Genomic DNA, 53,974 nt, shown 5'->3' with positions numbered 1-53,974 from the left:
CGTAGCGCCCGTTGATGCGCCCCGACTCCGCTTCGAGCTGCAGGCGGATGTCCTGGTACGCACGCAGGTCCGCGCGCGTCGATGGCGCGATCTGCAGGAACGACACGCGGTTGCGGATCGACGCCTGGTGCTCGAGCAGCTTCTCGAATGCGCGGAAGCGCTCGACGAGCCCCTTCGAGTAATCGAGCCGGTCGACGCTCATGATCAGCTGCCGCCCGCGCAGCGACGTCGCGAGCGTGCGCACGGCCTTGCCATGCTCGCCCGCCTGCGCGAGCGACGCGATTTCGTCCGGATACACGCCGATCGGATAGGCGGCCGCGCACAGCGTCTGGCCGAACGCGCGCACGCGCACCGTGTGCCCGTCGCGCTCGGCCTCGCCGCCCGCCTCGAACTCGACGTAGTCGCAGAACGCGCGTAGATCGGGCTCGGTCTGGAAGCCGAGCAGATCGAACGCGCACAGCGACTCGACGAGCTCGCGGTGCGGCGGTACGTTGACGAGCACCTGCGCGGCCGGAAACGGGATGTGCAGGAAAAAGCCGATGCGGTTCTTCACGCCGGCATCGCGCAGCGCGCGCGCGAACGGGATCAGGTGATAGTCGTGCACCCAGATCACGTCGTCGTCCTGCAGCAGCGGTACGAGCTGCTGCGCGAGCCACACGTTGACGCGACGGTAGCCGTCGAATTCGTGCCGGTCGTACTGGATCAGGTCCGCGCGGTAATGGAACGCAGGCCACAGCGTCGCATTCGAGAAACCGCGGTAATACTGGTCGTAATCGCGGCGCGACAGCCCGACGGTCGCGAACGTCACGGGCCCGCGCTCCTCGACGCGGATCTGCGGCTGCGGCGCACCGGACGCGACCACTTCGCCGCTCCAGCCGAACCACATGCCGCCCGTCTCCTTCAGTGCGTCGTAGACGCCGATCGCGAGACCGCCCGCCGCCGGTTCGCCTTCCGAAATCGGCGCGACGCGGTTTGAAACGATGATGAGCCGGCTCATGCGTGCGGCTGCCCCGCGCCGAGCCAGCGCGCGATCTGCTCATGCAGCGCGTCGACCGAATCGAGCCGCGTACGGGCCGACGTCTCGCCGGCGCCGACCTTGATCGACAGGCCGCCGCGCGCATTGACCACCGCGAAGCCCTTCTCGTCGGTCAGGTCGTCGCCCGCGAACAGCGGCACGCGCCCCGCAAAGGGCGGCTCGTCGAGGAACGCGGCCAGCGCGCGCCCCTTGTCGACGCCCTTCGGCTTGATCTCGAACACCATCTTGCCGGGCTGCAGCACGTACGCATCGGCATAGTCGGCGACGAGACGCTCGGCCGCTTCGCGCGCCACGGCCTCGCGCTCCGGCGCATTGCGAAAGTGCAGCGCGACGGCCGCGCCCTTGATTTCGAGGAGCATGCCCGGATGACGGTCGACGACGCCCGCAAGCTCGCGCTCGATGCGCAAGAGGCGTTCGTCGTTGAAGCCGATACGCTGCGTGTCGCCGTTCGCATCGCGGCGCTCCGCGCCGTGCAGGCCCGCGATCGGCAGATCGGGCATCTTCAGGAACGTGTCGAGGTTGTCGATCCCGCGTCCGGACACGACTGCGACCGCGCCGTGCGAGCGGCGGCGCAGCTCGTCGAGCAGCGTCAGCAGCGACGACGGAACGTGAATGCTGTCGGGGGTCGGCGCCAGTTCGACGAGCGTGCCGTCGAAGTCGAAGAAGAACGCGGTATCGGTCAGGGACAGGGAAGCCGGAACGGATTGCATCGATTCGATAGTCTGGGGGTCGGCCGGCAAACGCAGGCCGCCACTGCGCGAATGGAATTGTGCGCATCTTACCGCGCCTGCGCACCGAGATGGGCGAAACCGGTGCATTGCCAGCCTCACGCGCCCCGTTGCGTCAACTGCGACATATTGCCCCGCTCGCGCGCCCCGTACGGGTTTCGAAAGGACGCGGACGGACGAATTGCGCTACAGTCGCAACCGCCTGCCGCGCGACGCATGGCATCGCGCCGGCCGGCCACCTTTCCGTCCGATCGAGCCCCAGGATGTCGTCTGCCCGTCCCGCGCCGCACCGGCGCTTGTCCCGCCTCATCCACACGGCCGCGGCCGTCGCCGCCGCCGTGGCGCTCGCCGCGTGCACGCACGACGAGCCGCGCTGGAACCTGACCAACGTCACCGGCCACCTGCCCGACCTGTCGTTCACGCTGACGGGCGGCGACGGCCATCCCGTCGACGCCGACGCGTTCCACGGCCGCATCGCGCTTGTCTACTTCGGTTACACGCACTGCCCCGATGTCTGCCCCGAAACAATGGCGCGGCTGATGGAAGTGCTCGCCAAGCTCGGCCCGCGGGCCGATGACGTGCGCATCCTGTTCGTGTCGGTCGATCCCGCGCGCGACACGCCGCAGATGATGCAGTCGTACGTCGCCGCGTTCGACGCCGCGCATGCGCGCGGGCTGACCGGCACCGACGGCCAGATCGAATCGCTCGCGAAACGCTATCGCGTCGCGTATCAGATGGAACAGCGCGATCCGTCCGGCGGCTACGAAGTCACGCACAGCTCGGCCGTCTACATCTTCGACGCAACCGGCCGCGCGCGCCTGCTCGCGACCGATCGCGATTCGCCCGACGCCATCGCCGCCGATGTGCGCCGGATCATCGACACCGCCTCCCACACCTGAATTCCGACATGAACACGAAGACGACTCTCAAGACGTTCGCCCTCCTCGCCGCGCTGTGCGTCGGCGCCCACGCGTATGCCGCCGGCGCGATCACCGCGCAGGGCGCATGGGTGCGCTGGCTGCCGAACAAGCTGCCCGCGGGCGGCTACGTGACGCTCGTGAACACGAGCGACAAGCCGGTCGACCTCGTCGACGTCGACAGCCCCGACTACGGGATGGCGATGCTGCACCAGACCGTGTCGAACGGTTCGACGCAGAAGATGGAAATGGTCGACAAGCTGACGATCCCCGCACGCGGCAAGGTCGACATCGCGCCGGGCGGCTATCACTTCATGCTCGAGGAACCGAAGCACGCGATCAAGCCGGGCGACACCGTGCACCTGCGCCTGAAATTCTCCGACGGCGAAACGGTCGACGCACCGTTCGCCGTGAAGTCGCCGGCCCAGACGAAGTGATCCGCGCGCGATGAACCTCCTGTACTGGCTCGATCCGTGGGAACCGTCGCCGACGGTCGTCATCGCGGTGCTGACCGCCGCCGTGCTGTTCGCGCGCGGCGTGAAGAAGGCGAAGGTGACGCCGCTGCGGCAGTTCTCGTTCTGGTTCGGGCTGACGGCGCTCTATATCGCACTGCATACGCGGCTCGACTATTTCTTCGAGCACGAGTTCTTCCTGCACCGCGCGCAGCATCTCGTGCTGCATCACCTCGGGCCGTTCTTCATCGCGCTGTCGTATCCGGGCGCGGCGATCCGCGCGGGCATCCCGTTCAGCTGGCGGCAGCGCTTCGCGCGCCCCGCGCTCGCGTGGGCGCCCGTGCGCGCGACCCTCGACGTCGTGTTCCATCCCGTCGTCGCGGTCGTGCTGTTCGTCGGGCTGATCTATTTCTGGCTGCTGTCGCCGATCCACTTCATCGCGATGCTCGACTGGCGTCTCTATCGCGTGATGAACTGGAGCATGGTGATCGACGGGCTGCTGTTCTGGTGGCTCGTCGTCGATCCGCGGCCGGCGCCGCCCGCGCGGCTGTCGCCGGGCCGCCGGATCCTGATCGTCGTCGCGGCGATCCCGCCGCAGATCGCGCTCGGCGCGCTGATCTTCTTTACGCCGCACGAGCTGTATCCGATCTACTCGATCTGCGGCCGCGCGTTCACGTGGCTGAGCCCGCTGCGCGATCAGCAGATCGGCGGGCTGCTGCTGTGGATCCCGGGCTCGATGATGAGCGTGATCGGCGCGCTGATCGCGCTGCGGCACTGGCTGCGGCTGTCCGCGCGCGGACGCCTGATCGGCGAACGTGCGGTGCAGCGCGCGGACAAGCCGCCGGTACCGCACGCCGCGCACTGAGCGCTGCGCGGCGCGGCGCGCGTCATGCGCGCGCGCTGCTCATCCACACGTGCGGGATGCCGTCCTCGTCGTGCACGTCCGAACTCGGCGTGAAGCCGAATGCGCCGTAGAAACGCTGCAAGTGAGCCTGCGCATGCAGGCTCACCGGCGTATCCGGCCACTGCGCGCGGATATGCTCCAGCGCGCGCGACAGCAGCCCGTTGCCGAGGCCCGCACCGCGGAACACGGCGGTCGTCAGCACGCGGCCGATCCGCACGTCGGTGTTTTGCGCGTCGGGCAGCAGCACGCGCAGATAGCCGGCCAGGCGGCCGGCCGGATCGAATGCGGCCAGGTGCCACGCGGCCTGGTCCGCGTCGTCGATGTCGCGATACACGCAGTTCTGCTCGACGACGAACACGGCGCTGCGCGCTTCGAGGATCGAATAGACTTCGCGCGCCGTCAGCGCGTCGAAGGATTTCCAGCGCCAGTCGAGATCGGCGGCGCCCGGGGATGCGGCGGATGCGTTCATGTGCGGTCCTGATTCAAGCGCGCCGGCCGGCGCGCGGCAACCGTCGATTATGCCTCGAAGCGCACATCGCGCGCGACCGCCTGCCCGCGCGCGAAAAAAAGGCCCCGCATGGTGCGGGGCCTGTTCGTCATGCCGTCATGACAGTCATGCCGGCATCTGGCCGAAGCGGCCGCCGTTGAAGTCCTCGATCGCGGTGCGGATCTCCGCTTGCGAGTTCATCACGAACGGACCGTAGCCAACGACGGGCTCGTCGATCGGCTCGCCGCTCAGGATCAGCAGCTTCGCGTCGCCGTTCGCTTCGATCTCGACGTCGCTGCCGTCGCGGCCGAGTTGCACGAACTGCGCTTCGCGAGCGACCGTCTCGCCATTCACCTGCACGGTGCCGCTCAGCACGACCACCGCGAGCGTACGCCCTTCGGCGACCGGGAACCGCGCATGGCCGCCTGCCACGAGCCGCACGTCCCACACGTCGATCGGCGTATGCGTACGGGCCGGGCCGCGCCGCCCGTCGAGTTCACCGGCGATGATCCGCGCGCGCCCTGCGCCGTCCGGCAGTTCGACCACCGGGATGTCGGCGTCCAGCAGCGTCTGATAGCCGGGCGCGCCCATCTTGTCCGCGGCGGGCAGGTTCACCCACAGCTGCACCATCTCGAGCGCACCGCCGCGCTTCGTGAACGCCTCCGAGTGGAATTCCTCGTGCAGGATCCCGCTCGCGGCCGTCATCCACTGCACGTCGCCCGGGCCGATCACGCCGCCCGCGCCGGTCGAGTCGCGGTGCGCGACTTCGCCGTCATAGACGATCGTCACCGTTTCGAACCCGCGGTGCGGATGCTGGCCGACTCCGCGCGGTGCCGTCGCCGGCTCGAACGTCGCGGGGCCGGCGTAGTCGAGCAGCAGGAACGGGCTCAGGTGCGTGCCGTGAGACTGGTAGCTGAACATCGAACGCACCGGGAAACCGTCGCCGACCCAATGGCCGCGCGGCGCACTGTACACACCCTGGATCTTCTTCATTGCCCTTCTCCAAATTGCGGCGAAACACGTGTTTCGCATCCATGAGTAGCAATATAGAGGTGGAACGATCGATCCGGTAGACTGCCGAAATCGCACTCAGCGTTCTATTTCATGAACGATAAAGCACGGGATCTGAACGATCTCTATTATTTCGTGCAGGTCGTCGAACACGGCGGCTTCGCGCCGGCCGGGCGTGCGCTCGACATGCCGAAATCGAAGCTGAGCCGCCGTATCGCGCTGCTCGAGGCCCGGCTCGGGATGCGGCTGATCCAGCGTTCGACGCGCCGTTTCACGGTCACCGACGTCGGCCAGACGTACTACGCACATTGCCGCGCGATGCTCGTCGAGGCCGATGCGGCCGACGAGGCGATCGCGCTGCTGCACGAGGAGCCGCGCGGCATCGTGCGCGTCAGTTGCCCGATCGTGCTGCTCGATTCGCTGGTCGGCACGATGATCGCCGCGTTCATGGCCGCATGCCCGCGCGTCGAGATCCACCTCGAAGCGACCAACCGGCGCGTCGACGTGGTCGGTGAAGGGATCGACGTTGCAATCCGCGTGCGCCCGCCGCCGCTCGAGGACAGCGATCTCGCGCTGCGCGTGCTCGCCGAACGCGGCCAGTGCCTCGTCGCGAGCCCCGCGCTGCTGCGCGAGCACGGCGCGCCAGCCGTTCCCGCCGATCTCGCACGCGTGCCGAGCCTCGATCACGGCGCGCCGCAGTCCACACACGTATGGCGGCTGCGCGGGCCTGATGGTGCGCACGCGGAAATCCATCACCAGCCGCGCTTCGTGACGGGCGGCATGCTCGCGTTGCGCGCGGCGGCCGTCGCGGGTGTCGGCGTCGTGCAGTTGCCGACGATGATGGTCCGCGACGAGGTCGCACGCGGCGAACTGGTCACGGTGTTGCCGGATTGGGCACCACGTCGCGAGATCGTGCATGCGGTGTTCGCGTCGCGCCGGGGGCTGCTGCCCGCGGTGCGCGCGCTGCTCGACTTCCTGGCGGAGCGGTTTGCCGAACTCGACCCCGACTGAGCGCTGCAGGCCGCGCGCGCGTGCCGTAGACTGCGGTACGCGCCACGCGCATTTTCACAACCCTGATCGCTTTCCCGTCATGTTCACGCTGTCCAACGACCCCAACGCCTCCAAGGCCGATCAATACGCGACGCTCGTCGAGCAGGCACGCGCCCTCGTCGAGTCCGAACGCGACCTGACGGCAAACGCCGCGAATTTCTCCGCGCTCGTCTATCACTCGCTCGATCGCCTCAACTGGGCCGGCTTCTACTTCTTCGACGGCACCGAACTCGTGGTCGGGCCGTTCCAGGGCAAGCCCGCGTGCGTGCGGATCGCGCTCGGCAAGGGCGTGTGCGGCACGGCCGCGCAGACGCGCGAGACGCAGGTCGTGCGCGACGTGCACGATTTCCCGGGCCACATCGCATGCGACGCGGCATCGGAATCGGAAATCGTCGTACCGCTGGTGGCCGGCGACGGCACGCTGATCGGCGTGTGGGATGTCGACAGCCCGGTCGCCGCGCGCTTCGACGACGAGGACCGCAAAGGGATGGAAGCGCTGTGCCGCGTGTTCGTCGAACACGCGTGGCAGAAGGCGCGCGGCTGAACGGCCGTTACGCGTCGCGCGGCGGGATGCTGCGCAACCTCAAACGAAACGGGCCCCTCGAAGGGGCCCGTTTCGTTGCAGCGCTGCGCCGTCAGGCCGCGTGCGTGCCTGAAAGCGCCGCGAACGCCTGCGGCTTCGCATCCTCGGTCAGCACCTCGAAGCCCGTTTCCGTCACCACGACCATGTGCTCCCATTGCGCGGACAGCGAATGGTCCTTCGTGACGACCGTCCAGCCGTCGCCCAGCACGCGCGTGTCGCGCTTGCCCGCATTGAGCATCGGCTCGATCGTGAAGATCATCCCCGGCCGCAGCGGCACGCCGGTGCCCGGGCGGCCGTAGTGCAGCACCTGCGGCTCGTCGTGATAGACGTCGCCAATGCCGTGCCCGCAGTACTCGCGCACCACGCTGAACCCTTCGCGATGCGCGACCTGCTGGATCGCGTAGCCGACATCGCCCAGTGTCGCGCCCGGACGCACCGCGCGGATGCCCGCGTGCATCGCCTCGTAGGTCGCCGCGACGAGCCGCCGCGCGAGTTCGTTCGGCTCGCCGACGAAATACATGCGGCTCGTATCGCCGAACCAGCCGTCCTTGATCACCGCGATGTCGAGGTTCACGATGTCGCCGTCGCGCATCGGCCGCGACGTCGGAATGCCGTGACAGACCACGTGGTTGACCGACGTGCACAGTGTCTTCGGATAGCCGTGATACCCGATGTTCGCCGGAATCGCGCCGAGTTCGTCGACGATGTATTCACGGCAGCGCGCGTCCAGCTCGTCGGTCGTGACGCCCGGCTTCACGTGCTCGGTGATCATCGTCAGCACCTGCGACGCGAGCTTCGCGGCTTCGCGCGACTTGGCGATTTCCGCGGCGCCGCGGATCGGAATTTCTCGCTTCGCCATTACGCCACCTGCTCGATGTGCTGCGCGACCGGTTCAGCCGGTCCCACGTCACCGCCCCGCGCTTCGGCCTCGATCAGCATCTTGCAGATGTCGCCGTAGGACAGCGCCGGGTTGAGTTCCGCCAGCATTCCGACACGCAGCCAGTGCTCGGCCTGCGCGTTGATCGAACGGCTCAGCGCCGTGCTCGTCGAGCGCAGCCGTTCATGCATGTGCTCGGAAATCTTGATGATGCCCATATATCCCCAATTAAACGAAACGTAGCTGTTTCGTATATTACGCTGCGTACGCCTGCCGGGCAAGCCGTCCGATTTCCGCCCCCCTTCGCCGGTCGCGGCAAATGCCGTTGACATCGGATTCCAGTTTGCTGGAAAATAAATCCATCATGAAAGAAACAGCGATCACCACGGCCGACGACACCGGCATCAACGAGCGCATTGCCCGACGCGTGCGCGACCTGCGCACCGTTCGAGGCTACACGCTCGATGCGCTGGCCGCGCGCTCCGGCGTCAGCCGTTCGATGATCTCGCTCATCGAACGCGCGTCGGCCAGCCCGACAGCCGTCGTGCTCGACAAGCTCGCGGCCGGCCTCGGCGTCTCGCTGGCCGGGCTGTTCGGCGGCGACCAGGACGACGCGCCCGCGCAGCCGCTGGCCCGGCGCGCGCAGCAGGCCGAATGGCGCGATCCGGCGTCCGGCTATGTGCGGCGCAACCTCTCTCCGGCCGGCTGGCCGTCGCCGATTCAGCTCGTCGAGGTCGATTTCCCGCCCGGCGCGCGCGTCGCATACGACAGTGGCGGGCGCGAAAGCGCGCTGCACCAGCAGGTATGGATCATCAGCGGCCGCGTCGACGTCACGTTCGGCGATGCGCTTCACGAACTTCACGAAGGCGACTGTCTGGCCATGCGGCTCGACCAGCCGCTGATCTTCAGCAACCCGTCGTCGCATGCCGCGCGCTATGTCGTCGTGATCTGCGATGCATCCGCCGCCGCCGGCGTGCGGAGCGCGTGATGCGCACCGCGTGTGCGCAATCGGTTTAGAGCCAACAGGAAGGAGCCCGTATGAATTCCCCGAAACAGCGCGACGACGTGCGCCTGATCGATTGCAGCGAGGCCGAGCATGCAGCGGCCATCCTCGAGATCCTGAACGACGCGATCGCGAACTCGACCGCGCTGTACGACTACCGGCCTCGCCCGCCGGAAGCGATGGTCTCGTGGTTCGCGACGAAGCGCGCGGGCGGGTTTCCGGTCATCGGCGCCGTCGACGAATCGGGCACGCTGCTCGGCTTCGCGAGCTGGGGCACGTTCCGCGCGTTCCCCGCGTACAAGTACACGGTGGAACACAGCGTCTACGTGCGCGGCGACCAGCGCGGCCGCGGGCTCGGCGAACTGCTGCTGCGCGAAGTGGTCCGGCGTGCGCGCGAAGCGCAGGTGCACGTGCTGGTGGGCTGCATCGATGCGACCAATACCGGAAGCATCGCGCTGCATACGAAGCTGGGATTCGTGCACTCGGGCACGATCACGGAGGCGGGATTCAAGTTCGGCCGCTGGCTCGATGCGGCGTTCTATCAGCTGAAGCTCGAGACGCCGGCGCAGCCGGTGGATGGTTGATCAGGCGTCGCCACGACATCTGAGACACCATGTGGCCGACACGTCATTCGAGCCGCGTGCGTCGAAAAAGGGCCCGCACAAAGCGGGCTTTTTTGCTCAGTACGCTACGAACGCATCCGCCATTCTCGAACCAGCGTTCCGCAGCCGCCGTCAGCGCACCGCCGATCCCGCCTCCTCTGCAGCGCGCGTCGGCGACCATGCTCGTGATGCGCCCGAGATTACCGTTCGCATGAAAGAGCGGGAGGATGGGCAGGCTGATGCCGCCGACGAACTCGTCATCCACGGTCGCCACGTAAATCCGGTCGCATGGACTGCCGGCCAACGCGTGCAGCTTTTCGTGATTCAGCGCGAGCGTCGCTTCATATCCGGGCTGATGCAGCAGCATCGCGATTTCAACGCAATCAGACAGCCGCGTTTCCCTCGTTGCGAGTTCCCGGGAAATTCATTGCGATTCCCCCGGCAACGCTCGCCCGCCCTTTCGATCGTGGGTCGCGGATATATGCGGCTTGACGCCGCCAATCCAGCAAAACATCGCGAAGTACGGGAGATGGTGGTACGTCATCGATCACCTCGACGTCTCGGGCAGGCTTCGAAAGCCCGGGCATCGTGCAAGGCTACCGCATGTGCCCGCCGGCCCCTCTCCGCAACGTACGCAGAAAAAAGAAAAGCCCCGCCGAAGCGGGGCTTTTCTTTTCTTGCTGGAGGCGCGAGCCGGAGTCGAACCGGCCTAAACGGCTTTGCAGGCCATCATAAATATATAAGTATCAATACCTTAACGATATTAACCATTCAATTCAGCCACCTGACGGTGGCCACCCGGATATGGCCGCAATTGAACACGTCCGCTCACGCGGCCCCTCGATCCCGGATGCAGCAGTAGGGCCCGCACCTCTCGCCGACACTCCTTCAACTACGGCGTGGCGGGGCTGACTTTGATTGCGGGTTGTGGTGGCCACGGCTGGTAGAAGTCAGTTCGCTCAAGCACGCCTGCTCGCCATTTGAAGGTTGGAACAGAGAAATCTGCATAGATCAGCAACCTCGCCCTCGGGTCGAGCACATGTCTGACCCACGAGTCAGGCTGAGGCATGTTATCGCGATAGATGTCGATTGAGATGTAGACCGGCACCCCCCAATGATTGCGCACATAGCTAAGCGGAATATTGTCGACGCCCGTCTCCTGCTCAACTGCTAGGTGATCTAATGCCTTCAGGGTGTCGCTTTCCGGCGACTTGACTGCAGTCACAAGTTCAATTGAACCCGTATCCGTGCCGGCCAGCCACACCACCAAGTCGGTCGCGTCGTGATTGTTCACATCCAGATCCACGGACTGGACCTGACCGCTCGTTAACGTTCGCTTGACTGTGGCACGCATGGCCCTATCACTAGCGTTCTTGAGCTTGAAGTATCGCTTGTCGTACCAAAGTGAAACATCGTTTATGGGGTCCTGCATGCACCAGCCAGGCGGCAAGCCGTTCGGCCAGACGGTTCCCCCCATATTGCAGACGTGAGCCATAGTTCTTCTCCTCATTGGTTCCAGGTCCACTGCAGTAGATGTCTGGGCGTTGGACAGTGACTCGAAGCTCACCTGATTCCGTTTACTCCCGTATTTTTGATGCGGCTCTACGTACAGAGGTTAGCTCATAGAAGATGCACTGCAAGCCTCCCCGACCTAGTGTTTTCGTGGAGCAGCCTCCGTATGGGCCACTGATAAACCCGAACATCCGCGGTAATATTTCACCCTATAGTTCAGGGGACGGAATGATAAGCGCAAGGCTTGTCCAGCAAGGCTCACACTTCCTGCTGTAGCAAATCCGCACCAGATAAACCTGCCCGTATCCGTACTCTTCTTATGGACACGGGACTGGGGTAGCTGGTCACCTCCAACTTAGCTCGCCATCGTTAGCCACTTCCCTTAATCGTCCAGCCACAGACTCACAATCATGACAATTTTTATCCAGACGTTACGACCTGTGTCCGCTGCTATATACTAGAAATATAGACACACCCTCGACTCAGTCGAATTTTAATAAGAAACATTAAACCCTAAATTTATATAAAATATGTCAACATCAAATTTCATATCCCGGACCAACAACTTACCAGCCACCCATCCACTTTATCGGTCATGGGCAACAGCATACAACGAGAGCGACGTAAGAGTAATAATCAAAAATTATGAAAAAATTGACGATTTTTTGCAGCAACGAGGAATAGAACCTCAGAAAAACGCAAGATACAGCACGCAACGCACAATAATGCAAGAATTTCTCAATACAACATCCATCCCGACCGAGGAATCATTTCAGTCATTCACAAGATCCGCCATTGATCTATCAATGATATGGGCCGTACTATCCACTCACAAAAAATATCAAAAACTCCCCAGAGATATAAGAGTAGCGTTTTTCAAAGACCCAATTAATCCAATCAACAACATCAATTCAGCAGGTCGCGACAAGCTTTTTGAATATTATGTAGGCGCTCGATTTAACGCAGCCGGATGCAGCATCAGATACGACGAACCTGATGTAATATGCAATTATAAAAATATCGAATTCGGCGTGGCGGCCAAACGCTTTAGAGTAGAAAATTTACAACAACACATCAAAAAGGCACGCAATCAAATAGAAAAATCTGGATTGCCAGGCGTGATAGCTCTCGATGTTACCCCAAGCAGCCCCTTCACCGAACATCCATACTTCGAGACCCCTGACCACTTCAGACATGCTGCAGACAAATGGCTTTTCGATGTATTTCACTCACAAGTAAACAAATACGGCGATCAGTGGAAATTAGACGGAATTAAAACTCCAATAATTATTTGCTTCTTACAAAGCATATTTGCCATAGAAGATGGTACCCTTGCATTTTTTGCAAAAAAATACATACTCAATATCAATCCCAAAAGAGAACCATCCAAAACCGAAGCCATTCAAATTAGAATCATCCAAGAAGCCGTTGAGTCGCTTAGAAGAACCCTACCAGAAGCAGACCACGCCACGTGACTCACTTAATTCGCCGCCTGACATGCCCTAGCATGTGGGGCCGCTACGTGAGGTGCTTAAATAAGACCAGCGCCGGCAAGTATGTAGTTGCGTGACGAAATGCACCTGTTCTAACGTCTTTGAGAACACTCAGCTTCGTGTTTTTCGCATCGCACCCAAGCCGAACAGAACACCGGCCCCAGATGTATATGGTACGTGGTCATTCAAAAATCAGCGATACACTCAGCACGGCACCCGGCCAATGACACCGCCACCTGACTGCGTACACCAACGCTGCACCCCTTGCTGCTGTTGCGGCGCCGAGTATGACGATCCCTTCGGCGCATTGATGGCCCTAGCAATCTCCCTAGAATCTGCCTGTCGCTTTTGCTCAAACTCAGCGGTCTGCGCATCCTCCACCTGCTTCGTCATGGCAACCAGCCGTGCATACTTGGGGTCGCGAGCGTCTTGGAAGGGCGGCAACGGCGGCGTAACCGGCATGGACGGCGAAATGGCACCCCGGTATCGGGGGATCGACATCTTCGAGGTCTTCCCCCAAAGCGCCGCCGTACCGATATCCCACATCGCCACCTTCATCCCGAGCATGTGCTCGTAGTCGCGATCGACGTCGGCGATCGTCGGCGTTCCTGCCGGCGCGGGAAGCGGCTGCAGCGCGGGCGGGAGGGCCTGCATCGAGGGATACACCAGTTGCACATAACTTACGGCAGCCAGCGAGTATTGATACAGCACGCCCTGATAAGCCTCCAGTATTCGAGCACGGCTATCGGATTTGGCATTCGAAGCAAAAGCGATGAACGACGTCAGCGTTTGTGTGTAGCGGGCATTCGCGTCTTTCTGAGCGGCAACAAGCTGTGGTTGCGGGTATGAGGAATTTGTCGGTCCCACAACACATCCTGCAAGGGCACCTACGACGGACATAGCGATCCCCATCGTTCGAAACGTCATCCGAATTTGGCGCGACATGAAAGCTCCCTTCAGGAATATCACGAAATATTTGCCCGGTCCGGGCGCGGAAGATAATAGGGACCGGTCTAGTTATATGTCAACCGCACCTAGGGCGCGCCCGTCCGCTTCACATCTCGTCATCGCCGGTATCCGAGCCGGGGTGATCGAACTTTGCCGGGCAACCAACATGGCGCACACCTACGTGACGTTAGCCAGATCTAGCGCTTGCGCCATTGGGTCAAGGAACCCAATACTGCAGCTTCGAGACCTTGTCGAGCAATTCATCAGCACGATCCCTGAGCTTCAGGTAGTTGTAACGCTCTGCCGAACTGCGAATCGCCTGAAGTCTCGCGCGCCAATACGCGGGATCGCCGATGACCGTACCGAGTGGAAACTCTTGGCGCTTCTCACAGAGAGTATCAACGGCATTTTTTACATGTGCCAGCTCTTGTTCAATACTGACAAAACGATCATCCATGCGCTCCCCCTTTTTATTTCTTCTTGATGCTGTCGGGACTCATCGGCAACACTACTGGTTCAGCTGAGCTGTTAGATTACTGTTTCATACAGCGCTTGCCACGCTTGCGGTGACAGGTTACCGTCATCCGTCGCACGGATCTATCCCCGCACCTCGCTCACGGCCAACAAATACTAAAAAATGTTCGAGTGTCAGTTTTTATGAGCAGCCAAGAAAGCGAAGTTGTCTCCGTCAAAGAACGCGCAACGATTGTGTGCTTCCGGGGTGAACGAGTTCTGCTGGTCGCCCGCGCTGCATCGCGATGGGCGTTACCCGGCGGCACAATTAAGGCTGGCGAAACCCCACTGGATGCGGCGTGCCGGGAGCTTTGGGAAGAGACAGGGCTGGTTGACTTAGACCTCACCTACGCGATGCACTTCGGCGGCCTCTCGAAGTTGCATCACGTGTTTGTGGGAGAGCTTGGAGCCGACCTGAAGCCGCAAGCAAGTAACGAAATTGCACGCTGCAAATTCTTCCGTCATGACGCAATCGCCAGATTGCGGGCGAGCATTCCTACGAAGAAAATCATTGAGTTGGCCTACAGTAGCGACTGGCGTACGTAGCCTAGATTCATGTCGCAATTCGACCGCACGTCCTATACTTTCGCGTGCATGATGTCGAGCGTCGCCCAACCCGCAGTGAGGCTCAATATGACCAGCGCGTACACCTATCGTGGATATGCGATCGACGTTCGCTGCGAACACAAGATCGATGCGTCGACTGACGAGATCTCACGTGGCTTCGTTGCCATCGTCCACATCCGTTCAGCCAACGTGCCGTCGCTACTTCTTGCACCGATTCGCTTAGCCGGCGATCATGGCAAGCTGTTTTCCGACTGCCTCGATGCATTGCATGCTGGCCGCGCGGCAGGCGAAATAATCGTGGACGACCTCCTCGTTGATGCCAGCGTCAACACTCACCGCGGGCGTTGACGCCGCAATTCGTGAATCGCGTAAACAACAAGGAAAATTCCCATCATCGCTACGCCGGAAGCGACAAAGTCATTCAGCACACCGGCGCTGTGTAAGAGCTTGGGAAAGAAGCCCATGCTGAGTCCGACCACCGCCAGAATTAGGCCGGCGATGACGCCCCAGAGAGGCCCTGCGTTGTCATTGTTTGCGAATTTCATATGCCCACCTGATGTCCATCCCCGAGGCATTTTGAATATAGTCGATCCATCACGGGGCATCAGCAGAGTTGCTGTGACGGACGCCCCCCGTGTGCAAAAAGCCCCGCCCTCGGGGGAATACTGAGGACGGGGAAGAGAAACGGACACCTCTGGCACGAGGCGGGTCCAAATGGGTTATCGGTTACATCGCAACAAACTTGAGCCGCAGCCCTCGGGAAATTGTTCCAGCACTCACGGATTCTGCTCCGACCGTCGACATAGCCCTCTTCCAGCCAGTCGAGATGTCCACCATTCAACGACTACCGTCTGACGGTAAACCTCGCACCGGTGCATCAGAGCCACTTTGAACTTGCCCAGCCAAAGCAACTTTTCCCGCCCCAACGACTCCTGTCACAGTCAAACAGTGGCCTGAAAGGAGGTAACCTTGTTTCGGCCGGTTGCCTTCGCGTAGTACAACGCCTCGTCGGCCGCCTTGATTACCGTATCGGGCTCACCGTCCTGATCCGGCGTCCAGCTCGCCAAGCCGATACTGGCAGTCACTCGCCCGTATTCGCTTCCGGTATGCTCAAGCGCTAGTTCGCTGATCGCCGCGCGTATTCGTTCGGCAGTCTGAGCTGCCCCCGTCTGCGACGTGTCAGGAAGCAGCACGACGAACTCCTCTCCGCCGTAACGAGCCGCCGTATCGATCGGTTGACGGATGTTCTCGCCGATGCAGCGCGCGACTGCAGCCAGTGCGTCGTCCCCTGCCTGGTGACCGTAGGTATCGTTGTAGGCTTTGAAGCGATCGACATCGACAAACAGCAATGAGAAAACAGAACTGGCTCGCCGTGCACGACGCCATTCCCGGTCCAGAACTTCCCCAAAGCTGCGGCGATTGTTAAGGCCGGTGAGCCCGTCGGTGCGTGCCAGCAATTCAAGCTCGGATTCCGCGCGCATCCGACGCCGAAATTGCGCGCTAAGAAACACTGATAGCGCAATGAAGGCAGCACCGAATATCGCCACTAGCAGACCGATCGTCTCGGCACGGCGTCGCCACGCTGCATAAATGTCCTGCTCAGCCTCTGCGACCATGATAATCAGTGGCAGATTCGGCAAATTCTTGAAGTAGTAGAGGCGGCGCACGCCGTCGATCGACGCCGTCTCCGAGAACGATCCCTCAAGGGCGCTCCGAAAGCGCCGAAAAGTCGCGGCTTTGCTGATGTCGCGCCCGATGGTACGGACATCGTACGGCTGCCGCATGACCATGATGCCGTCCTTGCCAATCAGCGAGATCGAGCCATGCTGTCCCAATGACAGGCCCGCGAACAGCTTATGGAAATACTCGAGGTTGATCGCGATCAGCGCGACACCGGCAAACGAGCCATCCGAATTCGATATGCGCCGCGACAGCGCAATGCTGAGCATGCCGGCGCGCAGGCGCGACACAAATGGATCGCTGACATAGAGCCCCACGTTTGGATTGTCGCGGTGGACGGTAAAGTATTTGCGATCGGCGAAATTACCCTTACGCGGCACGTCGCTGGCCGAATCCAGAACGATATTTCCGTCGGCATCGAGCACCAGCTGCGAGCCGATAAATTGCGCCATCATTGCATTGTCAAACAGCACGCCCCGCCGCAGTGCGGGCGCCGCTGCCATCACGTCAGGCCGTTGCAAACCTTGAATCAACGCCTGTAAGGACAGGTCGTAGAGTTCGAAGTTGCGCTCAATGTCGCGCTCGGCCATCAGGCCGAGATTGCGCGAGGTTTCGCTGGCTCGCTCTAGTGCATCGTGACGACTTTGGAACAGCTGCAGCACGCACAGGCCCATTAGCGAGCACGCGATCACGATACCGACCGCCACAATGAAATAAGGCGCTGCCGTCCGGGGTTGCATTGATCTCCTCGCTTCTAATTGTGCACGCCCTAGCCAGACGTGGTTTTCGCATACTAAATCGGCCCGGCACATTGGCAATGTGCAGCACCAACTAACCGAAAACTGGGGCCGTTAGGGTCAATCGAACGTGAAAGGTCGACAAACCACTACTAATCGTCCGCCGAGCCGGAACTATTAGATCACACGAAAAACTCGCTTCCGAGCGAAGATGTAGCCCGAGCGGTGGGTCTGCGCCGCCAATCAAGCCCCCCCGCCAGCACCTGCTGACCGATACGTGAGATACCGGCACGGAAGTTCGCGCCGGCATCCACGGTTAGAACAGCCCCACGGGCTGTGCTGCGTCGTCCCAACTGAAGATGATCAGCTCGTTTCGTTCAGTTGCCCTGCCACCTCCACCCACGGTGTACTGAATCGGCACGGTCTCGAAGTGGAACCCATCGAAAACACGCCGAATGTCCGGATGGTCATTCAGGCTTACGATCGCTCGTCCCTTGAGAGAGCGCAACCGCTCGGCCATTTTCTCGTATTCCGCGAATGAGAACGGTACACCATAGCCTTCAGTTTCGTAATACGGCGGATCGAGGTAGAACAACGTGTGCGGCCGGTCATATCGATCAATACAGGCCGCCCAATCCAGGCGCTCGATGAACGCATTCGCAAGCCGCAAGTGAGCAGCTGACAGTTCCTCCTCGATCCGCAGCAGGTTCAGGCCCGGCGGGGTTGTCGTCGCCGTACCGAATGTTTGCCCTTCGATCTTTCCGCCGAAGCAGTTTCTCTGCAGGTAATAGAAGCGCGCCGCACGCTGAATATCGGTGAGCGTTTCCGGTGTGGTCTGCTTAAGCCATTCGAACACCTGGCGACTGGTGAGCGCCCACTTGAACTGCCGCACAAATTCCTCGAGGTGATGCTGCACCACGCGGTACAGGTTGATCAGCTCGCCGTTGACGTCGTTGACTACTTCAACCTTCGCCGGCGGCCGAAGGAAATACAGTGCGGCCCCGCCAGCGAACACTTCGACGTAGCACTCGTGCGCAGGAAAGCGCGGGATCAGATGGTCTGCAAGGCGGCGCTTGCCGCCGATCCACGGAATAATCGGATTTGCCATTGTGAAAGCCGTTTTTAAACTTAGTGTAGAATCCGGCCCGCCTACGTAGGTATGCAGGGCCTTGGCTAATTCACTGGCTCAGACAGTGGAAAGGCGACCGGGAGACGTGTTGCTGCACGTCCTCCGGTCGCCCTGTTTCTTTCGAGACCGCACGGCCCCGATCGCCGCGCTACTGCGGCAAGTTGATTTGCGCGTCGCTGATCAACGCGTCGTAACTACGCTCGCACTGCCGCCCGGCAATACCCCGCTCGTCAGCGATCTTTGCCAGCTCTCCCGCAGCCTCGTCAGTCCGGCCGAACACGTCGGCAAGCAGATCGAGGGCGCCACCGGCTGCCGCGCCTCCGGCCGCAGCTCCGGCACGTCGGGCATCGGCGACGAGTGCGGCAACCTGTTTGCGCAGGCCGTCAGCAGCAGCATCTGCAACAGCAGCGTCAGCGGCCGCCTGATCACGTTCTTTCGCAGCATCGGTTGCGATCTCCTGTTGTGCCGCCAACCGGCGGCGAAACTCGTTACGCTCGTTCGTCAGGTCATCGATCTGCCGTGCCTGGTCCGCTACCTTCGCGGACTGGTCGGCATCGCCATGCCCCTTGAAATAGCCGCAGGCAGCGCCGGTAATGACGCCCGCGACGACGAGCAGCCAGATGCGCGGGGCGATCCATGTCATGCGACCATCTCCCCGCCAGCCGCGCGATACGCCGCCAGCAAATGCTCGATGTCGTTCTCATGCTGGCCGTAGCCGGCCCCCGGCAGACTGGCCCATACGTTCGACACCTTCGCGACCGCCTCGCGAAACCGCCCCGCATCGATCAACGGCAAAGCACCGTGCTCACGGAGCTGCTGAAGCGCGTATCGGTCCTGTGACACCGGCCCGAAGTCGGGCAGCTTCATCTGCGCCTGATAGATCCGCCACCAGCGCGTGAGGATCTGGTAACGGCCCGCCGCTGTCGACGGCACGCGGATCTGTCGGTTGAGCACGTTCGGATGCGCCGCGTAGCTCGCAAACAGCAACGGCCGCGATGCCGTCGCCCCGACCAGCACGTTGTAACCGTCGTCCGACTTCGCGAGCAGCGGCGAGCCGATCTCGCTTACAGCGATGGTATCGAGAAACGCCACCCGGTTCACACCGCCCGCAGCGGACACACTGATTCGAGCCATCGTCACTTCCCCCCAAACACACGCTTCGCATTCCGACGCAGCAGCACTTCGAGGTACTGCGACCCCACAATGCCGAGCGCACTCCCCAGACCGAGCAGCGCAATCGGCGGCAGATCCGGGATCTGCAGCAGCGCGATGCCGGCCACCATCGACGTGGCGGACCCCAACATGGCCCGTCCCGCAACGAGCCGAAACGTCAGTTGCTCCCCGCCCACCAACACCTTTGCGATCCCGATCAATCCACCCATGCCGATCAACTCCAGAATCAATTTTTCGTGGTCTTGCATCGGTTCCCCTTCGCCCGATAAAAAGAAAGGCCGCCCCGGTTGCCCGTGAGCGGCCTGCAAATACAGTGCGTGACGCGTTACTACGGCGCCGGCACCACCAGATTGATTTTCTTGCCCGACTTCTTCTTGTGCCCGACCTTCGCTTTCCCCTTGTTCCCTCCGTTCAAAGTCACGACCGTGATCCACCCGCGCGATGCAAACGTGTGTTCGACCGACTCGATCAGAAACTCGCCGTCTACACCGGTCTTGAACCCCTTCAGCGCGATCGTCTTCTCCGCCGACAGGTCTGCCCGGCCGCGCATCGTCAGCCGGCTCGTCGACGTGTGCCGGTTGAGCGTCGCCATGCGCGACGTCGCACCGGCCTTCGCCGCCTCCGGACTGGCGAACGCATGACGTTCGGTATGCACCGCGGACGCACCTGGCGGCGCATCCGGATTCGGGATCGTCAGGTCGATCTTCTTCCCCGTCTTGCGGTCGTGCACCTTCGTGCGGACGGCCGCAAAGCTCGCGCGGTCCGGGAAATTGATGTCGTAGTCGAGCAAGTCGCCCGGCGAGAGCGTGACGATCGGCAGCGGCTTACCGCTAGCGCTCTTGCCGCCGCCGCGCGGCAGGACGATCAGCTTGCCGGCCTTGACCGTCGCCGTCGCACCGTACTGGCGAGCCACGCGCGTGATGAAGTGCAGATCGCTCTCTCCGAACTGGTCGATGCGCGGCACGACGACGTCGACGTCGCACGCGGCCGACCACTTGTTACGACGCGCAACGTCGCCGACGATGTCGGCCAGCTTCGCGTTCGACCAGCTCCCGTATCGTTGCGTCTTCGACGTCGCGCGCATGTTCGCGGGCTTCCCCCGGATCACGACGCTGGCCGGCGGTCCGCGAAGTCCGACCTCGTCGACGGCGTACTCGCCGAGCATCGACAGCCCCTGCCCCTCCCATCCGATCGACACCTTCAACGTCGCGCCCTTCGGCGGAAACTCGATGCGGCCATCGCGATCGTCGAGTGTGATCGTGCACTCGTCTGCGTCTAGACCGGGTTTGTCCATCGCCCGGATCTCGAGCACGCGATCCTGAATAACCTTCGTCACGTCCGAGCCGTTCGCGACGACCTGAAAAATCGCTTCCATCGCCCCTCACTATGTCCAGAGCTGGACCGACTCGACACGCGGCGCTTCGAGATCCGGCATCAGGATCTCGACACCGGCCGCGAACGGCTGCCGTTGATTCGCCAGCCCCGGATTCGCTTCGTACACGGCCTCGACCGTTCCCTGCAGCCCACCGTAGAAGCGATAGCAAAGCGTGTCGAGCACGTCGCCGTCAGACGTTCTTAAAGTCTTCGCCATAGCGGCCAAACTCCACCGAGAATGTTTGTTTGCGCGGCATGCCGTCCGCGAGCAGCGCGTCCTGCTCCTCCTCGATCGCCTGCAACAGCCAGCGGCCGAGCACTTCGCCATCGCCCGTCGTGAGCTGCACGGGCTTCATCCGGCCGCCGATTGCACGCAGCCGGCTGATCTGCTTTGTGCCCGCCCCAAGCGACGGGAACACGACGCCCGACAGCGTGATCGTCTCGCCCCCCTCGCTGACCGGCTGCAGCGCCTCCTGACGATTCAGACGCTCCTGAGACGCGACGCGATACCGCGTCGCCCGCCGCAGCTTGTCGTGAGCGGCAGTCGACAGGTTGAAGTGGAACGCGTCGCCGGCATCCGTCGTCATCGTCATCAGGTGCGGAGTGCTCGACGACGCTCCGTCGACGAGACCCGACAGCATCGAGCCGACGCCCGTCGACTTGATCACGTCGAGCACCGCCGAGTCTTTCAGGCCAACCGCCGCGTTGAACTGATTCCACGCCCCGCCCAATGCAGACCTCACGCTGTCAGCGGCAGCCCGCACTAGGGGGAAACTCGATCCGTCGACGGCCTTCAGAATCGAGCCGATCGACGCCTGCGTCGCGTTGAAGCTGCGTACGACAGCGCCGACCTGCGGAAACAGATCCGACGCCACCGACAAGGCGCTCGTCGCGCCCGTCAGCAGCTCGGCCGCGCTGCTCAGGTTGCCGGTTGCGAGACGCTGCAGCACGTCGACCGTCGCCATGCTCGCCGCACGGTTCCGATCGAAGATGCGAACCATCTGCCGCACGCGCTCCGTCGCGATTCCCGCCTGCGTTGCTGCTCCCGTGATCTGTCGAATCACGTCCATAGCGCCTCCCTTACATATGCGGCGAGTCGAACATTGCTGTCCGGCTATTCGCCTTGCGTTGCTGCTCCTCCATCATCCGCGTCAACTGCGGACTGACCTGCTGGATGAACTTGTTAGCCATGTCGGCATCGCTCCCTTCGATCTTCACGTTGAAGACCGGCGCGAACGTGTTCGTCTGATCGATGCGCGGCCCGAAGCGAGCGTCTGCCGCCGGACTTTCAGCAGCCTTCGCAGCCTTGGCGACCGCTTCGGCGTTCGCAGGCGTCTCGTCGAGCCTCTGGCCCAGAACCTTGTTCGCGATGGCACTCAATGCCTTGTCGCCCACAAACGTCCCGAGCGCCCCGCCAAGCACACCGACAACGGCCGTTCCAATCGGCCCGCCAATCGAGCCGACCACCGCCCCGACCTTCGCGCCGATCACGCCACCCGCGAGACTGCCGGCAATGCCAGCAAAGCGGCTGGCCTTCCGATCGTTCGTATCCGTGCTCGACGCGACGGCGTACGCCTCGCGTGCGGCCAGTCCGAACTTCAGCACGGTCGCCCCGACAGCCAGCTTCCCGGCATACGGTGCGACCCGACCGAAAATCGCGCGCCCCGCGTTGAAGATCCGGCCGATCCTGCCGAACCGACCAGCGCGAGCAGCTGCACGACGCGCAGCTCGACCCGCTCGTCCACCGCCCATCAGATCGCCAAGCCCGCCACCATCGCCCCCACCGCCGGGCATGTTGACGACGAACACCCGTTGCACACCACCAGCGGCACCGGCCGCCCCGCCGATCGCGTCCAGCGCACGTCCAACAGCGCCACCCGCACCACCGGCACGCCCCGCAGCCCCTCGACCACCACGCGCAAGCACGGTGCCGCGCGCGATATCGAACATCCCGCGACCGATGCTCCAAAGTGCCTTTGCTCCACGCACCGCGAGCACCGTGCCGGCGATGCCGACAACAGCAGCCGTCGCCTTCGGGGCGCTGTCTGCTGCGGACTGGACACTGCTCCCGGCCCCCTTCGCCGCCTCGCCAACGCGATCCGTGATCGGCCGCAACGCGTCGCCAATGCTGCGCATCGCGTCGTCCCATCGCTGTCCGACCTCGCTCCAGATCTGTTTGGACGTCTCCCGACGTGCCTCCAGATCCTTCTGGATCTCGCCGCTCGCCTGCTGCGCGTTTCGCTTCAGGTTCGTATACAGCTCGGCGTTCTGCATGTACGCCGTCAGCGCCGCCTTGACCTGCATGTCGTTGAACAGGTCGCCGGTCTTCATCGTCTCGGCGAACGCGGCCATCTGGGTCTGACGCTTGGCCGGGTCCATTTCGGAATTGAACTGCTTCGCAGCAGCCGCGAGCTGCTTCGCCTTGGCCGGGTCGACACGCTCGATGTATGCGCGGGCGAGCACGAACGACGCCTCCAGCGTCGACCAGCCCTTGCCGATCGCCTCGCGCATCTTTCCCTGATAGTCGACGCCGGCCTTCGCATAGTTGCGTTCGGTCTCGCCGGAGCCGATCTTCGAGAACCAGTTTTTGAGGTTGTTCGCCGCCTCGTCCGAACTGCCAGCCGTCTTCATCTGCACCTGGAGCATCGCCCCGAGCTGCGTCACCGAATCCTGCCCCGTGATGCCGACCTTCTTCATTTCGGCGAGCAGCACCGGGAACCACCGCGCCATGTCGACAGACTCGAACGACCCTTCCTTGCCGAGATACGCGATCGCTTCGAGCGCCTTCGACATCTGCTGCGGGTCGACGATCTCGGCGTTCTGCTGCAATGCTTGGATCATCTTCGCGGTCTCGACCGTCGTCGCACCCTGACCGATCGAGAACTTCGCAACCAGCGGCGCGAAGTTGAGCGCACGATCGAGATCCATGCCGCCTGCAACCATCTGGTTGACGGCGTCGGCCAGCTCGTTGCGGCCGATCCCGTTCGACGCCGCATCGCGCCGGATACGCGAACCCATCGCGGCCTCTTGCTGCGTGCGCGCAATACCTGCCTTGAGCGCGATGTCACGAATGATCGCCTGATAGTTCGCGGCAATCGTCGCCGGCACCGCGACAGCCGCCGTCAACTTCACCGCATCACCGATCACGCCACGCCCGGCCTCTTGCCCTGCCGCCAGCCGCTCGCGGCCGGCGACCTTCAGATCCAGTCCGCGAGCGGTCCGCCCAAGCTGCGCATACGCACGATCGAGGCGGCCAACCTCGATGCCGGCGTCTCGCAGCGACTTCAGATTGCTGTCGAGCTTGCGACGGATGCCATCCGCCGCGCTGTCACCCGCCAAATGCAGCCGGCGGAACTCATCCTGCAAACGCATCGTCTCGCCGATCTGGCGCTGCCAGAGACGCGAGTCGTTCGCCCGCTTCTTCATCGCGTCGATCTTCGACGACGTGTCGGAGATCGCTTTCCCGAACGTCGCCGAGACGGCACCGCCGATCACGATCCCAAGCGCTAAGTCTTTCGCCATCCCGGCCCCCTCAATCCGTCAGCCACCAGAGCATGTCGTCGACCGTCATCTCGTCGATCGATGTCGCCGACATGCCGCATTCACTCACCAGCCGCTTCGCCAGCGCCTTGAGCGTCTTTCGGTCCAGCTTTGCGTACGGGTCGAAAGGAGTAGTACGCGTCCTGCACGCGCTCGTAATCAGCCATGTCCATCGCATCGAGATCGCTCGGTGCGATGCCAGCGAGCGACGCGAACAGGATCAACTCCTGCTCCTCGGCATCGTTCTGCGCGAGCTTTTGCGCACCGCGCATGTCGCGCACCTTCGGCCGGCGCATCGTGAAGGTGTCGCACTCGACGCCGTTGAGGGGGATCGGATAGTCGAGCTTGATCGAGACTTTTTCCATGACGGTTCCTGAAACGAAAAATGGCGAGCCGTCGGCTCGCCATTGATTAAACAAAGTAGCTTTGATGCGTGTCCGTCGAATGACGAACGCGAGGCACTTACATGCCGAGACCCTTGCGCACTTCGGCGAGCTGATCGACGCCGTTGATCACGCGCTTGCACGCGAAGATGTCGATCTCGTGCACGATCGCACCGTCGACTTCCAGCTTGTAGTAGTCGCACGACACGCTGTACTTCGCGTCGACCTTTTCGCCGGGCTTCCATTCGCCCGGATCGACTTCGTACAGCATGCCGCGCAGATAGACGGCGACATTCTTCGTCTTGCCATTGCGGTCCATAAAGACCGCGCGAAAGACGCCGTTGAACGCGCCCTGATCGACCAGTCCGAAGAAGCGCAGCACCTCGTATTCCATCGTCGACATGGCAAACGACGCATCCATTGCTTCCATGCCCTGATCGACCTTCGCCGTGCCGTCCATGCCGCCGGCACGGAAGTCATCCGTCTTGATCTTCAGCTTGGGCGGCGTCATGCTCGTTGCGCGGCCAGCGTATCCGCGGCCGTCGACGAACGCGTTGCAGTTATGCAGAGTTTCCGGAATCATCGTTCCCCCTTAGATCTGGTTGTCCAGTACTTCGGTCAGCCACTGGTTCGTGACTTCGAAGCGGAAAATCGGGTTTTCGGCCGGCGGGACATCCGTGAATCGGATGTTCCAGTACACCTTGCCGTCTTCGAGCTGGCTCGCCGTGTTCAGCATCGGGTCCGGATAGACCTCGAAGTTGATCACTGCGCCCTGACGCTTCAGGTCACGCATGAACGCCCGCAGCCCTTCAGTCACGTCGCTGACGTACGTCGCCGTGATGCCACGGTCGACCGCCCACTTGTGGCCGGCCTGAACGGCGTCCATTACGATGTCGAGCGTACGCACGCGCGTGACGAACTTCCATTTCGGATCGGCCGACAGCGTGCGGTTCCCCCAGAGGCGATACCCGCCGTCGCGAATGATCGTCGTGATGTTCGCGTTGTTGAGCAGGTTCGCCCGACACGTCTCGTCGCCGTCGAGGTATTCGATCGGCCGGCCCGTGCCCGTGATCTCGACGATCTCCTTGTTCGACGGCGACGCCCAGAAACCGATCTTCGCGTCCGTCTGACAGAACAGCCCGGCCGCGTACGTCGACGCCGGCAGCGAGATATCGCCGTTCGTCGCGTTGTCCCATGCCTTCGCGCCGGGGTCGACCATGTACAGGCGCTTGCTACCGAAATTCTTCGCGTACGCGATCGCTGCCTCGTCGTCGACGTTCGGGCCGTCGATCACGGCCATCGCGCGCAGCTTGCCGGCGAGCGAGTCGGCGGCTGTCGCGACCGGCTGCTTGGAGGTATGCCCAGGGGCGATCAGCAAACGCGGTTGTGCGTTGAAACGCGATTTCGCATCGAGCAGCGCCTGCATACCAGTGCGTGCGCCGCCGGCCGAAACACCGCCGATGATCGCGGACGTGAGCTGCGCCGCATCGGCCGCTGCCGGCACGCCAACCGCGATCACAACCGCGCTGCTCTGCGCGTAGATCGCGCGGGCCGCCCGCGCGATCGCGCTGTTCTCGCCGAACGCACGCACCGCCTCGCCGTGGCTGGTAAGTTGTACGGGGACGTTCGGCTGCGCCAGATCGGGACCGGGCGTGTATGTGTCGGTCATACCAACCACCGACGACGACGGCACCGCAATCGTGCGAGGACCGCTGTCGACGATCGTCGTCGTGATGCCGTGAAAAAAAGAAGTCGCTGCCATACGGGTCTCCGGAAATAAAAAAAGCCGCTCATCGGAGCGGCTTGAAACGAAACGACGCCGACAACACATGCGGCGTCGGCAAAGTTACTTTTTGGTCGACGTGTCGGATACCTTCGTCTGCACCGGATCGGCGACGACGTCGGGTGCGGCCGAGCCTTCAGCTCGACGCTGCATTTCCGCCTCGGCCGCCGCGTGTTCCGCCTCGGCCTGCTTCCGCGCTGCCTCGCGCTGGGCCGCTTCTTCAGCTTCGCGCGCGGCTTTCTCCGCTCGCGCTTTCTCGATCTTCGCGAGAATCGCGGCCGGATCGGGTTCCGCCGGCCACGTGATCTTCGCCGGGAAGGTCTGCGACTCAACTACATTCACCAGTGCAACCTGATAGTCGGTCCATGCGTCGAACTTTGCTTCTTCGAGATCCGACAGCCGCCCCGTCATCCGCGCATCTGATTTGCCGCGATTCTGTTGACGAGCATTTTCCAGCCGCGCGAAGAAGTCATTCATCGCCGCTTCACGCGCCCGGTCCGCGACGATCTTCTCATCGACAACCCATGCTCCGTCCCGCCAAACATGCGTATCGGACGGACGCGGCTTATCGGTCAATCCCGCGTCATCCGGCGTCACGCCCGCCACGGTAATTTCCGCCGCCAGACCGGACTCCGTTCGATAGAGACGCACGCCGCGATAGTCGGGCAGCATCTCCCATTTGGCATCTCGCCAAAACGGCCAGGTGCGCGGCGGACGTTCGGGAAGCGGATCGAGCGTGCAGAACGCGGGGACCAGATAGCGGCTGGAATTCATCGGATCGACATCGGCAAGAAAGCTCACGACGTACTGCCCGGTCAAACTGTCGTACTGATTGCAAAGCATGCTGTACCTCACGAATTAATATGCGCGAATCATGGCAAGCACAGCGACGTTGCGCATGCGTGCTTCCGTTCCTCCGTCTGCCGCAACATTGATCGCGTGCGAATGACGGCCGGCCCAATCCATGCCGACGCTGTGGCTGTGCATTCCGCCGTCCCCGACGCTGACTCCGGTTTTTACGGCGTTGGTCGATTGACCAGCGATCCAATTGTTTGAATTCTGATCAACCGCGAGACGCGCAGGGGTACCAACGCCACCGGAAAGAAACAAACTCCCGTTGCTTGCGGTGTGAGAATGTGGCGGTTCGTTCACTGGATGACTGTGTGCGCCTTGCCCATCGGTCCATGCCGGATGCACGTGATCGCCGCCGTCGCCGGCGCTCGCGTCGTGCCGGTGCGATCGGTTTTGGCTGTCCTGCCAAGATCCGACACCACGGCCGGAGTCAACGCCTCGTCCACCGTCAGCACACCGGATACCTTCGCCGCGAAACTCTGGAATGCGGAACGTCGTCGCCCCGTCCCCGATAGAGAAGCACCCCCACCAACCAGCGGCCCAATCCTTTTCTGTGGCGAGCGCACCGCTCGCCTGTGCGTACGCCCAGAGGTGCGGATAATCGGCTCGATTGAGTAGCGCCCCGTCCAGCTTCAGGCAGCCGGCCCGGACGCTTGATCGCACTTCGAAAACGATCTGGCCGATCGACGCCGATGCAATCGCATCGATGACATATGCCGTCGACGCTGCGTTGTTTGATCGGTCTCCAGCGGCCGGCGTCGGAACCTGAACCGGACGATCGAAGATCGTGCCCTTATCCGCCGTGAAGCGAGCAGTCACGACCCCATTGCAGGCGACACCGAACGCGCCGTCCGCGATGTGGTACAGCCCCGTATCCGTCGTACCGTCTTTGTCAAACGTCAGCGACGGATTCTGCGGTGTGCCCTCCGACAGAACAATCCGAGCACCAGCAGCGAGCCAAAGCGCACCCTTGAGCGTCCCCCCGTTGTTCACGTCAAGCGGCATGAGGTTGCCTTCGCTCCAGACAACTTTGTCGTTGACCTTCAAGACGCGTTCGCCGAAGTGATACTGAAACGATCCCCGGCTCTCCGAGAACCATCCGGCACGGCCAGCACTCGCAAAGAAGTACCCGTTGCTCTGCCCCAAGTACACCCGGCCCTCGTCCGAGGCTGGCCGCACCTTCAGATCGCCCCCCATGTCGATCGATCCGCCGAAATACGTCCCTGCTCCCGTACCGTCGATGCTCACCGCCCCCGTGCCAAGCGTCCACGAAAACGGTCGATAGTCATTCCAACTGCCCAGCGAATCGCCCTTCTTCGTCTGCAGCCAGTACGCTGTGAAGTCGTCGACGCGCAACATCGCACCGTACTGCGAACTGGTCGCGCGAACCTGCCCCCCATCGGGCACGTCCATGCCGGTCGCACAAATGCCGTTCGCGAACGAAGCACGTAGCGCGACCTGCAGCCCATCGCGGCCGTTATCGGTTGCCGTGCCGAACAACCATCGGCCGTCCCGCGTGAGCCGAGCGCGTTCCGCATCGCCGGAATTGAACAGCATGATTCCGGGCGAAGCGAGTGACATGACATCACCTTGCATCGCCAGATACGGCACCCCATTTGCGCCGAGCTGCAGATAGCCTTCCGACGGTGAAAACATTCCGGTATCGGCATCGCCATCGAACGCGATGCCAACATTCTTCGGATTGTTGCCGGCAATCGCGCCAGGTTTCGCGAGCAGCGCACCCGACATCGACCCACCCGACTTGTCCAGCTTGCCACTTCCGAGTCCCCCGACAACCTTGTCGGCAGCGTCCGCCCGGTCTTTGAGGTGCCGCGTCCGATTCGCAAGTTGCTTGGTCGGTACGTTGTCGACCCCATCGGGACCACCTTGCACGGGGTCCGACGTCTCGAACTGATAGACGCCGTCTTCCCACTTACTTTCTTCCTTCAGATTGGCCATGTACCGATCACCCCTCGCGTAAATTGACCATTGCGCGCCGCGACACCGTTGTGTCGGATCGCAACCTCAGAAAAGTCCAGCCACGCGAGCCGGCTACGAACCGGCGCGTAGCGCTCGATTGCCCGCTTCAGGTTCTCACCCTGATCTCGCGTCACCGGCCGCCGCAGCTTCACGATGTACTCGGCCCATGCTGTCGATCCGCCGTGCAGATATCTGCCGTCACGCTCCACCGAACCGTCGCGGCGCTTGATCTGCCGCCCCTCTTGTATATCGATCTCGCCGAACCCGAGCCGGCGCACGATCTCGCGAATCGCCCACGGCGTGCCTTTGCGCTGATAGATCGCCAGCGACGACTTGATCAGCTCGCGTCGCGTCCCTTCGGACTCCGCCAGCTCCCATCCGTCGACCGCGAGCGACCAAGCGAGCCACGGCAGGAACGCAGCCGGACAACGATCCGCATCCCAGAGCGTGCGAATCACGTTCGGGTCGACGGTCGGCCGCATCACCTGCGCGAGCGCCGCCTCCAGACTCGTCTGATTCGTCGGCAGTAGCGCTTCAATCGTCATCGTTCACCCTCAGATTGAGCACGATCGAGGTGCATCGTGCGAACTCGTCGATCGCGCACACGACATCGGTAGCAGGGGACTTCAGATCAACGCGCACAACGCCCGAATCTTTCGGATGCAGCGCTCCGGTTACAGCCGATCTGGGCATGCCGACCCGCAGACTCTCTCCAGCCGCAACGGCGATATCAAGATCCTGCCGCCGCGCAGCGAGCACAACGCCCGGATCAGGCCCGCGCCCGACGTACACATCAGCGACGATTGCGTAATTGACCGGTCGCGCTGGCACGACGAGCAGCGTGTCGTTGAGCGGCCGACGGTCCTCTGGCGATAGCGCGCGTCGCACGGTATCGAGCAGCGCGTCGCTTGCGATTCCACCGTTCGAGTACGACTTCACGACCACGCGCACGACACCCGGCTCGGGACGGTCGATGCGTACGTCGGCGACGTCCGCTGACGCGTCCATCGCAAGTGATCGATACGAACCGGACGGGCCGGCCGTCGACGCGCGCTCAATCCCCATCTGTGTGCGAAGTCGCAGGCGCTCGTCGCGCTCGTACGTGACCGGAATCGGCGGATGCGCCTCCGGGTCACCGGGATCGACGATCTCCTTCCTCAGGTTCCAAAGCGCCGCGAGGTGTTCGAGATCCGCCCCCGTCGCATAAGCCAGCAGCACCGCACGACCCGCATCGTTGACGCGCGCCCGAAAACGCACATCCTCGTACGCGGCCAGCTCCAGCAGCTTGACGACGGGATCGGATTCGAGCGCCGCCGACCAATCCGGGTAAATGCTTTTGAAGTGCTCCAGCTTGCGCTGGTACAGCTCCTCGAAGTCGAGCGTTTCGACGAGATCCGGCGGATCAAGCGCCGACAGATCGATCACTGTCATATCGTCACCTCGAATACAACGTCATCGCCGCTGTAGCGACCGGCGATCCGGAAAGTTACTTTGCCGTCCACGACAGACAGCGCATTCACGCGATCGAGCGCAATCCGCGGCTCCCATCGTCCGATCGCACGAGCGGCTTCCGCCTGAGCAGCCGAGATCCATCCGCGCGTGACGGGCAGGTCAACCATCGCAGGGAGATCCGAGCCGTAATCGGGCCGCTCTCGGCGGGTTCCCTTTCGCGTGCTGAGAATGTCAGCGATGCTTTGCACGAGATGATCGAGTCCGCCGATCAGTCGGCCCGTACGGCGACACATACCGACCAGCGCGACCATCACTGCGCCTTCGTCGGAATGCGCTTGAAGCACTCGCGCGATTCGAGATACGCGATATGCTCAGGCTCCGTCACTTCCGTTTTGCCGGCCAGCACGGCAACGTGCGAGCCGTCCGGAAACACGATCACGCGACTGCGAAACTCCGTATCGATGAATGTCACGGGTGTCACCGACCCGCTTTGTTGTGCGTCTTTCGCCATACCCACCCCCACAAACGAAAAACCCCGCACAGGGCGGGGTCCAAAGTTACTTTTCAAGCAATCCGACTTGTCAGTGCGCAGGCGGCCGAGGCTTCAGCGCTTTGGGTACGGTCCGCAATTCCACCCCATCAAGAGGTATTTGCACCGTGCTTCCGTTATTGAAGAGAGCAATTCGAGTTGTCGATTGAGCTATCACGTACCCGCGCGCAATCTCCGCTCCGTTCTTCAATGCGATCTGACAATTCTCCGTTGACTGATCACATCCTTTTTTATAATCTCCGGCTGATCTTTCAGCCACCGCGTTACCCGCAGCCTCCGCAAATGCAGCAGGCAACGAAGCCCCAAACATAAACGAAGCGGATATAAAAAATAGGCTGGTCGGGAAAACATACCATGCGAAGAGAACATCGCGTATAACCCGCAACACCGGATGCCTGCTCACGTACTTGGCGGCCTTATTTTCCTTTCCATCCGAAACCAGAGAAATAATTACAACAGCCACCAGAAACAGAACATACGCACCTAAAAATACCATCAGCGCCGACTTATTTTTATTCGCCCAACTATCCACCAAGCTCATAAAGTTCAAGCCACTAAACGCTGACAATACGAAATGACGATACTGATCAATCGGAAAACCGTCTGCCTCGACATTAAACGATGACAAAAATGCTCGATAGTATGCGTCACCCGATGAATATAGAATCCAGAAACCTATCCATCCAATCACAAGCACAATCGCAGCCCACGGCCATTCAGCAATGTGTTTTTTCGCAGGCTGCTCGTTTTTCGCATCCATTTCAACGACTCCGTAGTGTTAGCGCTCCCCAACGCAGAAAACATACATGACACTACGAGAGCCGGCTAACTGTCGAAAGTAACAGCCCACCCTAGATCGGGAGACTAACCAACTCGCCGTCGCCTTCCTCACGGTGCCGATGCGTGGTGAGCGACTTACCGCCGGCCGTGACGTCACCGGTATATTCCGCACTGCCAGCGATCTTCATCGCGACACCGCCACCCTCGCCCGGCCTGCCCTGCATGCCACCGTTGAACGTGAGCATTCGCTCGGTTGTCGTGTTGCCTGTAAATGTCGAGTCCGGAACTTCCGCCAGCAGCTTCGCGCTACGCAGCGTCGCGCTGTCTGCCTTCAGCTCGAACTCAGTCCCGCCGATGCGAAACACGATCCGACCGCCGGCCGGCACCGACAGCACATATTCATGACTCGCATGGTTGTACTGTTCGAACGCGCCGTCCGGGAAGTCTGTTGCGGTCTCATCAGGACTCGACCGACCGGACCCACCGTGCTGCTCGGTGTAGTACCCCGGCGCAACGAACGCCCCGGTGAGATCCCCGGACGGTGCCCACAGCGCGACCTCTTCATCGACAGACGGCGGACGCCACTGCCGCACCTTGCCGGCCGCACCAGCCTGCCATTTGAGCCAGTCGCTCACCCAATCGCCAACCCGCACCTTCACACGTGGCGGGTCGTATGTGATTGCCTCGACGATGGCCGACTGCGTCAGGCACGCCATGCGGCGATCCATCTCACCCAGCTCGAAGTCACTCACACGTCACCCCGCTCCCTGATCCGCCGGATTCCAGTAGCGGTCTTCGTGCCCCGGCCCCGTCTCCGGATCAACGCCCCACCGCACTGCGCGCCCCTTCGTCGGCGGTTCGTACGCGTCGCCCAGGTCAAATTCGTGCACCCACTCGACCAGCCAGACGAGATACGTATCCAGTTCGGGCCGGAACGGATCTTCACCGGCCGACCCGACCTGTTTGCCGGGCGTCATGGGCAGCCCCCATGTCGTCCCGTGCACCGTTAGCAGCACGCGAGCGGACAGCTCGCGCACCTGGACTTCGGCATCCGCGACCAACGGGTCGACGATCACGCGAGCCTGCATGCGTGCGACTAGGGGCACGCGGCCGGTTCCGTCGTCGTGGCCCGGCTCCAGCTCCGACAGCTCGATCGCGATGAAAGGCGTGTCGATCGACTTGCCGATCTTCGGATACGCATGGATGCGTTCGAGATCCGGCAGCCGCTCGCGTAGTCCCGCCTCGACGCCGTCGTGCAGTTGTTTCAGGTTAGCGAGCACGGTTCACCGCCTTTTGCAGTTCATAGTTGACCTCTTGCCGCAGTACCGTCATCAGCCGCGCCTCGCACGCTCGGGCAGCCCTCCGGAACGCCGGATCACCCGTCTGCGACCACTCGACCGTCACGACCTCGAACGGCGTTCGCGCTTTCCCGGTCCGGCGATAGATCGGCCCGTCCGGTTGACGCATCGTCTTGCGCCAAGCGCTCTCGAACAGCGATTTGCCGGCCCGGATACCCTTCTTCGTACGCCGTACCGCACCGAGCCGATGCGCCTCGATTGGATTCAACCCGAGCCACACCTTCCCGCTGTCGACCGACCGCATGAAGAAGTACATCCGCTGCCGCAACAGCTTCTGCTGGATGCCCGTCGCGCTGCCGACCTCCTTCGCGGTCTGGCTCCTGATCCATGCGCTCGTCTTGCGCAGCGTCCGACGCCATGCCGCCTGCATTGCTGCTGGCGGCAGGCCCGTGAGCGCTTCGAGCGCCCCCTTCACGTCGATCTCTACCTTCAGCAGATCCATCGTCACCTCAGAATTAAGATCGTCCAGCCCGTACCGGTCGGGTGAATCTCGAAAACGCGGAACCGCTCGCCACCCGCTTCGACGATGCTGCCCACGGACACGCGAGCTGCGTCGTCGTCCGTGATGTCGAGGATCGGCGCAACGAGCTGCGTGCGTTGCGTCCCGAGATCCGGGCCGAGCCAAGGCGCCTTGAACATGCCCTGCAGCCCCTTGCCGTCGATCTTGACCTCGTCCGACAGGTCTCGCTTCACTGCAGTGTCGACGTCGGCCATCAGATCCCGGAACGCCATGTCACGCCTTCACCTTGATCAGCGCTTTCGGGCGCGTGCACAGATGGATCGGGTTCGACTGCGCCTCGATCTCGACGCCCTTGCCGAAGTCCATCAGCTCCTGCTTCGCGTAGTACGGAATCCCGGTCGTGTTCACCGCTTCGACGTAGTCGGCCGGCGCGAAACGCGTGATGAACAGATCGGACACGCCCTCCGGCACCGCATGAGCTTCGTCGTCAGCGACATACCCGACATCACCGACGCGACCGCGATAGCGCTCGAACGTGCAACCGCCGAAGTCGAACGCCTCGCGCGCGTCGCCCCGCAGTTGCGCCGCCATGACAGACGCCAGGTACGTTTCCTTGACCGACTTCGCGCTGATCAGCTTGTTCCAGAACAAGCGACCGCAGAGCACGCGCACGCCCGTGTACGTCGTTGCACCGAGCGCGTCTTCGATCGCGTCCTGCACCTCGGTACACTTCGTGCGCAGTTCCGTGTCGGCCTTACCCAGCTCGAACGGAATCACCGTCTGGTCGATGTCGAAATACTTCCACAGGTCGATCAGCACCGTTTTGCCGTCCGCGTCCAGCACCGTGCCCTTGATCGCGCCGATGCGATGAAATTCGTGTGTCGCGTCGAGCTGGCGGCGCATCTTCGCGAGCCGGCGATTCACGACGGTCTGCACCGCTTCCAGCTCGGTTTCCGAGCCGAACGCACGCAGATTCTGGATTTCGTCCGCCTTGATGACGGCACGCTGCGGCAGGTGCACGGTGTTGAACGGGATCATGCTGCGCTTGCTACCGCCCACAACGGCAGCCGGCGAACCGCGCTCGCCAGCCGCAACGAGTGCGAGCGTATCGCCATCGCGCTCGATCTGGATCGTCGTCGTCGTGATGCCGTCCTCTTCGAACAGCCCGAGCGTGCCGATACGGCCGGGCACATACGGCTGATCGTTGATCGCAGCACTCAGGGACGCGAGCGAGAACGCATCGTCTTGAAACAGGGCGATATCCGCCATACAACCTCCGACATGAAAATGGATACAAAAAAGGCCACGCGGTCGGCGTGGCCTTGAATGGGGTGTCTTGCGATCAGCGGACGATCACGTGGCGCTCGGCGAGATCGCTACGACCAGCAGCATCGAGACCCGTGAGCAGCGCGCCAGTGACTTCGGCGAGCCGGACGACACCCGTCGCCGGTCGCGGCGCTTCGGACGCTGCCAGCGGCGCATAGAGAATCGCAGCGGCGACCTCCGAACCGTCGTTTGCTGCGTTGTCGTAAGGTGCATATTCACCGGTACTCGTCACACCCAGCAGCCGGCCCGCCGGCAGCGCCGGACCGGCCTTAACGACGATCCGCTCGCGCGAGATCTGCCCACTGCCCTCCGACACGAGAAATTCGGCCGGCAGCACGCCTTGATGCTTCACGTTCGACATGAGTTTTCCCCTCCTCGGGTTACGTCAAAGTTACTTGCCGCTCTTGCGAGCCGCGTAGATGGACGCCGCACGCGGCGCATTCGCGACCACGGGTGCGTCTTGAGGCGCAACCGGAGTAGCACGATGGTTGATCGGCTTCTGCGAGGCCGTGACACGCTCGAACAGCCGCGCGCGCACCTGATCCGGCGTCAGGCCATCGGAGACGAAGCCGGCCGTCAGCTCGGTCAGGCTCGCGGCCAGACAGATACCGGCGATGTCCTGCGCACTGCTGATCGCAGCGTCGACCGTCGCGCGGTCCCGCAGGCCGGTCGCCAGAACGATGCCTTCGGCGCAGTGTTCGATCCGCGCGTCGCGACACGACGCGTACACATGCGACGCGAGCGCCGTGACGTCTGGTGTTGCCGGCGGTTGCGACTGCGGCGCAGGATCAGCCGGCGGATTGACCAGCGGCACCTCGCCGTCGCTCTCCAGTACCGCCACGATTTCGGCAGGCACAGCCGCATAGCGCGCAGCGAGCCGGGCCGCTCCTGCATTTGCGTCGATGCGGATCGGATCGACAATCGCGTCGCAGAAACCTTGCTCCTTCGCCTCCGCGGCGGTGAGCCAGGTCTCGGCATCCATGATCGTGCGGACCTCCTCTTCGGTCCGGCCGCTACGCTCGACGTAAGCCGCCAGCATGCTGTCGGACGTACTGTCCAGTAGATCAGCGAGCTTGCGCAGATCGCCAGACTCTCCGGCCGCGACCGTGTGCGGGTTATGAATCATCAGCCTCGCGTTCGACGGCATCTCGATCGTGTCGCACGCCATCAGAATCAACGACGCTGCCGACGCGGCAATGCCGTCGACGCGCCCCGTCACTTTTCCGGCATGTCGACGAACCGCGTTGTAGATCGCAAACGCGTCGAACACGTCCCCGCCCATCGAGTTGATCGCGACAACGATGGACGTCGCGTTCGACGCCACCTCGTCGAGCTTCGCGATAAACAGATCGGCATCGGTGCCCCAGAATCCGATGTCGCCATAGATCCGGATCTCGACCTCGTTCCCGCCCGCCGCGTTCGCCTGCGCGCGGATGTCCCACCACCGCTTTTTCCCTTTCATTCGCCATCCCCATTAGAAAGATCGCCCGCCCCGTCGACCGGATCGAGCGTGTCATATCGAATTCCGAGCCGGCGCTCGCGCGCAAGATCGTCCGCGTTCTCCCGGTCGACCTGCTCCGGGTCATCACCCCGCGAAAGCACCGCACCCGTCCGGCTCGCCAGCCCGGAGCGGATCTCCATCCGCTTTGCCGTGACGTCCTGCACCGGATGGATATACGGCCAGCCCTGCGGCACCCACCGCACCCGCAGATACTCGCGCCGACGTCGGTAGTAGTCCGGCATCGGCATCGCGCCCGACAACGCGCACGCGTCGACCCACCAGCGCCAGACCTTCCGGCAAAACTGATGAATGAACACGTTCCACTGGATCTGCTCGACCGACCGCCGGAACTCATTCAAGATCACCCGCAGCACACGATCGCTCACATCGCGCAGATCGCCCGTCATGACCTCGTACGGCATGCCCACCGACGCCGCAGCGGCCATCAGTTGCTGACGCATGAATGGCCCGTAGTCGGTGCCTGCGCCCGGCGGCTCTGCAAACGTGACGCTTTCACCCGGAGCCAGCTCCTGCATGCTCCCCGGTTCGAGCGACACGACCGGCGAGAAGCCGTCGACGTCGTATTGCATTTCGCCACCCGTCACCGGATCTCCCGGAAAACCCGGCTCTGCCGGCGGCTTCGTGATGAACCCGGCGAAGAGGTTGCTGACCTCCTGCCGGAACAGCACCGCATCGTCGAAGTTGTCCAGCGACTTGAGCCGCAGCAGCACCGTCGACAGTTCCGGGACGCCGCGCACCTGGCCGGGCCGCAGCGCGAGGAAAACGTGCGCGATCTCGTCGGCCGGCACGCGTACGGTCTGCATGTTGGTCGTCGACGCACGCCCGTACTCGCCGGGATGACGCTGCAGCAGGTGATACGCAACGCGTCGACCGACCGTGTTGAACTCGACGCCGTTCACGATCTCACCCCCGCCCGGCACGATCTCGTTCTTCTCCATCGGAAGCAGATCGCCTTCGAGAAGCCGGATCTGCATCGGGACCGCCAAGCCCTCGCTCGGACTGCGCAACTGACGACGCACCAGCACCTCGCCGTCGCTGAAGAACGCACGCGCTGCGAGCGTCTGCACACCTGCCATATCGAACAGATCGTCCGCGTCGATCTCCTCGCAGCTATCCTCCCAAAGTTGCTTTTGCAACTTGCGCACCGCATCGTTCGAATGCTGCGGGTGCGCTTGGATGCCGTTCCCGATCGTGTTCGATACGAGCCGCGCGATCGCCGTCTTCGCCCACGGATCGTTTCGGATCGCGTCGCGAGCACGCGAGCGCAACAGCGGCAGGTTTTGTGCCGCCGCTGCATTCGGTCCCGCGCCCGACGCCCGCCACGACTTCGCCCGCGCGCCCGTTGTGCTCGCCGACTCGTAGGCCGCCGCTTTCAGACGCGTCGGCACCACGAATCCGCGCCGCGCGAGTGACGGAAAACCCGACTTCATCGCACCCCCTTGCCGGCGTGACGAATCCGAACGATTGACGAACGCCCGGCCGCGCCGTTCAGAGCGCGAATGATCTCGGTACGGGCTTCGCGCAGCTCCCCAATCGAGCGATATTTAACTCGCCGGTCGGCATACTGGACTTCCAGCTCACCCTTCGCGATTGCCGACTGGATGCGCTCCAGATCCTGCTTTGTGTATGCCATGCGATTCCCTCATTTAGCGGCGCTTCAGGTAGGTCGACCGAGCAACACGACGGCCCTGAATGCGCGAAACCCCGCTCGGAGGCGGGGTTTCGACGGGTTTTACTACTGGCGGCGACGGCCGCGGAATCTCGGTAACGACCTCTTCAGCCGGCGGATCGGGAAGCACCTCGACCGGGATCACCGAAGGCAGCACCTCCAGCACCGGAACCGCATCGAACAGCGAGATCTGCGACGCGCGATGCTGCTCGACCTGCCAGTGCGCCTCGGTCATCAGGTGCACCTTCATGCTGCGGGCCGCGTGCATGGCGTACCCTTCGCAGTCCAGCGCCTCGTTTCTCTGACTGATCTTCTTCCACACGCGCTTACCACCACGTGGTCCCGGCACCTTGACCTCGGCCGTGAGCTGCGACAGGTAATCGCTGCGCACGCCGCTATACCAGTGCATGCGACCCGGCCCGTTGCCTTCGAGCTTGAGTCGGTTTTCGAGGATCAGATCCTTCGCCCGGCTCACGCCGACCATATACGGCCGCAGACCATACTTCGCCGCCTTGCTGTTGTTGCGCGTCGAGTCGATCGACGCCTTCGGCACGCTGAAAATCTCGGCATCGGCTTCGCTGCTGCCCTTGGCGGCCATGACGTTATGACCGGCCTTCTGCGCAGCACGCACATACTTGTATACCGCGTCCGACGTCGCGCCGTCCGACGAATCGATCGACGTTGCGCGTACGCGGAGTTGCCAGCCATTCTCGTGCCGGTACGAGTGCGTAAGCATCGTCGTCAACGCGCCCCATACACCACCCGTCATCGGGTCTTGCTGCTGATCGGTCACATTGCCGTAAATCTCACCCCATACGACGAGCCAACTTTCCTCGCCACGTCCCCATGCGCGCACGATTACCGCAAGGCGGTCGTGCTGCACGTCGACGCCCAGCGTCAACAGCAGACCACCGGTCGGCACCGTCAGCTCCGCGTACGGCAGCGCTCGTTCCGCGAGCACGTCCAGCTCGGGCAGATCGGTCTTGTATTTGTACGGCCGCCCCTGAGAGTTGTTCACGAAGGAACGCATCTTCGTATCGTCGCCCTCGCGCAGCGCTCGCTCGGCCGTCAGCCACTTCTTGACCAGCTCCGCCATGTTCGAGCCGGGGAACGGCGACACCAGCTCGTTGATGCGGAAGCCGGCAACGCCGTGGAATGGTGCCGTCGCGACCCATCGCCCACGACGAACAGCGCGGATGCGCGTCGCGTCGTCCCACAGCGAGCCGCAATGTGGACAGGTGTACCGGGCCGTCTCCGGTTGTGCGCGGCCGTAGACCTCATGCTCGACTTCGGCGCCTTCGCTCCAGGTGACGTTCTCCCACGCCAGTTCGTGCTCTTCGTCGCAATCGGAGCACGGCACCAGATACACGCGCTGATCCGACGCCGCATAGCCCTGCTGGATACGTGACAGGCCGTCGACGGTCGGCGTGCCGCCCAAGATCATCTTGCGTCGCCGATCGGAATAGCTTTTGTTCCGCTCCTCCAGCAGCGTGATCGAGTCGCCTTGCTCGCGCACGTTCGTGTTCGCGTCGTCCGGCTCCTCGACCGCGACGACCGGGGCCGGCGTCGACTTCACGTCGTCCGGCGCGTTCGACGTGATGAACTTCAGGAAGCCGCGCGCGAACGTCTTGTGATCCCACAAGTTGTTTTTGTCACGGGCCGCGTGCACCGGTAGCTTTGCCGACAGGCGAGGCGTCACCTCGACCATCGGCTCGAACTTCTCCAGGTTGAACTTCTTCGCCGTCTTCTCTTTCGGGAACATGACGATCATCGGACACGGATCGACGTCGATCCGCTTGCCGATGTAGTTCAGCAGCACGCCGTCCGTCCACGCGACCTGCGCCGATTTCATGCACACGACCTTCTGCACGGTCGGATCGTCCAGCGCTTCGTGCATGCCGAACACCCACGGCGTGATGTTCGGGTTGTACCGGCCGGGGCTGGCCGATCCCTTCGCGCTCAACCTACGATGTTTGCGCGCCCATTCCGTCGTCCCAATCCGCTCCGGCGGACGCAGCATCTTCGCGATCCGGCGAATCACTGCGTTGACTGTCTGGGTCGTATTCAGAAAGCTGCTCAAGGCATCCATATATGTGCTCATTCAACCATTCGACGTCTACCCCGACGCCGTATAGCGTGTGCAGCTCCTGCACCAGCTTGTCGGACAGCGACAGCAGCTCCGTTTGAAATGCGCCGACCATCAGGCCGTACGCCTGTTCGAGTTGCGCCGCGTTGACGAGTTGCCCCTTCTTCTCGGCCAGCGTGAGCAGCTTGATCTCACGATCGACGCGCTCCGTCATCGCGCGCTCCGCGACGAGATCGATCCCGGTCTCGCTGGAACGGCCGGCCGCGACCTCGCGCAAGTGCCGAATGTAGGCGATGCGGATCTCGTCGATCGACACGGCGCGGTAATCTAGCCGGACCTTGTCAACGAACCGCGAAACGGCCGACTGGTCCAGGTCGAGATGGTCGGCGATCTGCTGCTGAGTCGGCATGAATATGACCCCCTATGGAAACTCGCCAGTAGAGAAAAAACGCGGGTGCGAGCCCCCGCGTATGGCGATGCCCGGAGGGTCCCCGCCTGCTCAAAAAGTAGGCAGACCCGCACCGATCGCGACATCGGCGGTCACGCCGTCGCCCGCTCGGTCCATCGCCCACACAACGCGGTCCATCGCATCGTCAAACACGAAGCACCGCGCGGTAACGCGCCCCATGCTTCGATCTTCATCCCACGTCGACCAGACCTCGCTCGGCCCGGCGCTCGTCGACTCGATTCGCATTTCAGCGCCCCAATGCAAAAAGCCCTGAGGGCTTTCGCACTCAGGGCTTCGATATTCATTTCGTAAGGGCGAACGCCCTCCCAACAGATCCCGACAGACAGTTATCGTTGTTGGTCGCGGCGCTCCCGCGATTCAGTACGCCTGTCGGGCGAAGGTTGCGACACGAGTGTGCGGTCGCTCACGTATCCAGTGACGCGGTAAAGGATGTGCAAAGTTTACGCGATCCGCTCTTGAAATGGAATACGTTTCATCCTCGCAATTGCCGCCGCAATGTGTCGTACACCGATCCATCTACCGTATCCAACAGCGCGAGCATGTCGTGAAAGCGCCACGACCAGTTCTTCCGATACTCGTCGAGCGATACGCCGAGCGCGTGCGCCCGGCCAGCGTCGTCGACCTGCCGCTTGCCAGAACCGGAACAGCAGGGGCAAATATGCCGGCCCTTCGAATCCGAAGCCGGCGACGCCGCAATCCGCCCCATCCCGCCGCAGTCGTCGCATGGTTCGTATTCCCGAAAGACCAGCGGTCCGTTACGCCCCTCGAAGAAGGGGATACGCTCCTCTGATACACACTCCTTCCCGCTGCCACCACACACACCGCACGCGTGCGTTGACGTCGTGACGGCACGCGCGCGACGCACGACACCACGCCCCTCACATTCGACACACTGATCGTTCACCCACTCGTCCAGCAACCGCAGCGCGAATCGCTCGACGATGTCGACCTTCGAACGCTCGACAGCGTGCCCCGCACGTTGATCGCGACGCTCGTCGCGCGACAGGCCCGTGAACCGCGCACGCTTGAATCGGCCCGACGTCCGGATCATCTGCGCCAACAGCAACGTTGCACGCCGAACCATCGCGGGCGTCGGCAGCGGCCCGGCCTTGATTCGGGCCAGCAAGCTCCCGAGATCGTTCGCAAAGGCGAGCGCGCCCAAAGTAACTTTAGGATCGGCAATCGGGTCGGTGAACTGACCACGAACGCTCATCGCAACGCCCACCCGCTCTTTCAAATCGATCATCACTCTCTCCTATTCGTCCTAATGTCCCAATGTCCCAAGGGAAAAGGCTTGTCGGGGTGCGCGCCTGCGACATGCGCGACATGCGCCGCTCACGTCGCGCATGTCGCGCACCTGCACCCGCGCCCGAGACCGCGCCTTGGGACATTGGGACATGGGACGTCCGCAGCGCGCCAAGACGTGGCAAGTGGCGCGCTTACCGTGCAGGCACAGCGCGCCACTCGATCACAGCGGACTGTCGTCATCACCCGCTGCGACCAGTTCGCGCTCCACTTCCGGCTGCTGCTCTTCCTTCACGTAGTACCAACCGCGCGAACCGGTCGACTCGCGCTTGCGTACCCACCCGAGCGACTTCAACGCCTTGCCGATACGGCGCTGCTCTGCCAGCGTCCACTTCGATGTGTCGAGCTTCAGAATGTCCGCGAGGATCTCTTCCATCGTCGTGCGCGGCACGAATTCCAGGGCTTTGGCGATCTTGTCCTCGTACACGTCGCCTTCGTAGCGCTCCGCCTGCTCGATCTCGAACAGCGGGCGCTCATGCTCTTCTACGTGCCACACGACGCCCGAGCGATACAGGTGTACGGCTTCCGCCCAAAGCTGTTCACGAACGGCCACAATGCCGTCGATGTCGACCAGACCGCCGACACGCAGCGGCCAATATCGCCGGTTGCCCGACTCGTCCTTCAGGTACGTGTCGAAGTTGACCGAGCCAGCGAACACGCACTGGCGCGGGACGTCGGTCGCTCGCTTGCCATAGAAGTTGCGAAACCGGTCGACGGCCGTCGCGAAGAAGCTTTTCACCGCCGACGAGTCGGCCTTGTTCAACGAGTCCAGTTCGGCCAACTCGATCACCCACTTTCCGGCCAGCACCGCGTACGTGTCTTTGTTGCCGATCTGGATCGGCGTGTCGGTGAACCACGGAGCGCCGGCCAGCACCTTCAGCGCCGTCGACTTGCGGTGCCCCTGTTTGCCTTCGAGGATCAGGACGTTGTCGACCTTGCAGCCCGGCTCCATCACGCGCGCGACGGCCGCGATCATCCACTTCGTGAACGCGAGTTGCACATACTCGCTGTCGGCGACACGCAGGTATGTCGACGGCATCGATCGCACGCGCGACACGCCGTCCCATTTCAACCCTTCGAGGTATTCGCGCACTTCATGGAAGTGGGTCGCATCCGCTACCAGCAGGACCGCGTTCATCACGATATCGGTGCGCGTATCAAGGCCGTACCGTTGGGACAACCAGAGAACGGTCCGCTGGTCATCCATGTCGGTCCACTCGCCCGTCACACCCTGCGGGAACGGCGGCGCTTTGCGCTTCATCACGCGACCACCGAAGTCGTCCTGCTCGATCACGCCCTGCCACGCCTTGTGGTTCGACAGGATCAGGTGCACGTTCCCGAGCGTCGGCAGCAGCCGGCCCTTGTCCGATCGCGCCAGATCCTGCTCCCACGTGTGTGCGCCGTTCTCTGCTTCACGGCCGTCCCATTCCGCCTGTTTCGCGGCAGCGGACGTCGCGGCGGGCTTCGTCTGCGTGACTTCCGCGGTCGGCATAGCGACCGTCGCCGGCCGGATCTCTTCGTTCGCTGGCGCGATGACGCGCAAGATTGCCGCTTGCACCTGCGCCTCGACTGCCTCGAAGCCATCTTCGACGTGTAGGTCGTTGAAATCGGTCAGCTTGCGCTCGCCGCGATTGGCGAATACCGGATAGACGACACTGACGTCGTCGACAGTCGCTGCCGCCTCGTACGCACGCTTCAGGCCCGTGTTCTCGAAGCGCTTACGGCGCAGCGGCATCACGTCGTTGCCGTAGCTCGCCTCGACGTACGGCACGCCGTTGTCGTCACGACGGCGCGATGCGGCAACCATGTACCAGGTGCTCTTCGCCTCGATCCGCACGGGGTCGGCACCAAACACCAGCTCACCACGGAAGCCGAACTCGTCGGCGAGCCAGTCGCGCATGCGCTGCTCGATCTTCCAGTCGTCATCAGCGCAGACCAGCACGTGCACGTCCGGATACATCGCACGCAGGTAGCGAACGGCCGGGAGGATGCCGCCCGCATCGAAGCAGATATCGACGGCGAACGCGTCGTCGATCGCCATACGGATCGCACGCGCGGTTGCATAGCCTTCGGCGACCAGCACGATCTGGTCGTCTGTACCGACGTCGCCGAGCAGATACGAAGCACCCTTCTTTTCCATGCCCTTGTTGAAGCGCTTCGCGCCGTCCGGCGTGATCTTCTGCAGACCGACGAGACGAGTGTCGTCGCCGTACTGATACATCGGCACGAAGATCGTGCCGTCTGCATCGAAACGCACGCCTTCGGCTGTGAGGTGCTTGCGGTCGAGATAGGCGGACGTGCCGTCCTCTGCCGCACGGTTCCACTGATCCTGCGCGCGGTTCGCGGCGAGCTTCGCCTGACGCGCATCACGCTCGGCCTGCTCACGGTCGGCGGCCTCCTGCCGGCGACGCGTCTCCGCAAGCACTTCCTCGCTCATCGGTGCGCCGCTCCACTCGAATCGCTCGGTGCCCGGATCGTCACCGGAGAAATGGCCGAATGTCCCGCCATAGCCGATCGTCGCGCCCTTGCTGACGACCTCGCGAAGCTGATACCAGTATTTCTTGCGCGGCCCGTACCGATGGTGTTTGCCGTCCGCTACCGGATGGCCGGCGGGCAGGTCGGGATGCCCCGCCGCACGCAATTGCTGAATGATCTGGTCCAGTGTCGCCATACAATAATTTCCTCTGTCAAAGTAACTTTGGCCGCTTGTCGCGGCCAGATCACAATTCGTTGAGCTGCGCCCTGTTAGCTCGCACGCCGATCCGCATCCAGCTCGGTGAGGCGGCGGTCGCGTTCAACCTTGTGGGAAAAGCTGCGCCACGCTGCCCGGCCGGCTGCATAACACTGCCGTCCGCTCGGCGAGCGGCCGTACTGCGATGTGCCGCGTCGCAACGCGCTACTGATTCCGTTCACGTTCACGGGGGTCTCCGGTTATTTGCCGCGTTGTCGACGCCATTCGGCGGACATGAGATCGTCGAACGCGGCAAGGTCCAGCGCGCAGAGACGATCGGTAAGCTGGTCGCGGAACGCGTGACGTTCCGCCTTGGTTGCGAGCGCAGCGCATGCGTGCGCGGCTCGCTCGATGAACAAGCGCACGCTCCCCGCTTCGGTCGCTTCCGCCAAAAGCGAGGCGAGACGATCGGGGAACGTGGCGACCAGGTCGGAGAGCAGGCGCCCCGCTTCGACGGGGGCGCGTTCAAATCGGGATGCGAGCGTCGTGACAGCGCACGCCAATTGCTGCTCACGTGAGCAGCACAGGCCGACCCGTTCACGGTCAGGCCGGCAGCACCCCATGTCGGGCTTAAACCGTTCCATGACGACGACGGCGACGCGCAGCTAGGTTGCGAGCAGCGTGAATCAAACGCTGGAACAGACGCTGGCCCTTGCGACCGGTCGCGATGATCTTCTCGGCGTCTTGATCGTCGATCCGCTGATCCGCCAGTGCGCGTGTCACGCCGTCAGCAACGAGACCTACATGCGCTTGCAGGTGCAGCGCCGTCGATACGAGCCGCAGCGTGCCAGGTTCGCTGACGTCGTCAGCCGCGTGGTCATCGATGTGTTCGGCCACGAGACCGAAACGCGAGTTCAACGCATGCAGCGCGTCGAGCGCGTACACCTCGCCTTCCGCCTTCTCCTGCATCCACTCGACCAGCAGCTCGAACATTTCCATCGACAAGCGGCTGTCGCCGACACCACGCAGGCGCAGACGAAGCGATTCCGGCGTGATGTTCTTTCCGCGCCGGATCGTGAGGTGGTTCGCCGCGTCGGCGACACCGCCAGGCGTGTTGCGAACGGACGTATAGAGCACGTCCAGCCATTCGGTACTGTCGTATCGGCAGGTCATATCGGGGCTTTGGGAATGTGCCGCTTTCATCCTGTCGTGCATCAATGCGCGTCGGTAGGATTTGCGGTGGAAAAAACGAAGAGAAAGAGATCCGGTCGTTCGACCTTCACGGCTGCAGGAATCCCGCGCGCGAGCCAATTGCAAACACGCTGCGTGCCGCCCTGATGCCTCTCATAGCCGAGAAGCTCGGCGACCCTTGCCGGGCCACCAAGACGGGTGATCATGATGCGGTCGGCTTCAATCCGGGCGGTCTTATCCATCCCCCGAATTAAACACTATGTTTATACGATTTGCAAACGCACCGTTTAACAACGCCACGTTTACTTCGCCGACTATTTGTCGCATGAGGAAACTGCACGAAACCATTGAGCGGCTGTATCGAGCGGCAAAGGACCTTCAAGACGTTGAAGGCCCCGCAAACGTTGCTCGCCTGCTCAACGAGTCGCCCCAACTACTTAACAACTGGGAACGTCGCGGGATGTCGGCTGCCGGCATGATTCATGCCGCATCGGTGATCGGTTGCCGCGCTGACTGGCTCAAAACGGGCGACGGCCGCATGGCCGATGAAGGCTCGACGAAAGAAACATTACATTCAAGTAACATCGCCTCCGGCCATCATGACGAGCGCCATACCAAGACACCGTCCGTAGCGCAGCCCGATGTAGAAACACGGGCGCGGCGACTCGCTTCCGCGCTGACTGACGCGGCATCGAACGGCTTGGTCTCAGAACGGTTAATCAGTGCTTTGGAAGGAATGCTGGAAGCGGGAATATCGCAATCTTCGGCGGCGTCATTCGCTAAACACTCACGCGCTGCCGTAAGAGCATCCGTGCGTTCCGGGGAAACCAGCACCAATGAAACGCCGAAGCGGAGATCGACCAAGTAACGTCGTAGACCTCGAAGCATTCCGATCCACACGTGCTAAACGGCACGTTACTGACGACCACGATTTCAGTACCGACATTCGTTTTGCCGTAACCACCTACGGCAAGATCGTCACCCCCCCTCCCCGCCTCAATCCCCAGCACTTGCTCGCAGTCTTGTCGTGGTGTCACGACATGGCTGCGCACGTCCTTGACACATATCTCGAATCCGCTGGGTAGGCCAGAGTAAACAAAATGTTTGCCCTTCAATTAAACATGATGTTTAATTCGGTTGTCGCGTCGCCCGACGCTTAACCGGAGAACAACCATGAAGTTGACCGATTTGAACGCGCAAGCCCGTCACGACTGGCTCCGCGAAGAACAATCGCCCCGCATCATGCCGTCCGAACCCGCACGCCAAAGCAACTTTGAAAAGTCCAAGGTCTTTCGATGGACGATCGTTGCCTGCCTGCTGTTCGTTGCCGTCAACATCTTCCAAGACGACCCGATCGTCGCACCGACGACCACCTCCCAAATCACCGTCTAAACCGCCCTGATCCTGCCGGGGCGAGCGCCCCCGGCGTCATGGAGACCACCATGCCGCGAATCAAAGTCAAAGCCGAACCCCTCTTCGATATTGAACGTCGAGACACCCTGTCACTGCGCAGCGTTGCGCGATACGACCGCAATGCGAAGCGCCCGACGACGCCGATCCTCATCGGCAAGTACGTTGTAGGCCGCCGGCCGCTGGCCGACAGCCTCCACACGCTTTACATGATCCTCGACGGTGCCGAGATCGCAGGCACGCAGATCTCGACCCCAAGCGAAGGCGACTGCGCCAGCGCGATCAAGCGCCTGCGCGACGCGAAGCGCGCGGCGGGCAAGGTGGCATCGGACGCGATCAGCAAAGCGAAGAAGCCCGGCAAGGCTCGAACGGCGGTAACGCAGGAGGTTGCGTAATGGACGAGCGCACGCAACAGCTCAACCTGACTGCGCCGATCCCGACCGGGAACATCAAAGCCGCAGCAGCCGCTGCAGGCGCAACGTCTGCGGACCTGTGGATGGTCCCCTACGGTCAACTTCACTACGATCCGTCCGACAACATCCGACCGGTTGATCCCGAATGGGTGACGCACCTCACTGCCCTCATCATGGTGAACGGGTATGACAAGGGTTCACCCCTCCATTGCTACGCGCGAAAGGTCGACGGGAAGGATCTGCTGTACGTGTACAAGGGGCAGCACCGCTACCTTGCGGCCGGCAAAGCAATCGAAGCCGGCAAGGACATCGGCAAGATCCCGGTTGTCGTCCGTGACGCCAAAACGGTCAACCGCGCCGAAATGGTGATCGACGGCTATCTCAGCAACGACAGCAAACGATCGTCGCCGCTTGAGCTGGCCGGCGTTGTCGCCGAGCTACGCGACATTCATGGCATGACGCTTGCTGCCATCTGCGAGCGCCTGAATGTCACCGACCAAACGATCCGCGACGTCGGCCTACTCGAACGCGCCCCGCTCGAACTGCATCAGATGGTTCGAGACGGCGCAGTCGCCGGCACGCTCGCGATCGAACAGATCCGCGAACACGGGGCCGATAAGGCGCTAGACCGCCTGCAGAAAGGTGCGGCAAAGGCAGCAGCGTCTGGCAAGGCACGCGTGACGAAGAAGCACCTCGACGCGGCGCCTAAGTCGTCACCGGTAGAGCACGCGCCTGTCGAGGCACCAGCTCCAGCGCGAACGTCAGCACGATCGACCGCGCCCACCAAGATTACCGAGCCGCGCGCAAAGCAACTTTTGCAAGCTCTGCAGGCGGTGTTGCACGACGATGGCTTCGGGAAACTGGCACCCGCGACAATCGATGCCGTTCACTCAGCGCTGACGCCGCTTACCGACCTGCTCGACACAAAACCCACCGGAAGATTTTGGCCTGTCACGGAACCGGACGAGAACGGTGGCTGTGAGCCGGTCGAGACGCTGCGTGGTCCTGAGCGAACCGATCGGATCAAGGGGCCGCTCGCACACATTCGCATCGCGCAACCGTCTCCCGGAGCTTGGATTTACGCGATCGAATACAACACCGGCACCAGCTTCGCGAGTGATCCATTGAAGGTGTCTCCGCAGACGCGCGCAGTCTGGACACGCGTTCAGGCTATTCGCTCAGGCGCTGCGCGGCTCATCGACACGATCAAGTCGCCCGTTCATGGGCGGACGAAGTCGGAGCAAGCCGCATTCAAGCGGATTCTCGCGTGGGCTGACGAGATCATCGGCATGCCGGACCCTGATATGACCACCGAATTCTCAGCAGCAACCGCCAAGGGGGATCGCCCTGATTTGTCGGAAGTGTTGACGGCCATCGAACATAAGCGGCGAATCGCGTCGAATCAGTCGCTGCTCAACGCCGCATTCCCGGCTCAGAAGGCAAAGCCGGGTCTTGACCCCGCGGCCGCGTGGCCGTTCCCGACAGGAGGCGCGAAATGACCTCGCGCCCGGCCCTTTCTACCCCACGTCCGCTGCCGCGAAAGCGGGAAAACGCGACGAGCCGCACGGCTATCAAACTGGCGAGCGTCAACGGTACTTCAATGCAGTCCGCCTGCGGCGGGCTGACACCCGCAAAAGCAATCCAGAAGGACGAAGCGCCGCTCGCGCGGCGCAAACCTATCCAGACGAACGAAGCCTTGGCGGATGCCCGCCAAGGCAGGCTCACGCGGCTCGACGCCCTTCGCATCGATATCCGCGCGTTGATCACCGAGATCTCGCACGCGGCCGACGTCGAGCTGCTGGACATGATGGCCGACGAGATCGGCTCGTTCGCTCGCCACAAAGCCGCGCAGGACGCGCGCACCTGGGCAGCAACTGCCGGCATCACGCTGGAAACCGGCTTGATGCAGCTCGGCCGAGCGCTGCCCGCATCCATCAATGGGGAATAACCATGACCAACAACATAATGAGCTGCGCTGATGCGCTGACGGACGCCGCACGCGACGTGCTCATCGAGCGCCTCAGGCAAATTGAAGTGAAAGGTTGGACTTCAGAGCACGACGACGAGCAAACGTGCGAAGAGATTGCCGTGATGGCGTCGTACTTTGCCATGCCAACCGGCGTGCGCAACTGGCCGATGAACGGGACAAACGATGGAGCAACGCTTGGCCAAGCGATCTTGCCGGACGGTTGGGTGGTCAGGATTGAAACTGATCGCCGTAGAGAACTGGTGAAAGCCGCCGCGCTTATCCTTGCCGAGATCGAACGCATGGATCGAGTGCAACCTCGCAATAAGGGGTAAGGCACACGATGAGAACTTTCGATTTGCAGGAATGCGCTGACTTCCTCAAAGTCGACCGCACGACCGCCATGAGACTTGCTCAGCAAGGGGACATCGTCGGCGCACGCATCGGCCGCGCATGGGTCTTTCTCGAAGATGATGTCGTCGCATTCCTACGTGAACAAGCGCAGAAGCAGACACTCGAGCGAATCGAGGGTCGCTCAAACCATGATCAGTCAGAAATCGACCGGCGTGTGCATGCGGCAATCCAACGACAAGTGCAGCAGCCGTCTGTACGTAAAGCCGGCCGTACAGCACGCACACTTCCCCGGCTTCCCGATCTACCACCAGCGCACGCCGCGTAATTGATGGAACGCCTCGCCGGTTTGGCGAGGCGTTCCGGTATACAAAGCTACTTTACTGAATCGCCTCGACAACCCAACGCACGCGGCCGTCCTGCCCTGACCCCGGTCGCCCGAGTGCTTCCCATTCTCACGCCGCAGCATCCAGATAACGAAACGACTGTGGCGGCACTCCGCCAGGAATTACCGCGTGTAGCTCTAGAGGTGTCTCATAGCGAGTCACAGTTTTGACACCGATCGCATATCCCGCCTTACGACCTCTGAAATATGTTTCAAAAAATGCCTTCGTAATTCCAGAATACTCTCTTGTCGTACGCCAAAGCTTGCTAGGGCTTTCTTTCAAGATCGAATCAATTTCGAATTCGCCGACCACCTTTCCAACTGGCATAGTTGCATAAATCACAACAGTCCTTACGTCGGAATTTTTGAAAACCGCCTTTCGAAACTCGAATCGCTTTTCTCCACTAAGTATGCGGTCTGCATACTCCGGCTTAATCGACAATAAGACTTTCATCAACCCCTCCATCAATCGCAATTTGCTTAAATTGATCCCGAGTCAGCCCCAAAAACCCCGGATATGCGTTTCTATCGATCCCGACATTTTCAATGAGATGATGCCGAGTCAATCGACGACGCAATGCGATGTTGTAGGTAAAACGCAGAATAATTGGATACTTCTTACTTCTGTAGTACCCGATCAGCTCATCGTCCGGAAAAACGCTGTGCGGTCGAGCATAGGTCACAAAATCATCAGCAGTCTGGAACGAATCAATATGTCGCACTTCCTCAACGACGCAAAGCGACGTCGCAACCGCCCTGTACTCCGCCGGCCCTTTGCCGTCGCCAGTACGATACATCACAATCTTGTCACCGGGCTGCAGCGACATAAGCCCCTTCATTCCAGCAATATATATCTTGTTGATACTGTTTGTATGAGAAACGTCCTTTACAATTCTGACGTCTTCATTATTTAAAATAGAGTCAGGCAACAAGCGTGTATGATAACCCGGATAAATTCCAACCTGATAATACGAGCCTTCGAGCCTAATTAGTGGATAATTTTTTTCACGATCCACCTCGCCCCGCCATTGCATTGGGCGCGTCATAACATCCTCGACGCCATTTGCGGTCGCCTTTTCAGCAACCTTCTCGAATCCATATCGAGTGAGCAAATTAATTAAACCAATGTGCTTAGAAAAGACGGTCACATATAGCTCTTCCGCCCCCTCTTCGACTGCATGATCGAAGATCTTCTTGACGAACCGCTCGCCCAACTTGGTACCGTGCGCGTTAATCTTGAATGTCCCAACTTTTACGCGCCGCTTAGCCGGCAATTGCGGGTTCACGTCTGCTACAGGGTCATCCTCGATCTTCAGATACAGGAATCCATCAATCAAATTCGAATCGTCTTGTTCGAATACGTAGGCCCAGTTTTCTGCCTTTCGGTGGAACCAATCCTCGAATTCCACGTAGTCCGCCTTAAGCGAATCGAAGAACGGATCCGCAAGGTTTGTATGTTTGAATTGCTTGTACTCGAATCCCACTTTCACGCCCCCGTAGTTGAGTTATGGGGACATTATAGAGGCGCGCCGGCGACATCGGCGCGCCTCTATTGCAAACTACCATAGCCGCTCGGCCAGATCACTCCCTCGCAGGTTCGCGTAGCGCATCAACACCTTCGGGTCCGTATGGCCCGTGATCTTCGCGATTTGGATGTCGCTCAATGTCGTCCGCTCGTACAGCCGCGACGTCGCCTCGTGCCGCAGGTCATGGAATACGAGGTCCGGGCATCCAGCCGCGTTGAATAAGCGGCCGAACTGGCCCGACAGCCTCACTGTGACGCGCTCGAGAACCTTCCGTTTGAGGAGCGGGAAATTCTTCGCACGCATCGCGGCTTCGATGTCGTCGATCCACGGAAACAGCCGGCCACCGTCAAACGAGAATCCGCACATTTCCGGGTCCTGACTTGTCACGGCTGCAACGTAGCGCTCGTACGCGGCAATCGCAACCGTTGTGAGCGGCACCGAACGCTTGCTGCCGTTCTTCGTCCGCTCTAGCGCGGCCGTCCGGCGGTCGACGTCGAACTGCGCGATATCCAACGTATACATCTCGCGCATCCGCATCGCAGACTCGATCGCCAACTCGAACAGGAACACCAGCGCCGGCCGATACGGTAGTTCGAAGACTCGCTCGCGCCCCTCAGGCTTTCCACCCGCCATGATGCGCCGGATCTCGACCTCCTCGGCCGCGCTCGGACGTCGGTCGCGATGCACATCGTCTTTCGCCGCGACGTCCTGCGCCTCGACCGCCACGCGATCCTCATCGGTGTAGGTCGCGTAGCGCTTCGGCAGCAATCGAAGCGGATTGACCGCGAGCATTGGGGTGCCGGACTTGACCACCCAATCGAAACAGCGGGCAAGCGCCCCAACATTGTGGCGAATCGTCGACGGCGACAAGTGATGCTCGCGCTTCATGCCCGTCACCCATCGTTCGGCCCATTCGTAGTCGATCGTGGTGAGCGCTTTCGTCGGCAACCGGCCGAGCAATGTGTTGAGCACCTGGACATCCGAATCGGGCACTGAGACACGACGCAAATACTCGCGGATAGCGTCCAACGTCGTCGAGATCATTTCCCGTTGCTCTACGACGTCTGCGGGCACGATGCCGGCGTCGAGCAGCTGCTCCAGTCGAGCGACATACGCGTCGCCCTCCTCTTCGGTTTGGAACGTCAGAGAAAGTGGCTTTGGGAGGAGCTTTGAACGTCGGATGATGTATTCCCACGTTCCGGAAGGTCGTAATCGCTTGGTCGCCATGCGCTGATGTGAACTCGCCTATACGGCCAAAGAGCCGGCTTAGGCGTGGTTACGCGTGTTTCTTAAGTGGTTGGAGGCGACTTTGTACCACTCCAGGCAACTTTCTTACAAGGATGAAAGCGGAGCAGAAAAAAGAAAAGCCCTGATTTCTCAGGGCTTTTTCTCTTCTTACTTGGAGGCGCGAGCCGGAGTCGAACCGGCCTAAACGGCTTTGCAGGCCGCTGCATAACCGCTTTGCTATCGCGCCAAAAGCGGACTGTCCGGATGCCGTGAGGCAAGCGACAGATTTTTATTCGAGGACCGGAAGTCCATCAAATAAAAAGGGAAGCTTGGCTTCCCCATGACTTGGAGCGGGAGACGAGTCTCGAACTCGCGACCTCAACCTTGGCAAGGTTGCGCTCTACCAACTGAGCTACTCCCGCATTGTCCTGCACCTGCAGCGCTTTGCCGTACCACACGCTGCCAGAAAAATCTGGAGCGGGAGACGAGTCTCGAACTCGCGACCTCAACCTTGGCAAGGTTGCGCTCTACCAACTGAGCTAC

Annotated in this window: 66 protein-coding genes and 3 tRNA genes (1 of these 69 cut by a window edge); 17 read left to right on the top strand and 52 right to left on the bottom strand. The window is 61.9% G+C overall.

Features of this window, described 5'->3' with window-relative positions:
* Positions 1–997: the 5' portion of an alpha,alpha-trehalose-phosphate synthase (UDP-forming) gene (gene otsA, locus BLA15945_RS07935; RefSeq protein ID WP_174992004.1), read on the bottom strand. Its footprint begins 389 nt before the window's first position; 997 of the gene's 1,386 nt are visible here — the first part of the coding sequence; the start codon lies at positions 995–997; its stop codon lies off the left edge, out of view.
* A complete protein-coding gene (otsB, locus tag BLA15945_RS07930; RefSeq protein WP_059235321.1) occupies positions 994–1,746 on the bottom strand; it encodes a trehalose-phosphatase in 753 nt (250 codons plus the stop codon). Before otsB ends, otsA begins: the two co-directional genes overlap by 4 nt.
* A gap of 281 nt (positions 1,747–2,027) precedes the next feature.
* On the opposite strand from otsB, the gene BLA15945_RS07925 reads away from it, so the two are divergent.
* From BLA15945_RS07925 to BLA15945_RS07915, 3 genes are read left to right on the top strand one after another with little or no spacing between them, the layout of a single operon-like run.
* Positions 2,028–2,663 (top strand): SCO family protein, encoded by a 636-nt coding sequence (locus tag BLA15945_RS07925; RefSeq protein WP_174992003.1) that lies wholly within the window; start codon positions 2,028–2,030, stop codon positions 2,661–2,663.
* A gap of 8 nt (positions 2,664–2,671) precedes the next feature.
* Entirely contained in the window at positions 2,672–3,118 is a 447-nt protein-coding gene (locus BLA15945_RS07920) for a copper chaperone PCu(A)C (protein ID WP_174992002.1), read from the top strand.
* 10 nt (positions 3,119–3,128) lie between these two features.
* Entirely contained in the window at positions 3,129–3,998 is an 870-nt protein-coding gene (locus BLA15945_RS07915) for a cytochrome c oxidase assembly protein (RefSeq protein WP_174992001.1), read from the top strand.
* Positions 3,999–4,020: 22 nt separating this feature from the next.
* Here BLA15945_RS07915 and BLA15945_RS07910 read toward each other — a convergent pair whose 3' ends face one another.
* Entirely contained in the window at positions 4,021–4,506 is a 486-nt protein-coding gene (locus BLA15945_RS07910) for a GNAT family N-acetyltransferase (protein ID WP_174992000.1), read from the bottom strand.
* A gap of 144 nt (positions 4,507–4,650) precedes the next feature.
* Positions 4,651–5,517, bottom strand: a complete 867-nt coding sequence (locus BLA15945_RS07905) for a pirin family protein (protein WP_174991999.1) — start codon at positions 5,515–5,517, stop codon at positions 4,651–4,653.
* Between the two features lie 111 nt (positions 5,518–5,628).
* Here BLA15945_RS07905 and BLA15945_RS07900 point away from each other — a divergent pair, with 111 nt between their 5' ends.
* Both BLA15945_RS07900 and BLA15945_RS07895 read left to right on the top strand, forming a co-directional pair.
* Positions 5,629–6,546: a LysR family transcriptional regulator gene (locus BLA15945_RS07900; RefSeq protein WP_174991998.1), complete on the top strand. Its 918-nt coding sequence runs from the start codon at positions 5,629–5,631 to the stop codon at positions 6,544–6,546.
* Between the two features lie 79 nt (positions 6,547–6,625).
* Complete coding sequence (locus BLA15945_RS07895; protein ID WP_059235333.1) at positions 6,626–7,129, top strand: GAF domain-containing protein; 504 nt, start codon at positions 6,626–6,628, stop codon at positions 7,127–7,129.
* A 91-nt stretch (positions 7,130–7,220) separates the two neighbouring features.
* Here BLA15945_RS07895 and map read toward each other — a convergent pair whose 3' ends face one another.
* Entirely contained in the window at positions 7,221–8,027 is an 807-nt protein-coding gene (gene map, locus BLA15945_RS07890) for a type I methionyl aminopeptidase (RefSeq protein ID WP_059235336.1), read from the bottom strand.
* A complete protein-coding gene (locus tag BLA15945_RS07885) occupies positions 8,027–8,263 on the bottom strand; it encodes a ParD-like family protein (RefSeq protein ID WP_027783949.1) in 237 nt (78 codons plus the stop codon). The genes map and BLA15945_RS07885 overlap by 1 nt, the downstream gene beginning before the upstream one ends.
* Before the next feature lie 146 nt (positions 8,264–8,409).
* On the opposite strand from BLA15945_RS07885, the gene BLA15945_RS07880 reads away from it, so the two are divergent.
* Both BLA15945_RS07880 and BLA15945_RS07875 read left to right on the top strand, forming a co-directional pair.
* A complete protein-coding gene (locus BLA15945_RS07880) occupies positions 8,410–9,033 on the top strand; it encodes a helix-turn-helix domain-containing protein (protein WP_174991997.1) in 624 nt (207 codons plus the stop codon).
* A 50-nt stretch (positions 9,034–9,083) separates the two neighbouring features.
* A complete protein-coding gene (locus BLA15945_RS07875; protein WP_174991996.1) occupies positions 9,084–9,632 on the top strand; it encodes a GNAT family N-acetyltransferase in 549 nt (182 codons plus the stop codon).
* 43 nt (positions 9,633–9,675) lie between these two features.
* Here the strand turns inward: BLA15945_RS07875 and BLA15945_RS07870 are convergent, their stop codons facing one another.
* From BLA15945_RS07870 to BLA15945_RS07860, 3 genes are all read right to left on the bottom strand, one after another.
* Complete coding sequence (locus BLA15945_RS07870; RefSeq protein WP_174991995.1) at positions 9,676–10,017, bottom strand: GNAT family N-acetyltransferase; 342 nt, start codon at positions 10,015–10,017, stop codon at positions 9,676–9,678.
* 314 nt (positions 10,018–10,331) lie between these two features.
* Positions 10,332–10,432: transfer RNA gene (locus BLA15945_RS07865), tRNA-Cys, on the bottom strand.
* A gap of 110 nt (positions 10,433–10,542) precedes the next feature.
* The gene (locus BLA15945_RS07860; protein ID WP_174991994.1) at positions 10,543–11,145 is read right to left on the bottom strand and encodes a hypothetical protein; all 603 of its coding nucleotides are present in this window, start codon (positions 11,143–11,145) and stop codon (positions 10,543–10,545) included.
* Between the two features lie 742 nt (positions 11,146–11,887).
* Here BLA15945_RS07860 and BLA15945_RS07855 point away from each other — a divergent pair.
* Positions 11,888–12,637, top strand: a complete 750-nt coding sequence (locus tag BLA15945_RS07855; RefSeq protein WP_174991993.1) for a hypothetical protein — start codon at positions 11,888–11,890, stop codon at positions 12,635–12,637.
* 222 nt (positions 12,638–12,859) lie between these two features.
* On the opposite strand, the gene BLA15945_RS07850 is transcribed toward BLA15945_RS07855, so the two are convergent.
* Complete coding sequence (locus BLA15945_RS07850) at positions 12,860–13,600, bottom strand: hypothetical protein (protein ID WP_174991992.1); 741 nt, start codon at positions 13,598–13,600, stop codon at positions 12,860–12,862.
* Positions 13,601–13,820: 220 nt separating this feature from the next.
* On the bottom strand, positions 13,821–14,060 hold the full coding sequence (locus tag BLA15945_RS07845) for a hypothetical protein (RefSeq protein ID WP_174991991.1): 240 nt from the start codon (positions 14,058–14,060) through the stop codon (positions 13,821–13,823).
* 200 nt (positions 14,061–14,260) lie between these two features.
* Between BLA15945_RS07845 and BLA15945_RS07840 the strand changes: the two genes are divergently transcribed.
* Both BLA15945_RS07840 and BLA15945_RS07835 read left to right on the top strand, forming a co-directional pair.
* Positions 14,261–14,662, top strand: coding sequence for an NUDIX hydrolase (locus BLA15945_RS07840; protein ID WP_174991990.1), 402 nt, complete (start codon positions 14,261–14,263; stop codon positions 14,660–14,662).
* A gap of 87 nt (positions 14,663–14,749) precedes the next feature.
* Positions 14,750–15,031 carry a hydrogenase maturation factor gene (locus BLA15945_RS07835; RefSeq protein WP_174992105.1) on the top strand — a complete coding sequence of 94 codons (282 nt, stop codon included), beginning with the start codon at positions 14,750–14,752 and terminating at the stop codon, positions 15,029–15,031.
* On the opposite strand, the gene BLA15945_RS07830 is transcribed toward BLA15945_RS07835, so the two are convergent.
* The 36 genes from BLA15945_RS07830 to BLA15945_RS07655 form a co-directional block, all read right to left on the bottom strand.
* Positions 15,016–15,228, bottom strand: a complete 213-nt coding sequence (locus tag BLA15945_RS07830; RefSeq protein ID WP_174991989.1) for a hypothetical protein — start codon at positions 15,226–15,228, stop codon at positions 15,016–15,018. The two genes, BLA15945_RS07835 and BLA15945_RS07830, sit on opposite strands and share 16 nt — an antisense overlap.
* A 396-nt stretch (positions 15,229–15,624) precedes the next feature.
* Positions 15,625–17,103 (bottom strand): sensor domain-containing diguanylate cyclase, encoded by a 1,479-nt coding sequence (locus BLA15945_RS07825; protein WP_174991988.1) that lies wholly within the window; start codon positions 17,101–17,103, stop codon positions 15,625–15,627.
* Between the two features lie 313 nt (positions 17,104–17,416).
* Positions 17,417–18,208 carry a DNA adenine methylase gene (locus BLA15945_RS07820; RefSeq protein WP_174991987.1) on the bottom strand — a complete coding sequence of 264 codons (792 nt, stop codon included), beginning with the start codon at positions 18,206–18,208 and terminating at the stop codon, positions 17,417–17,419.
* A gap of 169 nt (positions 18,209–18,377) precedes the next feature.
* Positions 18,378–18,872 carry a DUF2514 family protein gene (locus tag BLA15945_RS07815; protein WP_174991986.1) on the bottom strand — a complete coding sequence of 165 codons (495 nt, stop codon included), beginning with the start codon at positions 18,870–18,872 and terminating at the stop codon, positions 18,378–18,380.
* The gene (locus tag BLA15945_RS07810) at positions 18,869–19,363 is read right to left on the bottom strand and encodes a glycoside hydrolase family 24 protein (RefSeq protein ID WP_174991985.1); all 495 of its coding nucleotides are present in this window, start codon (positions 19,361–19,363) and stop codon (positions 18,869–18,871) included. The genes BLA15945_RS07815 and BLA15945_RS07810 overlap by 4 nt, the downstream gene beginning before the upstream one ends.
* Before the next feature lie 2 nt (positions 19,364–19,365).
* Complete coding sequence (locus BLA15945_RS07805) at positions 19,366–19,650, bottom strand: phage holin family protein (RefSeq protein ID WP_059233775.1); 285 nt, start codon at positions 19,648–19,650, stop codon at positions 19,366–19,368.
* A gap of 80 nt (positions 19,651–19,730) precedes the next feature.
* Positions 19,731–20,777, bottom strand: coding sequence for a phage late control D family protein (locus BLA15945_RS07800; protein WP_174991984.1), 1,047 nt, complete (start codon positions 20,775–20,777; stop codon positions 19,731–19,733).
* Positions 20,778–20,786: 9 nt separating this feature from the next.
* Positions 20,787–20,993: a tail protein X gene (locus BLA15945_RS07795; protein WP_174991983.1), complete on the bottom strand. Its 207-nt coding sequence runs from the start codon at positions 20,991–20,993 to the stop codon at positions 20,787–20,789.
* Complete coding sequence (locus BLA15945_RS07790) at positions 20,968–21,846, bottom strand: phage tail protein (RefSeq protein WP_174991982.1); 879 nt, start codon at positions 21,844–21,846, stop codon at positions 20,968–20,970. Before BLA15945_RS07790 ends, BLA15945_RS07795 begins: the two co-directional genes overlap by 26 nt.
* A 10-nt stretch (positions 21,847–21,856) precedes the next feature.
* Entirely contained in the window at positions 21,857–24,298 is a 2,442-nt protein-coding gene (locus tag BLA15945_RS07785; RefSeq protein ID WP_174991981.1) for a phage tail tape measure protein, read from the bottom strand.
* 80 nt (positions 24,299–24,378) lie between these two features.
* Positions 24,379–24,681, bottom strand: coding sequence for a phage tail assembly protein (locus tag BLA15945_RS07780; RefSeq protein WP_174991980.1), 303 nt, complete (start codon positions 24,679–24,681; stop codon positions 24,379–24,381).
* A 97-nt stretch (positions 24,682–24,778) separates the two neighbouring features.
* Entirely contained in the window at positions 24,779–25,282 is a 504-nt protein-coding gene (locus BLA15945_RS07775; protein ID WP_174991979.1) for a phage major tail tube protein, read from the bottom strand.
* Positions 25,283–25,291: 9 nt separating this feature from the next.
* Positions 25,292–26,461: a phage tail sheath subtilisin-like domain-containing protein gene (locus tag BLA15945_RS07770; RefSeq protein ID WP_174991978.1), complete on the bottom strand. Its 1,170-nt coding sequence runs from the start codon at positions 26,459–26,461 to the stop codon at positions 25,292–25,294.
* Positions 26,462–26,545: 84 nt separating this feature from the next.
* The gene (locus tag BLA15945_RS07765) at positions 26,546–27,325 is read right to left on the bottom strand and encodes a tail fiber assembly protein (protein WP_174991977.1); all 780 of its coding nucleotides are present in this window, start codon (positions 27,323–27,325) and stop codon (positions 26,546–26,548) included.
* Between the two features lie 15 nt (positions 27,326–27,340).
* Complete coding sequence (locus BLA15945_RS07760) at positions 27,341–29,293, bottom strand: phage tail protein (protein WP_174991976.1); 1,953 nt, start codon at positions 29,291–29,293, stop codon at positions 27,341–27,343.
* Entirely contained in the window at positions 29,281–29,859 is a 579-nt protein-coding gene (locus BLA15945_RS07755; protein WP_174991975.1) for a phage tail protein I, read from the bottom strand. Before BLA15945_RS07755 ends, BLA15945_RS07760 begins: the two co-directional genes overlap by 13 nt.
* Positions 29,849–30,745, bottom strand: a complete 897-nt coding sequence (locus tag BLA15945_RS07750; protein ID WP_174991974.1) for a baseplate assembly protein — start codon at positions 30,743–30,745, stop codon at positions 29,849–29,851. Before BLA15945_RS07750 ends, BLA15945_RS07755 begins: the two co-directional genes overlap by 11 nt.
* Positions 30,742–31,077 carry a GPW/gp25 family protein gene (locus tag BLA15945_RS07745; protein WP_124647107.1) on the bottom strand — a complete coding sequence of 112 codons (336 nt, stop codon included), beginning with the start codon at positions 31,075–31,077 and terminating at the stop codon, positions 30,742–30,744. The genes BLA15945_RS07750 and BLA15945_RS07745 overlap by 4 nt, the downstream gene beginning before the upstream one ends.
* Complete coding sequence (locus tag BLA15945_RS07740) at positions 31,077–31,238, bottom strand: hypothetical protein (protein ID WP_226135219.1); 162 nt, start codon at positions 31,236–31,238, stop codon at positions 31,077–31,079. The genes BLA15945_RS07745 and BLA15945_RS07740 overlap by 1 nt, the downstream gene beginning before the upstream one ends.
* Positions 31,239–31,347: 109 nt before the next feature.
* The gene (locus tag BLA15945_RS07735; protein ID WP_174991972.1) at positions 31,348–32,076 is read right to left on the bottom strand and encodes a hypothetical protein; all 729 of its coding nucleotides are present in this window, start codon (positions 32,074–32,076) and stop codon (positions 31,348–31,350) included.
* A 91-nt stretch (positions 32,077–32,167) separates the two neighbouring features.
* Positions 32,168–32,848, bottom strand: coding sequence for a phage baseplate assembly protein V (locus BLA15945_RS07730; protein WP_174991971.1), 681 nt, complete (start codon positions 32,846–32,848; stop codon positions 32,168–32,170).
* Positions 32,849–32,851: 3 nt separating this feature from the next.
* Positions 32,852–33,376, bottom strand: a complete 525-nt coding sequence (locus tag BLA15945_RS07725; protein WP_174991970.1) for a hypothetical protein — start codon at positions 33,374–33,376, stop codon at positions 32,852–32,854.
* Positions 33,366–33,896, bottom strand: coding sequence for a phage tail protein (locus tag BLA15945_RS07720; protein ID WP_174991969.1), 531 nt, complete (start codon positions 33,894–33,896; stop codon positions 33,366–33,368). The genes BLA15945_RS07725 and BLA15945_RS07720 overlap by 11 nt, the downstream gene beginning before the upstream one ends.
* A 2-nt stretch (positions 33,897–33,898) precedes the next feature.
* Positions 33,899–34,186 carry a head-tail joining protein gene (locus tag BLA15945_RS07715; protein WP_174991968.1) on the bottom strand — a complete coding sequence of 96 codons (288 nt, stop codon included), beginning with the start codon at positions 34,184–34,186 and terminating at the stop codon, positions 33,899–33,901.
* Between the two features lies 1 nt (position 34,187).
* The gene (locus tag BLA15945_RS07710; protein ID WP_174991967.1) at positions 34,188–35,183 is read right to left on the bottom strand and encodes a major capsid protein; all 996 of its coding nucleotides are present in this window, start codon (positions 35,181–35,183) and stop codon (positions 34,188–34,190) included.
* A 73-nt stretch (positions 35,184–35,256) separates the two neighbouring features.
* Positions 35,257–35,601, bottom strand: coding sequence for a head decoration protein (locus BLA15945_RS07705; RefSeq protein ID WP_174991966.1), 345 nt, complete (start codon positions 35,599–35,601; stop codon positions 35,257–35,259).
* A gap of 30 nt (positions 35,602–35,631) precedes the next feature.
* On the bottom strand, positions 35,632–36,702 hold the full coding sequence (locus tag BLA15945_RS07700; protein WP_174991965.1) for a head maturation protease, ClpP-related: 1,071 nt from the start codon (positions 36,700–36,702) through the stop codon (positions 35,632–35,634).
* Positions 36,699–38,192, bottom strand: a complete 1,494-nt coding sequence (locus BLA15945_RS07695) for a phage portal protein (protein WP_174991964.1) — start codon at positions 38,190–38,192, stop codon at positions 36,699–36,701. The genes BLA15945_RS07700 and BLA15945_RS07695 overlap by 4 nt, the downstream gene beginning before the upstream one ends.
* Positions 38,189–38,395, bottom strand: a complete 207-nt coding sequence (locus BLA15945_RS07690; RefSeq protein WP_048248427.1) for a phage head-tail joining protein — start codon at positions 38,393–38,395, stop codon at positions 38,189–38,191. Before BLA15945_RS07690 ends, BLA15945_RS07695 begins: the two co-directional genes overlap by 4 nt.
* A gap of 13 nt (positions 38,396–38,408) precedes the next feature.
* Positions 38,409–40,451: a phage terminase large subunit family protein gene (locus BLA15945_RS07685; RefSeq protein ID WP_320205715.1), complete on the bottom strand. Its 2,043-nt coding sequence runs from the start codon at positions 40,449–40,451 to the stop codon at positions 38,409–38,411.
* Positions 40,396–40,926 (bottom strand): MarR family transcriptional regulator, encoded by a 531-nt coding sequence (locus BLA15945_RS07680; protein WP_174991963.1) that lies wholly within the window; start codon positions 40,924–40,926, stop codon positions 40,396–40,398. Before BLA15945_RS07680 ends, BLA15945_RS07685 begins: the two co-directional genes overlap by 56 nt.
* Positions 40,927–41,458: 532 nt before the next feature.
* Positions 41,459–42,232: a zinc finger-like domain-containing protein gene (locus tag BLA15945_RS07675; protein WP_174991962.1), complete on the bottom strand. Its 774-nt coding sequence runs from the start codon at positions 42,230–42,232 to the stop codon at positions 41,459–41,461.
* Between the two features lie 222 nt (positions 42,233–42,454).
* Complete coding sequence (locus tag BLA15945_RS07670) at positions 42,455–44,962, bottom strand: VapE domain-containing protein (protein ID WP_174991961.1); 2,508 nt, start codon at positions 44,960–44,962, stop codon at positions 42,455–42,457.
* Between the two features lie 260 nt (positions 44,963–45,222).
* Positions 45,223–45,606: a hypothetical protein gene (locus tag BLA15945_RS07665; RefSeq protein ID WP_174991960.1), complete on the bottom strand. Its 384-nt coding sequence runs from the start codon at positions 45,604–45,606 to the stop codon at positions 45,223–45,225.
* Positions 45,593–46,135, bottom strand: a complete 543-nt coding sequence (locus BLA15945_RS07660; protein ID WP_174992103.1) for a phage regulatory CII family protein — start codon at positions 46,133–46,135, stop codon at positions 45,593–45,595. Before BLA15945_RS07660 ends, BLA15945_RS07665 begins: the two co-directional genes overlap by 14 nt.
* A gap of 41 nt (positions 46,136–46,176) precedes the next feature.
* Positions 46,177–46,395 carry a hypothetical protein gene (locus BLA15945_RS07655; protein ID WP_174991959.1) on the bottom strand — a complete coding sequence of 73 codons (219 nt, stop codon included), beginning with the start codon at positions 46,393–46,395 and terminating at the stop codon, positions 46,177–46,179.
* A gap of 83 nt (positions 46,396–46,478) precedes the next feature.
* On the opposite strand from BLA15945_RS07655, the gene BLA15945_RS07650 reads away from it, so the two are divergent.
* The 7 genes from BLA15945_RS07650 to BLA15945_RS07620 all read left to right on the top strand — a co-directional run bounded on the left by BLA15945_RS07650 (position 46,479) and on the right by BLA15945_RS07620 (position 50,621).
* A complete protein-coding gene (locus BLA15945_RS07650; protein ID WP_174991958.1) occupies positions 46,479–47,021 on the top strand; it encodes a hypothetical protein in 543 nt (180 codons plus the stop codon).
* A gap of 305 nt (positions 47,022–47,326) precedes the next feature.
* Positions 47,327–47,545: a hypothetical protein gene (locus tag BLA15945_RS07645; protein WP_174991957.1), complete on the top strand. Its 219-nt coding sequence runs from the start codon at positions 47,327–47,329 to the stop codon at positions 47,543–47,545.
* Between the two features lie 50 nt (positions 47,546–47,595).
* Positions 47,596–47,958 (top strand): beta-hexosaminidase, encoded by a 363-nt coding sequence (locus BLA15945_RS07640; protein ID WP_174991956.1) that lies wholly within the window; start codon positions 47,596–47,598, stop codon positions 47,956–47,958.
* Positions 47,958–49,475, top strand: a complete 1,518-nt coding sequence (locus BLA15945_RS07635; protein WP_174991955.1) for a pyridoxal phosphate biosynthetic protein PdxJ — start codon at positions 47,958–47,960, stop codon at positions 49,473–49,475. The genes BLA15945_RS07640 and BLA15945_RS07635 overlap by 1 nt, the downstream gene beginning before the upstream one ends.
* Positions 49,472–49,924, top strand: coding sequence for a hypothetical protein (locus BLA15945_RS07630; RefSeq protein WP_233464148.1), 453 nt, complete (start codon positions 49,472–49,474; stop codon positions 49,922–49,924). The genes BLA15945_RS07635 and BLA15945_RS07630 overlap by 4 nt, the downstream gene beginning before the upstream one ends.
* Positions 49,925–49,926: 2 nt before the next feature.
* Positions 49,927–50,277: a hypothetical protein gene (locus BLA15945_RS07625; RefSeq protein ID WP_174991954.1), complete on the top strand. Its 351-nt coding sequence runs from the start codon at positions 49,927–49,929 to the stop codon at positions 50,275–50,277.
* An 8-nt stretch (positions 50,278–50,285) separates the two neighbouring features.
* A complete protein-coding gene (locus BLA15945_RS07620) occupies positions 50,286–50,621 on the top strand; it encodes a helix-turn-helix domain-containing protein (RefSeq protein ID WP_174991953.1) in 336 nt (111 codons plus the stop codon).
* A 127-nt stretch (positions 50,622–50,748) separates the two neighbouring features.
* Here the strand turns inward: BLA15945_RS07620 and BLA15945_RS07615 are convergent, their stop codons facing one another.
* From BLA15945_RS07615 to BLA15945_RS07595, 5 genes are all read right to left on the bottom strand, one after another.
* The gene (locus tag BLA15945_RS07615) at positions 50,749–51,132 is read right to left on the bottom strand and encodes an ASCH domain-containing protein (protein ID WP_174991952.1); all 384 of its coding nucleotides are present in this window, start codon (positions 51,130–51,132) and stop codon (positions 50,749–50,751) included.
* Positions 51,110–52,087, bottom strand: coding sequence for an N-acetyltransferase (locus BLA15945_RS07610; RefSeq protein WP_233464147.1), 978 nt, complete (start codon positions 52,085–52,087; stop codon positions 51,110–51,112). Before BLA15945_RS07610 ends, BLA15945_RS07615 begins: the two co-directional genes overlap by 23 nt.
* Positions 52,088–52,237: 150 nt before the next feature.
* Positions 52,238–53,431 carry a site-specific integrase gene (locus BLA15945_RS07605; RefSeq protein WP_174991950.1) on the bottom strand — a complete coding sequence of 398 codons (1,194 nt, stop codon included), beginning with the start codon at positions 53,429–53,431 and terminating at the stop codon, positions 52,238–52,240.
* Positions 53,432–53,604: 173 nt separating this feature from the next.
* A tRNA-Cys gene (locus BLA15945_RS07600) sits at positions 53,605–53,678 on the bottom strand.
* Between the two features lie 99 nt (positions 53,679–53,777).
* A tRNA-Gly gene (locus BLA15945_RS07595) sits at positions 53,778–53,853 on the bottom strand.
* Between the last annotated feature and the right edge of the window lie 121 nt (positions 53,854–53,974).

This window comes from Burkholderia arboris, assembly GCF_902499125.1.
GTDB lineage: Bacteria > Pseudomonadota > Gammaproteobacteria > Burkholderiales > Burkholderiaceae > Burkholderia > Burkholderia arboris.
This window is presented reverse-complemented; position numbering and strand designations above follow the sequence as displayed.

Excerpts from the sequence above, each read along its gene's own strand:
- otsB (WP_059235321.1), bottom strand. The coding sequence starts at position 1,746 with ATGCAATCCGTTCCGGCTTCCCTGTCCCTGACCGATACCGCGTTCTTC.
- BLA15945_RS07925 (WP_174992003.1), top strand. The coding sequence starts at position 2,028 with ATGTCGTCTGCCCGTCCCGCGCCGCACCGGCGCTTGTCCCGCCTCATC.
- BLA15945_RS07920 (WP_174992002.1), top strand. The coding sequence starts at position 2,672 with ATGAACACGAAGACGACTCTCAAGACGTTCGCCCTCCTCGCCGCGCTG.
- BLA15945_RS07915 (WP_174992001.1), top strand. The coding sequence starts at position 3,129 with ATGAACCTCCTGTACTGGCTCGATCCGTGGGAACCGTCGCCGACGGTC.
- BLA15945_RS07910 (WP_174992000.1), bottom strand. The coding sequence starts at position 4,506 with ATGAACGCATCCGCCGCATCCCCGGGCGCCGCCGATCTCGACTGGCGC.
- BLA15945_RS07905 (WP_174991999.1), bottom strand. The coding sequence starts at position 5,517 with ATGAAGAAGATCCAGGGTGTGTACAGTGCGCCGCGCGGCCATTGGGTC.
- BLA15945_RS07900 (WP_174991998.1), top strand. The coding sequence starts at position 5,629 with ATGAACGATAAAGCACGGGATCTGAACGATCTCTATTATTTCGTGCAG.
- BLA15945_RS07895 (WP_059235333.1), top strand. The coding sequence starts at position 6,626 with ATGTTCACGCTGTCCAACGACCCCAACGCCTCCAAGGCCGATCAATAC.
- map (WP_059235336.1), bottom strand. The coding sequence starts at position 8,027 with ATGGCGAAGCGAGAAATTCCGATCCGCGGCGCCGCGGAAATCGCCAAG.
- BLA15945_RS07885 (WP_027783949.1), bottom strand. The coding sequence starts at position 8,263 with ATGGGCATCATCAAGATTTCCGAGCACATGCATGAACGGCTGCGCTCG.
- BLA15945_RS07880 (WP_174991997.1), top strand. The coding sequence starts at position 8,410 with ATGAAAGAAACAGCGATCACCACGGCCGACGACACCGGCATCAACGAG.
- BLA15945_RS07875 (WP_174991996.1), top strand. The coding sequence starts at position 9,084 with ATGAATTCCCCGAAACAGCGCGACGACGTGCGCCTGATCGATTGCAGC.
- BLA15945_RS07870 (WP_174991995.1), bottom strand. The coding sequence starts at position 10,017 with ATGCTGCTGCATCAGCCCGGATATGAAGCGACGCTCGCGCTGAATCAC.
- BLA15945_RS07860 (WP_174991994.1), bottom strand. The coding sequence starts at position 11,145 with ATGGCTCACGTCTGCAATATGGGGGGAACCGTCTGGCCGAACGGCTTG.
- BLA15945_RS07855 (WP_174991993.1), top strand. The coding sequence starts at position 11,888 with ATGCAAGAATTTCTCAATACAACATCCATCCCGACCGAGGAATCATTT.
- BLA15945_RS07850 (WP_174991992.1), bottom strand. The coding sequence starts at position 13,600 with ATGTCGCGCCAAATTCGGATGACGTTTCGAACGATGGGGATCGCTATG.
- BLA15945_RS07845 (WP_174991991.1), bottom strand. The coding sequence starts at position 14,060 with ATGGATGATCGTTTTGTCAGTATTGAACAAGAGCTGGCACATGTAAAA.
- BLA15945_RS07840 (WP_174991990.1), top strand. The coding sequence starts at position 14,261 with ATGAGCAGCCAAGAAAGCGAAGTTGTCTCCGTCAAAGAACGCGCAACG.
- BLA15945_RS07835 (WP_174992105.1), top strand. The coding sequence starts at position 14,750 with ATGACCAGCGCGTACACCTATCGTGGATATGCGATCGACGTTCGCTGC.
- BLA15945_RS07830 (WP_174991989.1), bottom strand. The coding sequence starts at position 15,228 with ATGAAATTCGCAAACAATGACAACGCAGGGCCTCTCTGGGGCGTCATC.
- BLA15945_RS07825 (WP_174991988.1), bottom strand. The coding sequence starts at position 17,103 with ATGCAACCCCGGACGGCAGCGCCTTATTTCATTGTGGCGGTCGGTATC.
- BLA15945_RS07820 (WP_174991987.1), bottom strand. The coding sequence starts at position 18,208 with ATGGCAAATCCGATTATTCCGTGGATCGGCGGCAAGCGCCGCCTTGCA.
- BLA15945_RS07815 (WP_174991986.1), bottom strand. The coding sequence starts at position 18,872 with ATGACATGGATCGCCCCGCGCATCTGGCTGCTCGTCGTCGCGGGCGTC.
- BLA15945_RS07810 (WP_174991985.1), bottom strand. The coding sequence starts at position 19,363 with ATGGCTCGAATCAGTGTGTCCGCTGCGGGCGGTGTGAACCGGGTGGCG.
- BLA15945_RS07805 (WP_059233775.1), bottom strand. The coding sequence starts at position 19,650 with ATGCAAGACCACGAAAAATTGATTCTGGAGTTGATCGGCATGGGTGGA.
- BLA15945_RS07800 (WP_174991984.1), bottom strand. The coding sequence starts at position 20,777 with ATGGAAGCGATTTTTCAGGTCGTCGCGAACGGCTCGGACGTGACGAAG.
- BLA15945_RS07795 (WP_174991983.1), bottom strand. The coding sequence starts at position 20,993 with ATGGCGAAGACTTTAAGAACGTCTGACGGCGACGTGCTCGACACGCTT.
- BLA15945_RS07790 (WP_174991982.1), bottom strand. The coding sequence starts at position 21,846 with ATGGACGTGATTCGACAGATCACGGGAGCAGCAACGCAGGCGGGAATC.
- BLA15945_RS07785 (WP_174991981.1), bottom strand. The coding sequence starts at position 24,298 with ATGGCGAAAGACTTAGCGCTTGGGATCGTGATCGGCGGTGCCGTCTCG.
- BLA15945_RS07780 (WP_174991980.1), bottom strand. The coding sequence starts at position 24,681 with ATGGAAAAAGTCTCGATCAAGCTCGACTATCCGATCCCCCTCAACGGC.
- BLA15945_RS07775 (WP_174991979.1), bottom strand. The coding sequence starts at position 25,282 with ATGATTCCGGAAACTCTGCATAACTGCAACGCGTTCGTCGACGGCCGC.
- BLA15945_RS07770 (WP_174991978.1), bottom strand. The coding sequence starts at position 26,461 with ATGGCAGCGACTTCTTTTTTTCACGGCATCACGACGACGATCGTCGAC.
- BLA15945_RS07765 (WP_174991977.1), bottom strand. The coding sequence starts at position 27,325 with ATGCTTTGCAATCAGTACGACAGTTTGACCGGGCAGTACGTCGTGAGC.
- BLA15945_RS07760 (WP_174991976.1), bottom strand. The coding sequence starts at position 29,293 with ATGGCCAATCTGAAGGAAGAAAGTAAGTGGGAAGACGGCGTCTATCAG.
- BLA15945_RS07755 (WP_174991975.1), bottom strand. The coding sequence starts at position 29,859 with ATGACGATTGAAGCGCTACTGCCGACGAATCAGACGAGTCTGGAGGCG.
- BLA15945_RS07750 (WP_174991974.1), bottom strand. The coding sequence starts at position 30,745 with ATGACAGTGATCGATCTGTCGGCGCTTGATCCGCCGGATCTCGTCGAA.
- BLA15945_RS07745 (WP_124647107.1), bottom strand. The coding sequence starts at position 31,077 with ATGGTCGCGCTGGTCGGTATGTGTCGCCGTACGGGCCGACTGATCGGC.
- BLA15945_RS07735 (WP_174991972.1), bottom strand. The coding sequence starts at position 32,076 with ATGGATGCGAAAAACGAGCAGCCTGCGAAAAAACACATTGCTGAATGG.
- BLA15945_RS07720 (WP_174991969.1), bottom strand. The coding sequence starts at position 33,896 with ATGGATCTGCTGAAGGTAGAGATCGACGTGAAGGGGGCGCTCGAAGCG.
- BLA15945_RS07715 (WP_174991968.1), bottom strand. The coding sequence starts at position 34,186 with ATGGCGTTCCGGGATCTGATGGCCGACGTCGACACTGCAGTGAAGCGA.
- BLA15945_RS07710 (WP_174991967.1), bottom strand. The coding sequence starts at position 35,183 with ATGGCGGATATCGCCCTGTTTCAAGACGATGCGTTCTCGCTCGCGTCC.
- BLA15945_RS07705 (WP_174991966.1), bottom strand. The coding sequence starts at position 35,601 with ATGTCGAACGTGAAGCATCAAGGCGTGCTGCCGGCCGAATTTCTCGTG.
- BLA15945_RS07700 (WP_174991965.1), bottom strand. The coding sequence starts at position 36,702 with ATGAAAGGGAAAAAGCGGTGGTGGGACATCCGCGCGCAGGCGAACGCG.
- BLA15945_RS07695 (WP_174991964.1), bottom strand. The coding sequence starts at position 38,192 with ATGAAGTCGGGTTTTCCGTCACTCGCGCGGCGCGGATTCGTGGTGCCG.
- BLA15945_RS07690 (WP_048248427.1), bottom strand. The coding sequence starts at position 38,395 with ATGGCATACACAAAGCAGGATCTGGAGCGCATCCAGTCGGCAATCGCG.
- BLA15945_RS07685 (WP_320205715.1), bottom strand. The coding sequence starts at position 40,451 with ATGCTGCGTCCGCCGGAGCGGATTGGGACGACGGAATGGGCGCGCAAA.
- BLA15945_RS07680 (WP_174991963.1), bottom strand. The coding sequence starts at position 40,926 with ATGCCGACTCAGCAGCAGATCGCCGACCATCTCGACCTGGACCAGTCG.
- BLA15945_RS07675 (WP_174991962.1), bottom strand. The coding sequence starts at position 42,232 with ATGATCGATTTGAAAGAGCGGGTGGGCGTTGCGATGAGCGTTCGTGGT.
- BLA15945_RS07670 (WP_174991961.1), bottom strand. The coding sequence starts at position 44,962 with ATGGCGACACTGGACCAGATCATTCAGCAATTGCGTGCGGCGGGGCAT.
- BLA15945_RS07665 (WP_174991960.1), bottom strand. The coding sequence starts at position 45,606 with ATGGAACGGTTTAAGCCCGACATGGGGTGCTGCCGGCCTGACCGTGAA.
- BLA15945_RS07660 (WP_174992103.1), bottom strand. The coding sequence starts at position 46,135 with ATGACCTGCCGATACGACAGTACCGAATGGCTGGACGTGCTCTATACG.
- BLA15945_RS07655 (WP_174991959.1), bottom strand. The coding sequence starts at position 46,395 with ATGGATAAGACCGCCCGGATTGAAGCCGACCGCATCATGATCACCCGT.
- BLA15945_RS07650 (WP_174991958.1), top strand. The coding sequence starts at position 46,479 with ATGAGGAAACTGCACGAAACCATTGAGCGGCTGTATCGAGCGGCAAAG.
- BLA15945_RS07645 (WP_174991957.1), top strand. The coding sequence starts at position 47,327 with ATGAAGTTGACCGATTTGAACGCGCAAGCCCGTCACGACTGGCTCCGC.
- BLA15945_RS07640 (WP_174991956.1), top strand. The coding sequence starts at position 47,596 with ATGCCGCGAATCAAAGTCAAAGCCGAACCCCTCTTCGATATTGAACGT.
- BLA15945_RS07635 (WP_174991955.1), top strand. The coding sequence starts at position 47,958 with ATGGACGAGCGCACGCAACAGCTCAACCTGACTGCGCCGATCCCGACC.
- BLA15945_RS07630 (WP_233464148.1), top strand. The coding sequence starts at position 49,472 with ATGACCTCGCGCCCGGCCCTTTCTACCCCACGTCCGCTGCCGCGAAAG.
- BLA15945_RS07625 (WP_174991954.1), top strand. The coding sequence starts at position 49,927 with ATGACCAACAACATAATGAGCTGCGCTGATGCGCTGACGGACGCCGCA.
- BLA15945_RS07620 (WP_174991953.1), top strand. The coding sequence starts at position 50,286 with ATGAGAACTTTCGATTTGCAGGAATGCGCTGACTTCCTCAAAGTCGAC.
- BLA15945_RS07615 (WP_174991952.1), bottom strand. The coding sequence starts at position 51,132 with ATGAAAGTCTTATTGTCGATTAAGCCGGAGTATGCAGACCGCATACTT.
- BLA15945_RS07605 (WP_174991950.1), bottom strand. The coding sequence starts at position 53,431 with ATGGCGACCAAGCGATTACGACCTTCCGGAACGTGGGAATACATCATC.